The organism is Salicibibacter cibarius (assembly GCF_016495725.1).
In the GTDB taxonomy this organism is placed as follows: domain Bacteria; phylum Bacillota; class Bacilli; order Bacillales; family Marinococcaceae; genus Salicibibacter; species Salicibibacter cibarius.
Genome location: NZ_CP054705.1, coordinates 4,087,969 through 4,145,639 on the forward strand (window position 1 = coordinate 4,087,969; position 57,671 = coordinate 4,145,639).

Below are 57,671 nucleotides of genomic sequence, written 5' to 3' on the forward strand. Positions count from 1 at the left end.
GCTTCCTCCGGAATCCGGGCGAAGCTCCTTTTGAAAAATCACGAGCGGTGAATTGCTTTCAATGATTTCTACAGGTGTTCCGCGAACACCGGAAGGAAATCCTGTTGCAGATAAGCCATCTTTTGTAGGGCGAGCACCCATTCCTCCAGTGCTAAACGTCACATAGGAAAAAGACTCGTCTTGTAAGTCTTTCCCATATACTTGCACACTCCAAATGGAGGTTGAACCTTCAGCAATCGTCGCATCAGGCATGGCATGATATAAGGCACCTAGAACGCAGACAGGAGCAAAGTGCCCAATAATGTGTCGTGCCGCTGTCGGCATGGGATATGAGGCGTTAAGAACACAACCTTCAGGAGCGTCGACTCGAACGGGACGAAAACTCCCTTCGTTATTGGGAATGTCCGGTGCAATCGCTGCCTTTATAGCGTAGGTTACATAAGCTAACGTATAATAAAGGCTTACATTTACTCCTTTTGAACTTGCTGGTGAAGATCCTGAAAAGTCTACCGCAAATTCATCCCCTTGAATAGAAACGGAACATTTGATTTTTATAGGTTCAGATACTCCATCCGTATATATCTCATTTTCATAGGTTCCATCAGGAATACCTGTGATGGCTTTGCGCATTGCTTTTTCTGATCGTTGAATGATCTCATGACCTAAAGTATCAATCTCTGTCAGGTCAAACTCTTCCAACATTTCAAGCAGACGTCTAATTGCTACTTCTTGAGCAACAACTTGAGCACGTAAATCTCCCAACACCTCATAAGGTGCCCGAACATTAGCTTCAATGATCAATTGTAAACTTTCATTCAGTTGTCCCGCTTGATAATACTTCATATATGGGATATGGAGGCCTTCTTCATGGATACTTTCACCCTCGGGATTATATCCCCGACCACCTATGTCTGTCACATGACACGTAGATGCAAAATAACCAATAAGATTCGCATCGTAAAAAGCAGGGGTAACGATGGTGACGTCAAGAAGGTGACCTGAAATTTCGTATGGGTTGTTACCTATGAGAACATCTCCGTGTTTTAAGCGTTCACTCGGGAATTCTTCTAGAAAATGCTTTACCCCTAAAGCCATTGTGTTAATATGCCCTGGTGTCCCTGTATTAGCTTGAGCAATCATATTTCCATGACTATCAAATAACCCTGCAGATAAATCACCAGCATCTGATAGGATATTTGAAAATGAAGTTCTTATCAGTGTTTTAGCCTGCTCCTCCAAATTCGTGATCAGTCGATTCCACATAACCTCTACTTGAACAGGATCAAACATATTCCTGCTGCTTTCTGTCTTGGTTATCATAGGCGCTCTCACCCTTTGCTTTTAAGATTAAGTTGAAATAACGATCAATAGTTGCGTTATAACTTGGTGTTACTACCATCGTTGATTCTCTCTCTTCGATGATTGCCGGTCCAGGGATCTCAACACCCGGATTTAATGTTGACCGATCATACACAGATGTCATTGTATATGTGTCGTATTCTTGAAAATAAACGTCACGTTTATTTTTCACAGGAGGGTTCATTCCGTTGTTCTCATCACTGGAGTTGATGGAAAGTTGCGGATGTGGTCCCTGGACCACTACGCGCCAATTCACCGTTTCAATAGGCACCCCTTCACTTGCCTCTGAATATAATTTTTCATATTGCTGCTTAAAATTTTCGTGTATCGATTGTATCGAGGAATGATCTATTTCCCCATTTGGGATAGGCACACTAATGTCATGATTCTGACCGGCATATCTCATTTCACAAGTACGGATCACTTGTATATCAGCATCTTTTACACCTGATTGCTTAAGAATGGATCCGCCCTCGTTTTCCATGTCCCTAAGAAGTTGGGTTACTTCTTGAAAATCTAATTGATCAAGTCGCCCGGCATAACTTCGCACAAAATCAAACGAAAGCGGCGATGACAGAAAGCCGAAGGCGGAACAAACGCCTGCACCAACAGGAGAGATCACCTCAGACACACCAAGAATATGGGCTACATTACATACATGAACCGGACCCGCTCCTCCTGTCGCAAATAATGGATAATTTCGTATGTCCTTGCCTTTTTCAACGGCGTGGATACGTGCTGCACTCGCCATATTTTCATTAACAATACGGTGAATGCCCCAAGCTGCTTCTATCGTATCAAGCCCAAGTGGTTTCGCTACCTTGTCTTCAATCGCCTTGTAAGCAGCCTCCATATCCAAATGCATTTCTCCACCTAAAAAATAGTTCGGATTCAAGTATCCTAGAATTAAATCGGCATCGGTAATGGTGGGTTGTGTCCCCCCCTTTCCATAACACGCTGGACCTGGTTCAGAACTCGCACTTTCTGGTCCCACTTTTAAAAGATCCATTCTATCAATATGGGCAATGCTACCGCCTCCGGCACCAATTTCAATCATATCAACAACCGGTACTTTGACAGGTATGCCGCTTCCTTTCATAAAGCGATGTTCTCGCCCCACCTCGAATTCGTTGGTAATTAATGGCTCCCCATTATCGATTAAACTTGCCTTGGCTGTTGTCCCACCCATATCAAAGACATGCAGGTTGTTAAGGTCACATAATTTGCTGTAAAATGCACCAGCTATCGAACCGCCTACAGGCCCTGACTCTAAAATGCGAATGGGGAAACGACAAGCCGTATCAACCGTACAGGTGCCACCGCCTGATAGCATCATATGAAACTGACCAATAAACCCTTGATCAATAAGATCGTTTTCCAGTTTGGTGAGGTATCGTTCAACTAGCGGCTGTACATAAACATTGGCAATTGTTGTGGAAGCACGTTGATACTCTCGGATCTCAGGCGATACTTCTGAAGATAAGGAAACCCTAATATGAGGGGTAACCTCCTGGGCAATTTCATAAATTCTTTTTTCATGAGTATCATTTTTGTAGCTATGCAGCAAACATACGGCGACAGCTTCAACGCCTTGGGCATCTGCTTTTTTAAATATTTCCTTTACTTCAGTTTCGTCTAAAAATGTTAATACTGATCCATCAGCCAGGGTTCTTTCCCTAACAGGAAATCTCATGCTTCTCGGCACCAGGGGGGTTGGATTCTCTATAAAAAGATCATATAAGTCATAACGATTTTCATTTCCTATTTCGATCTGATCACGAAAACCCTCCGTTGTAATAAGTGCAGTTTTTACACCCTTTCGTTCAATCAAAGCATTAACAACTAGAGTTGTTCCGTGTATGATCGTTGTGATGTCGCTATAGGAGAAACCATACTTTTTTAGATTCTCATCCAGTCCTTTTATGAAACCGGCGGATGGATCTGGATATGTCGTTAACGTTTTCCCGAAATATCTATTCCCCATCTCATCAAGAATGACTATATCTGTAAAAGTTCCACCAATATCAACCCCAACACGAATAGTTGACATATTCTTCCCTCCACTACGCTTAAGTATAAAATATTCTCCTCTTAATTCTTCAATTATCAAAGGTAGCTTGTCACGGGTCAATGGCCACTTTAATGATGGCAGGCTCCCCTTAATAGATTGATCTTAGGTAAAGCAGGCACCGTTTCTTCGTGCCCCACACGATAGATGTTATCGCTTTCATTTCCTTAAATATAATTTTGTATACGTTTCACAGCTTCTTGTAGCCGTTCCGTTGAAACAGTCAACGATATACGGAAATAACCTTCACCTGCTGTTCCAAAAGCTGATCCAGGTGTTACGACAACACCAGCTTTTTCAAGCATAAGATCAGCAAATTCCCCTGAAGTATACCCTTCCGGTACAGGCGCCCAGATGTAAAAACTCCCCTTTGGCGGTTCCACTTCTATACCGATAGCATTCAGTCCCTCAACCATCACTCGGCTACGCTTTCGATAAATCTCAACATTGTTTTGGACGCCCATTTGATCACCAGTCAATGCAAAGGCTGCTGCTTTTTGAATAGGGATAAACTGGCTTGTATCCATGTTACTTTTCACAACAGACAATGCCCTGATGATTTCCGGATTACCAACCACATATCCTATACGCCACCCAGTCATGTTGTAACTTTTAGACAAAGATCCGAATTCTACAGCTATACTTTTCGCGTTTGCAGCTTGAAGGATACTCGGTGCCGGCCCGTCAAAAGTAATCATATTATAAGCAAAATCATGAGCTATAGAAATATTGTTTACTTTCGCAAAATCAATCACTTGATTAAAAAAAGAAATATCCACCGTGGCAGCTGTCGGATTCCCTGGATAATTAAGATACATGAGTGTCGCTTTTTGTTTAATTTCTTCTGGAATCGCCGAAAGATCCGGATGAAAATGGTTGTCTTTTGTCAGTGGCATGTCGTAATTTTTACCACCAGCGAAATACGTAGCCCTTCGATAAACACCATAGCATGGATCTGGAGTCAAAACATAATCGTTCTCATCAATGACTGCAAAAGGAAGATGAGCAATCCCTTCCTTCGATCCAATGAGGGCAAGCACTTCAGTTTCAGGATTTAGATCCACATTATATTTCTTTTTATAAAAAGAAGCTACTGCTTCTTTGAATTCAGTACAGCCACTAAAAGAAGAATATTTAAAATTATCCGGGTTATTAAGTTCATCAATAAGTTTATCAGTAATCGATTTTGGTGTTGGAAGGTCGGGATCCCCCATGCCTAAGTTGATGATATCTATTCCGGATCTTTTTAGCGCATCTTTTCTTTGATTGATGTTAGAAAAAACGTATGGGGGTATATCCGCTACCCTGTTGGATATGAGAGACATTTTTATACAACCTTCCTTATTTTTTAAAGCCCAGATTTTCAGAGATTTCATCTGCCGTTTTTTTTGTCTCTTCCTTTATAAACCACTCTCTATCCTCCTGAAATCGAGTTGTAGGGCCACTCACCGTTATTGCAGCGACCACCTCCCCAGAATAATCTCTTATAGGAAAAGAAATGCCCGTTGTGTCTAAGTCTTGTTCCCCTTGACTGATAGAAAACCCTTGCTCATAGATCATCTTTAAATTTTTTCGAAGATCTTCCGTTTCCAATTTTTCGAGCATTTTGTCTTGCTTGTCTTTTGACATGTGAGCAAACAGCAATTTGGGCCCGGATCCAATATAAAGCGGAGAACTTTTCCCTACTCTCGTATATAGACGCAATGCTTGGTGGCTCTCCACCTTTTCAATGTACGTCGCCTGTTCACCGTCTACGATGACAAGGTGAACTATTTCATTAATGGCTTGGCACAATTCTCTCATATGAGGTAACGCCACATTTCTTAACTCCAATTGTTCAGATACCATATGCCCGAGTTCCAGCAACTTTAGACCCAGACTGTATCGGATATCTTGATCCGAGTTTTTCACCTTTCTTAAAAATCCGCACTCCTCCAAAGATGCTAGTAACCTATATACTGTTGGCTTTGCCATATTTGCGCGATTAGTGATTTCACTTAAACTCAATTCCCTATGTTGATCAGTGAAAAAATCAAGTAGTTTTAATGCTTTCACAACACTTTGATTCATTTAGTTACCCTCTATTTCATTTATTGAAACACCATTTCAAATTATCTCCTTAAATTTTAATGCACTATATTAGTAGTGTCAACCAATATTGAAAAGTTTTTATATAAATATTTTATTTAGCCTCTACTCGATTCATCTCTACCTTTTTTATATTTTCATTTTTTCATGTCGAATGGTCCAAACAGATATGCCTCTATATATAGGGGTTACTAAATAATCCCTATCTTATTTCAAATGAATAACGGGGAACGTCTAGTGACTAAAAAATAGGATTGGGTGTTCCTGCCCCTCCAAAAAATTTCGTAGAGTTTTCGAGAGATTCATAGCCAGCTCTGGGGACGATCACCATTTCACTTGCCCTCGACGCGCACAAATAGAGACCAAACACATCGTTCGCTTGCCTCGCCGCATTTTTCCCTCACGTGGGCTTTCCGTCACCCCCTTGTTGCTCAATGTGTTGTTGCTACACCTGGCTTGCCATGACCTTTATCTTTCGGTGCTTCGGGTGACGATAAGGTATCGATATTGTCCCACGTTTAACGTAGGCAGCCTCATTGTATAGATTATGTTATGTCTCGAAGTTCAACTGTTGCCGAAACGCTTGACGAAGTTTTTCCCCCTCGGGTTCTTTTACTTTGCCACCGAATGATAACTTTTCCGTCCATGGCTTCTGTTGTTCCTATTACCATGGCTAGTGTAGGCATGATTGCGAGTCTCATTCAACAATTGCAGACGATAGGGGAAATGATATCCACTGGCGCACAAGTGGTGCTAAGGAGCAGCTTCCCTTTATGGGAAGGCTTTTGAGTATCTTTCTTGGATGAAAAGCTGTCTCCTCACCCCATCAACGTTCTCGATGTTCCCTGATCGTTGTTATCATCATCTATTTCTTTGCCTATGGGAAAAGGGTCTCTGACCTACTTCATCGAATATTACACTTTAACATTAATAGCATTACTATGAAGTTAAATTTTCATTTATCAGTTGCTCAACCTTCCAACTAAAATTCAGAGTCAGAACAAGAGCATTGTTAGATTTACATGTTCTAAACGACGGTTCATTACTTATATGAATTTTACTAAGAGCATTTAAATACTCATCTGTTTGAATTAAATTTTCTTGTTCTAAAATTAACAACTCATCTCTTGTTAATTCTAGTAATTGTTCGCTAAACCCTCCATAAATATCGTTTACAATTACATCCATACCTTCTAATAATGCATTAATGATTTTACCTAGAGGTTCGTCAGATTGCGCTTCCCCACTCTTGTCATGATTAAAATAGCAATTCATCATATAAACCTCCATTATAGTAATGTAACTATTTCTACAATACGTATATATGCCATAAAATTCTCTGATTTGTACTACAGCGATGATTGTTAATATTCCTTCTTGCTCCCAACTTAATTCATTAATGCGTTGTTTAGCAATATCTTTCGCTTTTGTACTATATATTCGTATTATCCCTTATCCTTAATTATTTCTATTCTTCTATAAAACTGTGTTGATATTAATCAAGAGTCGTTAAGAGAGTGAGTAATAAAATAGAATTCCCAAACGCAGAAAGACAGTACTTTAAAGAATTCGCAGTATAAAACTACGTCTGAATATACCCAGTCTCCTCCCAGATTTTCTTCACTGTCTTTTCCAAGCTGACTAATAAAAAATCCTCCCGTTCCTTCGTATGATCAATATCAGGAATACTTACCCCTATTGCCGCAACCATATTCCCCTCATGGTCGTATATAGGATAAGAAAATCCAACGGTATCTTTAAAATTTTCTGAGTAGCTGATTGAGTATCCGTTTTCTCTTATTTTCTCTATTTCTTCTTTTATTCTTTCACTGTTATCCAAGGTATTCTTTGTCAGCTTTTTCAACTCTACATTCTTCAGGTATTCATCCACTTCATCATTGCTCAAACCGGATAATAATAGTTTCGGAGCTGAACCTGCATATAACGGAGCTCTCGCACCAATTTTTACAACCAGACGAACCGGTTTGGAGCTGTCAACTGTTTCAACATAGACTGCCTCATTGCCTTCTATAATCGTTACGTGTACCAGTTCGTCAATTTCTTTATTTAATCTTTTCATATGGGGAAGGGCGATTTTATTATATTCCATATGCTGACTAACATGTTTTCCATAGATTAGTAATTTCAATCCCATCCGGTACGTAACTTCATGACTAGATTTTCTCTTTTTTACCAACAGCCCCGCTTCTTCCAAAGAAGAGGCGAGACGAAAGACGGTAGTTTTCGGCATATTGGCTGTTTCAGCTAATTCATTGATAGTCATTTCCGGGTTTGTGATAAAACAATCTAATATTTCAATTGCTTTCACAAAACTTTTACTCAAGATTAATCACCTCGGTTACAAATAATAACTTGCGTACATTCTTTTTCTGGTCTTCACTAAAATCTATGACTGAAAAACAAATACGGATATGGTAATAAGACCAATAAATGAAAGCACCCCTCACCCTTGCTATGATAAATGTGCAACCAAAAATCATAGCAGGATGTCCAGGGACACAATCATTGTATCAAGCAATTATTCGAACTGCCAGATGCCGAAATTATCCAAAGCCATCTAGATGCCGAAAAAAACTTTAATTTATGAGGTAGCACCTACCAAAAATATACAATCTTGTTCGGTCTACCTTTCCGAACATATGAAATGAAACGAAACGGAATGCCTTATAAGCGTTGTGTTCGCCATTTACCCATGGGTGTTTACCACATCTACTTGTTGCTCTTGGCGTTTGCACTGAAAGACGCCCGGAAAAAATGCGAAACCTTGTTTCCTGAACCCATTCACATGTGGAAAGTCGAATGTTACAAAGAGTTTTGTGGATAACGAGACACGTATGTGTCCAATTTTAGCGTACAAAACCGAATGATTTAAGAATATGGCTAGTGGAGAGGCATTTTATTGGTTTTAAACAAAAAATAGATATAACTTTGTATCTTTTTTTACGCTCATAGTGAAAAAACTGGTACAGCGTAAAAAGCTCAAACATAGATCTTGGTATTGAACCTCTTTTTCAATTAAGGGAGCTGTTCCCGGTTCACCATCGTCGGTAATTTTTCTCCATCAATGGCTTTCAAAAGATTTTTTGCTACCGTTACACTCATTTGTTGTGCTGCTTCCAAACTGATCCCTCCAATATGAGGTGTTTTCGTGATTTTTTCCACGTTAAGATATGGATGATGTGGAGGAGCTGGTTCTTTTCGGAACACATCTGATCCGGCTGCATGAAATTGATTTTTTTCAAGAGCGATTACCAAGTCTTCTTCATTAACAATACCTCCCCTAGCTGTATTAATAAGTACTGCTTCGGGTTTCATCATATTAAAATAAGTTTCATTAATAATACCATCTGTTTTTTCGTTCAATGGGATATGAAGACTGATCACATCACATTTCCGAAAAACTTCATTCATGTTCATGGTAAGTTCCACACCATTTTTTTCAGCTGTTTCTCTTCTTTCTTCCGGAATTCTCCGCACATAGGCAAGAACCTCCATTCCAAAACCATTTTTCATAATTTTGGCTACTTCTTGAGATATGGATCCAAAACCAACAAGTCCAAGTTTTTTGCCTTTAAGTTCTTGTGTATATTGCTCATCACGATAGAAGTAATTTCCCTTTTCCATTTCCTTATTAAACTTTACAATATTTTTCATAACAGCAAGAATTAAGCTAACGGCGTGTTCTGCTGTAGCAACCGTATTTATTTTCGGTGCGTGAAGTATTGGGATCCCTTTTTCCGTTGCATATTCGACATCAATATTATCAAGCCCAACCCCAGCTCCAGAAATAGCTTTCACTCCATCACATGCATCCAGAATCGCCGGAGTAATTCTTGCCGGTGCACGAAGAGTAATTCCGTCCACTTTATTGTTATTTAGAAATGTAATAATTTCGTATTCATCAAACGTATCAAATTTTGTTATTCTAGCATTCTCTCTTAAGACCTGCTCTCCGTTTTCATGATACATAGGAAGAATTTGTAGAATATGTATGGATTCCAAAAAAATCGCACCTCCGTATTTTTCATCTAGTGCCTGTTATAAGGAAAGATGGTGACCTTAGTTGAATCACCATCTGCATTTATATTGAGAATTAATCAAGGTATTCAACAATCGTTGAAATTCCCTGACCTCCACCAATACAAAGTGTAACCAGACCGTACTTTTCTCCTCTTCGTTCCATTTCGTGCAGAAGCTTTGTCATCAGCACTGCCCCTGTTGCCCCTATTGGGTGACCTAATGCAATTGCGCCTCCATTGACATTTACTTTCTCTATATCCATTTTGGCCTCTCTAATGACAGCCAGGGATTGTGCAGCAAACGCTTCATTCAGTTCAATTAGCCCGAGGTCATTCATGGATAAACCTGCCTGTTTTAATGTTTTATACGTAGATTCCACCGGTCCGATCCCCATAATATCCGGAGAGACACCACTAGTTGCCTGGGCGAGAATTTTGGCTTTCGGCTTCAGTCCGTATTCATTCATTTTTTCCTTGTTCATCATGAGGACCACAGATGCAGCATCATTTCTCCCACTAGAGCTACCTGGTGTTACAGTTCCATTTTCCTTAAACACTGCCGGGAGCTTTGCCAGTTTTTCCGGTGAAGTAAGGAAAGGATGCTCATCTGTATCAAATGTTATTGTTTTTTTGCGCTCCTTAACTTCATAGGGTACAATCTCTTTTTTAAAACGTCCGGATTTAATCGCCTCATCTGCTAGTGACTGACTACGGTGTGCAAATTCATCCTGTTCTTCCCGGGAAATACTGTATTGGTCTGCCAAGTTTTCCGCTGTTAGTCCCATCGTAAGATCCCCGTATTTCTCCTGTGGTTGAGAGCATGGTTGACTCTCCGTATTTGGATCTAGCAATACCCCATTGCCTGCTCGATAGCCAAAACGAGCATTTCGTAAATAATAGGGAGCGGTACTCATGCTTTCTGCTCCCCCTGCAATGACAACATCGGATAAAGCTAGTCTGATCTGCATGTCGGCATTGTTAATTGCTTGCAAGCCAGAACCGCATTGACGGTGCACGGTATATCCGCTCACATCGATCGGCAGGTCGGCGCGCAATGCAGCCAGGCGTGCAAGGTTGGAAGTATCAGCACTCTGCTTCGCCTGACCGAGGATAACTTCATCAACACAAATGTCAGAACCATTTCGTTCCATCAGTTCACGGATTACTTTTTCAGCAAGATAATCCACTGTTACATCTTTCAATGTGCCACCCATTTTTCCGACAGCCGTTCTTACTGAGCCAACAATATATGAATCATTCATGAAATAACACTCCTATTTTTTGATTTCGCGCTTTAATTCATTACTGATGATATTTTTCTGAATTTCAGAGGTCCCTTCATAAATTTTCGTAATACGGGCATCACGGAAATAGCGTTCTATCGGATAATCCCTCATGTAACCGATACCGCCGTGAATTTGTACAGCAAGGTCTGCAACTTTGTTGTATACTTCGGATCCGTATAATTTAGCAATCGCTGCATCTTTTACTACACGCTGTTTCTGATCACTCATCCACGCAACCTTATAGGTTAAAGCTTCCAGTGCTGCGATTTCTTTGCTGATTTCAGCTAGCATATGCTGAATGGCTTGCAAATCGATGATTGGATTGCCGAACTGTTCACGTTCTGCAGCATATTCCAGGCAATGCTCAAGCAGACGTTTGCTGGAGCCGAGGTTTCTTGCAGCAAGTCCCGCACGTCCGTTAGCAAGAATTTTCAGTGCGTTTATATAACCTTGACCTTCTTCTCCAAGAACATTTTCTGCTGGAACTTCCATATCTTCAAAGAAAAGCTCTGCCGAATGCGAACCGCGAAGTCCCATTTTGTCTTCCACGTTTCCGACGATAAATCCTGGAAAATCTTTTTCTACTATAAAGGATGTAATCCCTTTTGATCCCTTGGAAGGATCGGTTACTGCCATTACCGTAAAAACATGCCCATCCACTGCGTTGGTGATATAGTGTTTCGAACCGTTAATGATGTATTTATCGCCTTTTTTCACTGCTGTTGTTTTCATGTTGGCAGCATTGGAGCCAGCACTTGGCTCGGTAAGAGCAAAGGACCCGATCCATTCACCGGAAGCCATTTTAGGTAGGTATTTTTCTTTTTGCTGTTCATTTCCAAGCTCCACGATACCAACAGAACCAATCCCTGTATGCGCACCGATCAGGGTCGTAAAACCATTATGTGTTTTCCCGAGTTCTTCATAAATCGCACACTTACCTACCATATCCATGCCAAGTCCACCATACTCTTCCGGAATTCCTAAGCTGAAGAGTCCCATTTCCTTCGACTGCTCCACGATTTTCTCCGGAATTTCATTATTATCTTCGATATCCATGGCGACTGCCTCTACTTCTTCCTTCACAAATTTTCTTACGTTCTGCCTTAGAACTTCAATATCCTCAGAAAAATTAAAATCCATATTGACTGACATCTCCCTATCTGTATTTAAATTCTGCTTGTCTTTTCTCAAGAAAAGCCAATGTTCCCTCATGCTTATCCTCTGTACCGAATGCTACAGCCTGGGAAAGCTTTTCGATCCACATCGCTGTATCTTCATCAATGTCATAGCCTTTATGCACAGCATGCTTGGCAAGCATTGCTGCCACAGGTCCTTTTTTCAATACTTCTTCGGCTACTTCCTGAATTTTTTCCTGCAGTTCTTCCTCTTCCACGAAATAGGATACAAGACCGATTCGTTCTGCTTCTGACCCGTCAATAATTTTTCCGGTTAATATCATATCCAATGCCCGTCCTTTTCCAACCATGCGGGAGAGACGCTGTGTGCCACCTGCTGCCGGGACAATCCCAAGATTTAATTCAGGGAGACCGAATTTTGCGGTTTTGGTTGCCATACGAATATCACAGGACATCGCAAGTTCGCATCCCCCACCGAGAGCAAAACCGTGAACCGCTGCAATCGTTACCTTTGTGCAATTTTCTATTTTGTTATATATCCCTTGCATATCCGGGACAAGTGCTTCAAGTGGTTTTCTTTCATTCAGTTGGCGAATATCAGCACCCGCAGCAAACGATTTTTCACCGGCGCCCTGAATAACAATCACTTTTACATCATCATTTGCTTCAGCTTCCGTAATCGCCTGATCAATCTCATTCAGCATGTTGGCATCAAGAGCATTCCGGGCATCCGGACGGTTAAGCGTAAGCCAAAAGATACCCTGATCGATCTCTGCTTTTACACTTTTATAATTATTTGCCACACTTTACCTCCTCGTTATACTCATAAAATCCACTGCCAGATTTTTTACCTAAACGACCTGCTTTTACATATTTAATTAAGAGCGGACACGGGCGGTATTTCTCTCCCAATGTTTCATATAAGTACTCCATGTTTCTTAATCGAGTATCAAGTCCCACAATATCGGCAAGCTTCAATGGTCCCATCGGATGATTTAACCCGAGCTTCATGGCATTATCAATGTCTTTTGCCGAAGCCACGCCTTCCATTAATAGATTCATAGCTTCATTCCCGATCAGACAATTCATGCGGGAAGTTACAAATCCTGGGAATTCATTCACTTCCACCGTTTTTTTATTTATCTTTTCAGCTGTTTCGTGAATAAAGTCCACTGTTTCATCAGATGTCTCCAGTCCGCGGATCACTTCAATTAGCTTCATTTTATGCACAGGATTGAAGAAATGCATGGCCACCACTTTATCCGGCCTGGATGTCTGTGCACCAATTTCCGTCGGGCTCATGGTTGATGTATTTGTTGCCAGCACCGTTTCCTGTGAACAGATTTCATCCAGCTGTTTAAATATATCAATCTTCAAATCCATTTTTTCCAATACTGCTTCAACTACAAGGCTAGAATCTTCTGCCGCCACTTTCAGATTTGTTTCATACACAAGATTTTTTTTGGCATTTTGATAGATGTCTTCTTTTAAAAATCCTTTTTCAAAACTGCCATCAAGCAAAGCATCAATATCATTTTTTGCATTCGCTAAAATATCATCATTTAAATCATTGACATAAACTTCATATCCGCCAATGGCAAATGCATACGCTATTCCTTTACCCATAACACCTGAGCCTACTACGGTTACTTTACTCATTTCATCACCTTTTCTTAATTCATTGTATCCTGCTCCAATAGCAATGCAGGCATCGTTTTATTATTTTATAGCTGCATCATAAGTAAAATCCGCCCCTGTTATTTTCCTTAAATCATCAGCACTTAAATCTGATAACTGTTCTACAAGATAAGGACCATCCTCCGTAAATTTAAGTACGGCGTGCTCCGTAACTAGCATATCCGCTCTTCCGTTTCCACTGCTTGGAAAGGTTAACTCGCTTACAAGTTTTGGAGTACCGTCTTTTGCTGTATGGCTGGAAGCGATAATGATTTTTTTTGCACCGGCTACTAAATCCATTGCTCCGCCCACCCCAAGAATATCTTTGCCCGGAATGGCCCAATTAGCAATTTTTCCATGTTGATCGATCTGCAATGCCCCCATAACTGCAACGTCAATATGCCCACCGCGTATCATGACAAATGAATCCGAGCTGTCAAATAAAGATGCCCCCGCGTCCATCGTAATTGGCTTCTTACTTGCACTTATTAAATCCATATTAATATTTTCTTCATCCGGGGTTGGACCCATTCCCAGTAAGCCATTTTCTGAATGTAAATCCACTTTTTTGTCGCCTAGATAATCCGGAATCAACGTAGGGATGCCTACACCAAGGTTAATCGAGGCGCCATCCGGCAATTCCTTTGCAATTCGTTTGGCAATTTTAATTCGATCCTGTTGGGACATCATATTTCCCCCCTATCTTTTCATATTTGTTCATAACAAGATAATCAATATATACATGCGGTGTCGTAATTTCGAGAGGATCAAGCTCGCCAACTTCAACAATTTCATCCACTTCAGCAATCACGGATTTCCCTGCTGTAGCCATTACCGCATTGAAGTTTCGCCCCGTGTGGTCGTAGATTAAATTCCCCTTCGTATCCGCTTTCAAGGCTTTGATTAAAGAAACGTCTCCTTTTATTGCTCTTTCCAAAATGTAAGTTTCTCCATCAAAAACCTTTTCTTCTTTTCCCTCAGCAAGTTTTGTTCCAGCAGCAGTCCTTGTGTAAAAACCAGCAATACCTGCACCACCACATCGAATTCTCTCTGCCAGTGTGCCCTGTGGAATCAATTCAATTTCCAGGTTTCCCTTGGACCACTCATTAACCGCATCTCGATTAGAAGTAAAGTAGGAACCCATTGCTTTTTTCAAACAGCCTGTATGCAATAAAATTCCAAGACCCTTATCTTTCTCACCAAGGTTATTGCTTACAACTGTTAGATCTTTCTTGTCCAATGTAGCCAATTCATCAATCAGTGTGAATGGAGTTCCCGAAATACCAAATCCACCAACAAGTAAAGTATCTCCGTCATTTACACAACCTGATAATTCCGACTCTTTTATTACTTTACTCACGCATTACCCTCCTTCATCCTTTTTAAATTTGCAGATGTATTGGTACCTTGAAGCTATAACTTTTTTGAAAAACTTCTCCATTGCAAAAAGAAAAGGTAATTTTAATACGTTATTCCGTTTTACGGAATAACTATTCTGCTTTTTATCAACTCTATTATAATTAAGGATTTATAAAAAGTCAATAATTTTTCTAATACTTTATGGTCCAAGTCGGTGCCAAAAATGGGCAGATGTCTGTTTCTTCAACATGTGAATAGCTCTAAATTACAGTAAGGCTCACTTTTTACCCTTAATTACAATTATCATGTCTGCGATCAACACTTAAACGTGGAAAACTGCTAGGCGTTTTCATCTATCAGCTCGAAAGTAATCCACAACTACCAATAGGACTTCATATACAAGAACAAAACACAGTGGTGACGCAATATTTGATGAACATATTATTAAACGACCCAATAAGCTGATGGTGGATACAGGTTTGTGTAAATAGATAGATATTCAGTTAATTTAGCTATATGAATGTGATACCGTTTGTGGAAGAATAAAAAATTAGGTTTAGTTAGATTATTTTAATAGTTAAATTTTTTCTTTTAACTGTAAAACCAGCACTTTAATCTGTGCTGATTTTTTATGAGTTCTGGTTCTTCCGGATTTCCTATTACATTTGAAACACTCAACTTTCGAACATGACTAATACACGTAAAACCCTGATATAAAGGGATTTATGGTTGGTTTACGCTCAAGAAAGTAACGGTTTTCGCAAAAAATCCGGTAGATTATCAAACAAGCGATCCAGAAATGGTTGAACTTGTTCGTCAGTGAGGATATATTCTTCTGTCAGCATCGATCCTAACACTTCAAGGATCATCAAGAGCGCTTCAGAAAATCGAAGATCCTCTACCTCATCACAGCACATGAAAAACAGTTGACCAATCGTGCGAGGGTCTTCTTCCTCTCGCGAGCTCACAGCGAGCATCATGTAGCGGAGGAAAACGATCGACGTATGCGCTGTCAGCACATCATAGCTGCGGCACTGAAATTCCTTGGCCAATCTCATGAGATTTGGTCACTTTGAAAAAGCATTCCATGGCCCAGCGTTTGCCATAAATGCGGAGAGCATCTTCTTCCGTATGATTCAGGTTCGTCGTAAGGATGGCTAACCACTTTTTCGAACGGTTGCGATCACGAACAAAGATGATGTGAGCTTGAATCTCTCGGCCATCCTCGTCCGAGCCCAGTCCTACAAGGATCGAAGCAAGGATTCTCGCACGACCTCGTTTCTTGCGCACTTTTTGGTACAGCTGGTTCAACGTATAGGATTCCCCTTCATAGGTGTAGTGAATCTTGGGGGAACGCTTGATCATACAAACAACATCCAGGGGATACTGAGTAACCACTCGTTTGATGATCGAAGGATACGCAAACCAGCTATCGAAAAGGAGCGTTTTAGCACCAAGCTTCGCAGGGTTGATGTCATCCAACAAGCTGAACAACGTTTGTGTCCCTTTCTGCAGCGCTTCTTGTCGGCGGCGATACCCCACCTCCCGGTGCATCAGGTAGACGGTCAGCTTCAAGCGTCCGGTAAAGATTTTTCCCTTGAAGAACGAGAGAAAAGATAAATTGCACAAGGACGGGCGCAGAAAATCCTTTTTCTTTATGAATATTGGATTGATACAAAAACGTACCAACTTTGGCCTGTTTGAAAAAGCGCGTCACTCGAAATTGATATTGGTCATTTTGATAAGAATCTGGTACCATGGAAGCCACAGAAAACATCCTTTCTTTGGTTTCGGTGGTTGTACCTTTATTTTACCAAAGAACAGGGTGTTTTTTGCTTTTTTTGGATAAAAAATCTGCCGCAAATCCTGATTTTATAAGGATTTACCTGTGATTTTTAGCTCCGAAAGTTGAGTGAAACAATAAAAAAAGCAACTTGCCCTTTTTTGACAAGCTACCTTTTCTCACATGGCTCACTATTTAATTCACCCTACAAAGTGACTGACCATCATTCAATACTCTGTCAACTTCCTCTGCGATCAGCATGGCTGTCCGGGATTGTGCTTCTATTGTTAATCCAGCAATATGTGGGGATAAACGGATGGATCTTACTTGAGCAAGTGGAGAATCCTTCTCTATTGGTTCCTTTTCAAGTACATCAAGATAGGCTCCTGCTATTTGATTTGCCTCAACTGCTTCCACAAGATCCTGTTCATGTATAAGTCCTCCTCTTGCTGAATTAATCACATAGGCATGTTGTTTCATTAGCGAGAAATTATCTCGATTGATCAAATGCTTCGTCGCTTTCGTCAATGGAACATGCAAGGAAATAAAATCGGATTCTTTTAAAAGATCTTCCAATTTTTCCATTTGATGAATTCCCGTTTCCTGTACTACATGATCAAATGGAGCCACAAACGGATCAAATCCTACCACTTTCATCCCAAATGCTTTTGCTCGCTTTGCAACACGGTGGGCAATTTCACCCATTCCAATAAGGCCAAGTGTACGGTTATTCAGCTCATACCCCGTGAAAAATTTACGATCCCAATTTTCTTGACGAACATCAGCATCCGCTTCAGACAACGGACGCGAAGCATCAAGCATCGCTGCCATCACATATTCGGCAACCGAGGTCGCATTTGCATTTCTAGCTGAGATAATCGGAATATTTCGTTCCTTCGCTCCTTGTAAATCGATATTATCCAATCCGACACCAAGGCGGCCAATAACCTGCGTTTTTCCAGCCAACTCAAGAAATTCCGTATCCACCTTTGTTTCATTGCGTACGATAAGTGCATCATATTCAGGGAGCAAGCTAAGCAATTCCCTACGTTTTCTGCTCAGCACCATATCATAATCCACGGAATGCCCTCTCTTTTTAAGTTCTTCAATCCCATCTTCCCACATTAGTTCCGTTACTAGGATCTTCATTTAATGTTCTCTCCTCCTAATAAAATATTCATTCTATTATGCCTACTCCATCTTGCTTGACAACAAGGTCGCACGGTCTTCGTAATACTATTGCCAAAAATATGAGCGAAAATTATGAACAAAAGATCGATCATCACTAATGACATGGGAAGTTACTACATAGTTCATTCTATATAAAACATTAAAGAAGATTTTCTTACTATGCTTGTTCATGTAGAGGATGATTTCCGGATTTGTTTATCATTTTTTGGAGTAAATAGGCGACTACCAATAGGGCAATACCCCCTAAGCTCACGTAAAAATTAGGAATCACTAGCAGTATTGCGGTAATGAATAAAAGAATTCTTTCATACCAAAATGTTTGCCGAATCCACCATCCTTCAGCAGCAGCGGCTAAAGCAAACACACCGATGACAGCTGTAGCCACATTAATTGCAATCTCAAGCGGGGTTCCGACCAACAACAAAGATGGTCCATACACAAACATAAAAGGAACAACAAAACCGGCAACTCCAAGACGCAGTGCTGTGAGACCGGTTTGAAGTGGATTACTATTAGCAAGTCCAGAAGCTGCAAATGCTGCTAACGCCACTGGGGGAGTGATCGCAGACAATATCGCAAAGTAAAAAACGAATAGGTGTGCTGAAATCGGCTCAACGCCAAGCTCTATCAATGCTGGTATCGTCAAGGGTACCTGAATAATATAGGCTGCCACTGTAGGCAATCCAAGTCCCAAGATTATGGAAGCAATCATTGTGAAAATTAATGTGATAAATAAGTTTCCGCCAGCTAGTTCTATAATCATACTACTGAATTGTAAACCAATATCAGTTAAACCAATAACTCCAATAATAAATCCAGCCGAGGCACATGCGAGTGCTGTTTCAAGCGCAGCACGAGCACCTGAATCTAGAGCTTTAAAAACAGTTTTCACTGATAATCTAGTTGCTGCTTTAATAGCTGCGACGACAATAACTGAGCCAATCGCAAACAATCCCGCTCGCATTGGAGAATACCCGGCTACTAACATTCCGATAATCACAAGTAATGGTATAGCAAAGTGAAAGCCTTCTTTAAGCACTTTACCCAAAGGAGGAATGAGAGAGGGCTCCAACCCACTATGCCCATCTTTTTTTGCACGAAAATCCACTTGAAAATATAAACAAATATAATAGAGAAGAGCTGGAACTATAGCAGCAATTGCAACTTCAATATATGGAATTCCTAAATATGAAGCAATAATAAAAGCCCCTGCTCCCATGATAGGCGGCATAATCTGTCCTCCAGACGAAGAAACGGCTTCTACCGCACCCGCATACCTAGGACTAACCCCCGTGTTTTTCATTAACGGAATGGTAAATGCTCCAGTGGTAACCGTATTTGCAACGGCACTTCCAGAGATCGACCCCATTACAGCACTTCCTGCAATCGCTGTTTTTGCCGGGCCACCTCTGTATTTTCCCATTACCGAAACAGCAAGGTTAATAAAAAATTGCCCAGCCCCTGATACTTCCAAGAACTTGCCAAAAAGAATAAATAAAATAATAAAGGTTGAAGAAACACCTAATGGTTCACTAAAAATACCCATGGTTGTGTAATACAAATGGTCCATTATCCAAGTTAATTCAAACCCACTGTGGCCCAATGCTCCTGGTAAGACATCGCCAAAAAAACCATAAAGAAGAAAAACAATCACTATAATCGTAAATGCCATACCTACAACTCGTCTTGTTGCTTCAATTAGCAATAAACCAGCAATTATTGCAAAAGAAAGTTCCATTGTTGAGAGGGGGACCACATAATTTATTCGTGAGGCAATATCAACAGCATTAAATACAAAGTGTTGATATACGATGACGATGAGTATCATAGCGGCGAGATCATACCAAGGAATCCTATGCTGTTCTTGTCGCTTAAGCGGCCGATAAATGGCAAATGCAAGCAAAAGTGCAAACGCTAAATGGGCGGAACGTTGTGCGATAGATTCAAATACCCCGAATAAAGCTGTATATATATGAAACAAGGACATTGCAATAGCAATTATAGAAACAACTTTGGCGCTTATCCCTATCAGATCACGATGCTTTTTTCCGGGGACTTCTATTTCTTGTTCTTCGGCTTCTTGGACCATTTGATCTAACTTTTGGCTCATGTTCTACACCTCCGCCCGTTTATTATGGTTTATTATTTTTTATTCGTCCTCTAACAGTCCTTCTTCTTCATAATAGCGTTCAGCACCAGGGTGTAAGTCTCCAACTATATTTTCAATAGAATATTCAGCATCAAAATCCTCCATAATATTTGTAACGTTTGCCCAAGTTTCCTGGTTGTCAAACATCATTTGCGTTATCTCATATCCTACATCCTCACTTATGGTATCTTCATTGACAATTAATACAGTCTCGGGTGCAATAGTTAGAATATCTTCTTCTAGCCCACCATAAGTTTCTTCTTCAATTGTATATTCCGCGTATCCTTCATTCATATCATATAAGGCTTCTGTATCTTCGGGTTCAAGTGGAATCAGTCGTATACCCATTGTTGTATCTAATTCATCGATGACAGCTGCTGGTGGTCCAAGCACACCAACCCATGCGTCTAAATGACCATCCCTCATTAACTCAGCAGCATCTTGAGTTCCAATATATTCAATATTTCCTAGGTCGTCATAGTCCATGTCATAGAGTGATAGAACATCTTGTAACATAACTTCTCCACTATACCCGGCAAGTCCTGGGCTTACATTTTGGCCTTCAAGGTCTTCTATTTCATAAATGTCAGAACTTTCTGGGACAACGATGTGCAGTGGATTAGGATAAAGACTTGCAATTGTTTTTGCATTATCGATTGGTTCTTCAAATTCGCCTTCAGCTTCTTCTGCCAATGGGATAGCTTCTCCATTACTAAAACCAATGTCAAAAGTCCCCTCGTGTATACCAGTCAGATTTGCAATGGAGCCACCTTCTACAATATCTGTATTAGATTCAGGAAATATTTCCTGAATTTCTTCTGACATTGAGGCAGCTATCGAATGCCATTCTCCACCAGTTGCCGCTGCACCGATACTAAAGTTATCTGGCTCTCCATCTTCATTTTCATTATCCTCAATACTTTCTTCTTGGCATGCCGCAAGTACTAACACAAGTACTACTCCGAATATCATCACTTTATAATTTTTCAACACAATATGAGCCTCCCTTGCTATTTCTTAAACAATTTTCGTCGATGTTTTTGCTTTAATTGATAAGCTACTTCAAAATTACAGTAGGCTATTTTTATAATATCTGCTATTGAGGTATTCTCAGCTAAACACATTTTATCATTCTTGGATTTAAAAACAGCTTTATCGCTATCAAGTCTGCTTTATGATATCCGCCACTTGAATAAATGAGTTGATCAACGATTTTCAGTTTTCCATTTGTAGATTTATGTGAAGCGGTAGAGTTACTTTCTTGACTCCAGGATTCCAATCCATATAGCTCTCCTAGTCTATCAGAACATATTTCGGTATTTCTGTCGGAATACCTACTCCTAGATTCATAATTTCTCCTTCTAGTATTTTCTTGGATACTCTTTTCGCTATTACTTTTTTATCAAAAATACCTTTTCAACATAACCTCACCTACATAAGAACTTTCGCAAAGTACCCAACATACAGATAAAGTGTACCAACTCCTTTCGAGTTTCTAAAATTTCATCCACTTCACAATCACGATTTCCCTTCTGTAGCCATTACCGCATTGAAGTTTGTTCCGTGTGGTCGTAGATTAAATTCCCCTTCGTATCCGCTTTCAAAGATTTGATTAAAATAATGTCTTCTGTTATTCCTCTTTCCAAGATGTGAGTTTCTCCATCAAAAGCCTTCTCTTCTTTTCCCTTCCCTTATCTTTCTCATCAAGTTTATTGCTAACAACTGTTAGAGTTAGATCTTTTTTGTCCAATGCAACCAATTCATCAATCAGAGTGGATGAACCCCCTCGAAATACCAAATCCGCCTACAAGTAAGTATCTCCATCATTTAGAGAAACTGATAATTCCAACTTTACTCACGTATTATCCCCCTTCATCCTTTTTAATTTTGCAGATGTATTCATTGGTATCTTTTAAACTATATCTTTTTTTGAAAAAACTTCTCTTATGTAAAAATAAAGGGCAATCTTAAAGTATTGTTCCATTTTACGGAATGAATATTCTGTTTTACTGCTTTTTATTATAATTAAGGATTTATAAAAAGTCAATAATTTTTCTAATAATATTTTTATCCATTCGCACTAGCCGTTTATCATCTAATTTTCTCATCATGTTAATTATTCCCAATAACTAAATGAGGTTGTAAGCGCTTCCCTTCAGATTGATAATAGGATATACTTATAATAGATATCCTCATCTTTATGAGTTTTCTTCCTAATCATAAATTTAACGTTACTCGACGTCTGTACGAGCGAAAATAATCTGATGTATATCATCAGATTATTCGACAATCTAAATATCATATTTAAAAATGTTAATTCTCAGCTTGTTAAATTTATTAAATGGGGGTAAAAATATGTATAAGAAAGCTGAAACTATATTAGAAAAGTATGATATAAAATTAGTTGAGAAAAAAAGGTTTCTAACTAAAAGATATACAAATAAACAAGTTATAGAATCAGAAATAGATCAAGAAATAGAACTCATAAGCAAAGAGCTGCTTAATGTAAGAATGCAGGATTTGGAAAGAATATTGTATAATTTAAAACAAGAACTTAGCGAACTATTAAAAGAAAATGATAAATTTATAGACGAGATTGAATTAATTGAGGTGCAATTGAAATTATTAGAACGAACTATTTCAAATAAACAAATTTATCATAAATATTATACCCATTTAGTAGACCGTAATATTATATCACATGGGTTTTTTTCAACGAGTAGCCCGAATAAAGAAAACATTGTTAGAACAACAGACGGAAGTATAGAATTTACTCGCTCAGGCCTTAAAAAGCTTCATTATAGAAATAATAAAGGCGCTGTATTAACGACATATGATACTCGTATCTTAATTGGTCTTTTTAAACAATGGGAAATAAAAGGAAAAAACCCAACATTTACCGTTAAATTTAATGAAATTATAAAAGCGATGAATAGAGATTTAAATGGTGGGGAATATATGGCGATTGGAAAAAGCATTGATAAAATCTCCAGTACCTCCATTGTAATGGAAAAGTATTCATCCCCAAACAACCCAAAAAAAAGAACATCCATTTTTAACCCTATTCAAAGTACATTGGGATACCCTGAAAATAATTGTAGAAAAATTACTTTTAGTGATTACCTACAAAATAGCCTTATCGCTGGTAATTACATTACTATAAGTATGTCATTATTTAATGATCTTAAACTTTCAACATCAAAAACTTTGTATATTAATGTCATTAAGATGTTTTCAGAAAATACTACCATTGCGGAAATCAACCCATTTATTGAACATTTAGGTTTGCATTCATATTCAAGTTATAAGGCGCTACAAAGTATAAAAAAAGCTTGTCAAGAATTAATAGATTTTGATGTTCTAAAATCATATACTATAGAAAAAAGAAATAGAACGCCATATAAAATTCATTTTTTTCCATCAGAATGGGTGCAAAAAATGGCTATAAAAGAAAATAAACGGTTATTGCCACTTTTCAAGTGCGACAAAAAAAGATATATTATTTAGGAGTTAATTCTAAATCACAGAAACACTAACATCATGAACAGATGGGATGAGCAGCTGTTCCTTTAAATTTTTATAACGCTTTTACCCTTAGCGGTTTTCCATCAATTATAAGTCTATAACCCATATTTCGTTCGGGAACATCCACGGCTGGATCGTTCCCGAATCAGAGGGGATTATTGGATCGAATACAGGAACATGCGCTCCGGAAAATTATCATCCAAAACCTGAAGAAATTGTGGCGGTTCAAAGGGGAAATACCCAAGACCGTAATCTCCGCGTGCCATCAAACAAGAAACCGAAACGAAAGGAAATACCAAACCCCTGCTATTTCTCGCTTATTTCCCTTTATGAGACTAGCGATTCTGACGTCGGAGCTTCACCAGTCTTCTAAAGGTAGGAACCACTGTCATTAGAGATTCCCCAAAATAATATACGTCGCTCTCACCGGCCCGTGCACACCGACCACCAAGCTTCCTTCGATATCCGCGCTATTGGACGGACCGGAGACAAAATGAATCTGCGAAGGAATCTCTTCGCCGTTTTGCACGCGTTCATGAATCCGGCGGGTCGCTTGCGTCATTCGCGGAACCATCGAACTGCGGGGGATAACCGCGATATAATTTTCCGGGAAAAGATTCACAACTCTACCTTTTTTAGGGGAGGCTAGCAGTACGACGGTGCCTGATTCGGCCAAAGTGATATCGCTATAAGTAATACCTACTCCAGCGCGTTCAGCTATCCATATGTTTTCCTCCCTCTTTGTCGTGTCCCACACTGCTGTTTCAACGCCCAACGCGATCATCTGCGATTGAAATCCATCATCAAGCCCCGCCTGCTTAAGCCTCTCATCATCCCACATGATGACCGATTTCGCTTGATAACTTCCGATCGTTTCCGCCACCGCTTCGCGGAGCCCATCGGCATTTGTTTCGACTACCTCAGTGTGAATGTTGTCGCACTGTGCCTTAAACCGTTCGACGAGTTGATCGGTATTTTCATCAGCAAAAACATCCCATTGCGGTTGCAACCGCCACTCAGGGCGTTCCACATGTTCGCTGCGCGGGCGCCCGATTTTTTCTGCGATTTGATTTAAAAAATCCTCTCTCCCTTGGATCGTCCCCCTACTCATCGAATGTCGACCTCCTTCGGTTTGAAAACCAGTCGCGAAAACGTTCGCTGGCAGGTGCAGGTAAATCGCGAAAATTAGTCCAGGCTTTTAATGGCTCGGGCCCTTTCGGAATACGAGAACCTTTCGTCCATGGCCGCATGACGCAATTCGCTTGTTTGGAAGCCAATCGATAGAGCTTTGGCGAAGAAACACCGGACCCAAACATTTTCATCGCCCATTTTTCCGGCATTGGACCGAGGGTTTCTTTTTCCGTAATGATCTGGCGATGAGCGATCAAATGCTCATGCAATGGAATTTTCACCGGACAAGCTTCCGTACAAGCGGAACAAAGCGAAGACGCGTAAGGAAGGTCTTTGTTGTCCTCGTAACCATCGAGCAAGGGAGTCAACACCGCGCCGATCGGACCATTATAGATGGAGCCATAAGCATGACCGCCCACATGGCGATAAACCGGGCATACGTTCACACACGCAGCACAACGGATGCAATGAAGGGTTGATTGAAATTGCGTCCCGAGGATATCGGAACGGCCGTTATCGACGATGATGAGGTGGAAGTCTTCCGAACCATCGATTTCCTCTTCAGCCTTCGGTCCCGTTAAGGCGGTAATATAGGACGTTAGCTTTTGGCCAACGGCGGAACGACAAAGCAGACTCATCATGACATCGAGCTCTTCCCACGTGGGCACGATCCGTTCCATACTCATCACCGTGATTTGTGTTTTCGGCAACGCGGTAACGAGGTCGGCATTGCCTTCATTGGTGACAAGCGAAATCGTCCCCGATTCAGCGACGGCAAAATTACAACCCGTGATGCCTATGTCGGCATTCGTAAATTCCTCACGCAGCTCCTCGCGGACGAAACGGGTGATGTCATTAGCATTGTCGCTTTCTGTATAGCCTTTTTTATCAGCAAAGACGTCTTTTATTTGTGACCGGTTTTTATGCAATGAAGGTGCCACAATATGAGAAGGCGGATCATGGTCATCGACTTGCAAAATATACTCCCCCAAGTCGGTCTCTACGACCTCCAACCCGTCGCCCTCGAGGGCATTGTTTAAAGACATTTCTTCGGTAACCATCGATTTCGACTTCACAATTTTTTTCGCTTCTTTTTCACGGGCGACTTGTTGCACATAGGCATTGCCTTCCTCAGCCGTCTTGGCAAAATAAACATGGCCACCCCGTTCTGCCACCTTATCGCTTAATTGCTCAAGATAATAGTCGAGATGCTCGAGAGTATGGGAACGAATCTCTTCCCCAAGTGTCCGCCACGCTTCCCAGTCACCGAGCTCTTCCGAGGATGTTTGTTTTCTCGTCCGTAATTTTTCCTGTGCTGAGCGGACGGTGCCGCGCATAAATGCATCTTCCAAACCAGTTTTCATGCGTTTTGAAAAATCTTTTTCCCCCACTCTTAGTGGCATTTGAATCACCTCGCTTCGGTATGATTCAGGACTTCAGCAATGTGCATGACTTTAACGGGACTCTCCTCACGTTCCATGCGCCCGCCGATATTCATCATACATCCGGCGTCGGCGCTGATGAGAATATCCGCGCCCGTGTCATGGATACATCTCATCTTCTCATCGACCATCTCTTTTGAAATATCCGGCATTTTCACGGCAAACGTACCCCCAAACCCACAGCAATCATAATCACGGGACAAGTCAATCATCTCTAATCCTTCCACATGGTTAAGTAACGTTTGCGGCGCATTCATAACGCCAAGCAAACGCATCATATGGCAGGACGTGTGGTAGGTGGCTTTGGCATGAAAAGAGGCACCGGCATCTTCGACACGAAGCACATTTACGAAAAACTGCGTCAATTCATAACTTTTTGCGCTCAACTTTCCCGCTTCCACCTGCCATTCCGGCTCCCCTTTCAATAAATGGTGATACTCGTGTAACATTGCTACGCAGGACCCCGAGGGAGAAACTACATAAGAGGAATTTTGAAAAGCCTGGATCGTTTGTTTGGCCACTTTACGTGCATCCTTGTGATAACCGCTGTTAAAAGCCGGTTGCCCACAACACGTTTGCGATTTCGGAAAATCAACAGTACATCCAAATTTTTCTAGAAGCTCTACGGTGGCTTTGCCGGCATTCGGATAAAACATGTCACCCAGACAAGTGATAAATAATGATACGTTCACAAAGACATTCCTCCTCGTAAAGGTCATTAGATGACCTGTTGAATCAAGATGCTCTTATTATTATGGAAAGCGATTTTCAACAATTCAAAGATTTAATCGAGTTCACGAAACAGGACATGTTCTACCCTTTCCAGATGTTGGAGTTTGTTTCTGGGCAAGAGCAGCTTTTTCGCCTTGATGGATCCATAGCTCCGCACGTGTCCTTCATAGAGACGCTCCGCTAGGGACACTTTCGAGAACAGCCAAATCCTTTGTGTTTTGTACAGCGTCTGCTGGTGATGTTGGCAATACTATTTGGAAGATTAGTCAGCTGCGCCTTCCCCATCCTTTTCTTGGATTAACCCATGATTTAGCCTATCTTCAATGATATCCGCATCTTCATGTTTTGAATATATTTTCGAATGACTTCTTTATTAGCCCTACAGTACTTACATAATAACTTCTGACTCATAAGTGCCTGCTTTTATATATGTGGGAATCGGTCAAATACCATCAAAGCACTTTTGCTCTTAAGATAATCCATAAATTCGGATACGTTTTACATGTACAAATACGTGCCGACACACCCTTTTCTAATTCCACATTTTTATACTCGCTTAACCTTCTTAATATTTCACCTACTTCTCGTCTAACTTGGTTCTAAACCCCTTAAAGAAGACTTTCCGCCGATATTTCGGGATAAATATGATATGATAACTACATAACTACAGCCCTATCGGGTATGGGATAAACTTTTTGTGCACCCAAGGAATATCCTCCTCTCCTTTGCTGCTGAATTTGGCTAGTGAAACCAATTCTATTATAAAAAAGGGGACTTTATTTCATCAGATCTCACGGGACTTCCTGTTCAATTCTCCCACGCATAGCGTGGGGCTTAATATCTGAGTTATTTATCAGGTTCAGCCACCTTCACCAATTGTTTTCCGATATTGTCTCCGGAAAATAAACCGATAAACGCTTCAGGTACTCTATCAAAACCCTCAAGAATCGTTTCTTCAAAATGCAGTTCATCCTTTTTTACCAGTTGGGTAAGTTCTTTATAAGCGTCGCTAAAATGCTCCGAATAATCACCAACGATAAAACCTTGCATTTTAATCCTTGCTTTTAAAAAAGGCCATTGGACACGTGTGCCGATATCTTCTTCGTCGGAAGCTAGATTGTACGCCGATATCGCCCCACATAAAGGCACGCGGGCAAAGGTATTAAGCAATGGCCATACGTCGTCGGATATCTCGCCACCGACATTCTCGAAATACACATCGATTCCATCTGGACATTTTGTTTTCAATCCTTTTCCAACATCCTCATTTTTATAATTAACTGCATCGTCAAAGCCTAACGTTTCTATAATATAATCAGCTTTCGTTCGTGATCCGACAATGCCTACAACTCGAGCACCTCGTTTTTGTGCCAGCTGCCCAGCTATAGATCCAACAGCACCAGCTGCGGATGACACAACAACCGTTTCTCCTTCCTTTGGCTCACCAATATGATACATGCCAAAATAGGCGGTTAAACCTGGCGTGCCTAGAACACCGAGTGCTGATGAAATAGGCAATTCATGAACGTCCAGGCGCCGCAATTCATTGGGAAAGGCAACAATGTATTCTTGCCACGGAAAAATACCCGTTACAATATCACCTTCTTTCAATTTATCAACTTTCGACTCTATAACCTGAGCTATAATTCTTCCATTTAATGGCTTTCCAACTTCAAAAGGCTTCACATAAGAAGGCTCATCTGACATTCTTCCACGCATATACGGGTCTACAGATAAGTATAAGGTTTTCAACAGCACTTCATCTTGATTCCTGTCTGGCACATCCTCATTTATAAATTGAAAGGTGTCCAATGAAGGCATGCCGTCCGGTCTTCCTTTTAATATTATTTGTCTCATCAATAAATCTCCTAATTTAGTGTGTTTAACTTATAATTTAGAAAAAACTCAATGATTATTTTCCTAACTTCTCCCTTATTAACGCATGCAAGACTCGGTAAATAATGAAAATACTCTTTAACGCTATCAGGATCATTTATTGACCAAGTTTTGTATACTTTATAGTTAGTAATATAATGGAAGCTTGTCTATCTCCTGATTCCGTGACGTGATTCCCTTTCATTCACCTCAAACATTGATAACATAGGGGCAGATAAGCATGAACGCTTTTCAACTTTAACACCCGGAAGGTGAAAGCATGACAGGGAAATTAAATATCCAACTAACGGATGAATATATTTTACCGACGAGCGGGCTTCCGTTGATCGGTGCTTTATTGGAACGGACTTTTCTTCACGCTCAACTTTCAGCTCTTTCGATGGAGGGGCTCACGGATGCCGCCGAGATTTCGCATGGGGATACGATCGCTTCTTATATCGGTTTGCTTGCCCAGGGCAAAAATGATTTTGGATGGATCGAATCTTATCGGCAAGATCCTTTTTTTCAAACGGCTTTAGGGCTGGAACATACACCTTCCGAGGCGACACTTCGCCATCGGATGAATCAGATCGCCCGCCATGACGAAACGCTTTCAATACTGGGGAAAGAAAATGTACGCTTTCTTCAACAGCTGGACTCCCCGATCACCGCCACGTCGCTTTCAAATGGCGAAGAGAGAGTAACCGTCGACGCCGATCATTCGCCTTTTGACAACAGCGACACCAACAAAGAAGGCGTCAGTCGCACGTATAAAGGCGTTGATGGCTATAATCCGGGCTTTGCCTACATGGGCCAAGAAGGCTATGTGATTCATTCTGAACTCCGGAATGGCAAAGATCATGTCCAAAAGGGCACGCCTGCCTTTTTACATAAGGCCTTGACCTCAGCCCAACAGGTCACCGGCACGTCCCTCCTTCTTCGTCTCGACGGAGGCAATGACGCCGCTGCGAATCGGGAGATTTGCGAAAAACTGGGCGTGGACTATATCATCAAGCGTAACCTCCGCCAAGAAACACCTGAAGCTTGGTTAGCCATTGCCGAACAACAGGGGACAGCTACTGAGCCTCGAGAAGGAAAAACCATGTACACCGGGAAGATTCAAATGAGAAACAGCCAAGGAAACTCGACGTGGCAAGTGTATCAGGTCGTGGAACGAACGATGACCCGAGACGGTCAAATGCTTCTCGTGCCGGAGGTCACCTGTGACAGTTACTGGGTTTCCATGGATCTTCCTGTGGACGAAACCATCGAGCTGTATCATCAGCACGGCACGTGTGAACAATTTCATAGTGAGCTGAAAACGGATATGGATCTTGAACGCTTTCCCTCCGGGAAATTTGCGACTAACCAAATGATTTTAACATTGGGTTGCTTCGTCTATAATCTTTTACGGAGTATCGGTCAGGAAGCATTAAAAGGTGACGATATGCCCGTGAAAAAGAAGGTCTTTCGCCGTCGCTTGAAAACCGTCATTGATCAGATGGTTATGTTCGCCGGCAAATTCGTTCAGCATGCTAGACAGCTTTATCTAAAAATCAGTAAACACAATCCTTGGCATCATTGTTTTCAACGCCTCTACCAGCAATTTCAATTGTGACAGATAAACCCATCGTTTGGCCCACTTGTCTTAACGGATATAATTCCTATACATATATTATTAAATATATGTTCCGTGTTAGGAATGTCCTTAAATCATGAATAAAGTCCTGTTTTTCTGCTGTTAAACGCCACATCCCATCCGATTCTCTGAAATTCGGCACCTTTCATCGTTTCATCACGGAATCAGGTATCTGCAAACCACCAAAATAACCTACTTTAGCCTTTACCAACCTCCCATCCACAAGGAGTGCTTGTCCGGTTACATAGCTATTTGCTTGTGAAGCAAAGAAGACAACCGTTTTTGCAAATTCATCCGATTCACCGTATGGTCCGGTAGGAATTTGTGCTTCTGACTCCTTTCATATGGATTTGACGTCTTTGTTTTGCTTAGAAGCTTTTAACGCATCTAAGGGATCGACTCGATCGGTCGAATTTCTCCCGGGTCCGACAGTGTTAACGAAAATATTATCGGTTGCAAACTAGGAGGCAAGACTTTTTGTGAGACCAAGTACTCCTGCCCGGAAGGTGTTGGATAGTACCATACCATCAAGTGCTTGCTTGATCGATGATGAGGTAATATTTACTATACGACCATTTTTCTGTTTTTTCATATGCGGAAGTACGGCATCAGTAGCTCGCACATAACTGAGCAGATTTAGCTCATAAGCATGTTGCCAATCTTTCGGTTTCACATCACTAAAGTTTCCAGCTTTTGACCCCCCTGTTGTTGATTAAAACATCAATGGCGCCATATTGATCCACTGTTTTTTGAACCGCCACTTGAATGTCGGTTTCATTAGCGAGGTCACAGACAGAAAATTGAACGTCCCCCCTGTTTGTTAGTTACGTTCCGGATCTCCCCCGCTGTTTGTTCCAGTTGCTCTTGTCCCTGCTTGCAATGATGATATTTGCACCCTCACACGCCAATTCGGTCGCAATGGCCCTTCCCAAACCTTTCCTACCTGCCAATACAAGTGCTGCCTTGTCCTGTAATTGTAAATTCATTTTTTTTCGCCTCCCTATTTTTTAGATATGTTCGGGTGAGGGTATATTTTCTTCAATGCTCATCTAGTCAAACCGTCTGATGATGTACCTCAATCCGAAGATTTTCCTCCAATTTCCTTCAGGTTCCCACACCACTTAAAACAAAGAGATAGCATTGATAAGATTTAACCTCCAATCACTCTTTCACTATGGATACGAATAATTCAAACTCATCTTTAATTTCACTTACATTCTCCTAATCAAATGGATTTATATAGTTAGTGACTTCGTATAAATCACTGAACTTGTATTTTATTTGAACGAAAACCAGATTAACATCTAGTTGGTATGCCCATTTCAATATACCAATTAAACGACAGATATACGATTATGGGGGCAAAGATGAAGCTAGATCTATCAATTTTTGGCGGTTCACTATACAAATACAGTCGAGATAGAGAATCTACATAGTTGTTGTACTTAATATCACCGAAGAGAAGTTGATTTAACAATTCATCTCGAATGTTTTTTAATACCATCTCACCTAAGTTGACCTCACGGTCAATCAACCAAATCTCATGCCCATTTACCAAAAAATCTACTATTTCAATCAGTCCTTCATTTATTAAATGTTCCCAACCGTTACCCTGAGCTATCTTATCCAATCCACTTCAAGTCCCCTCTTCTATCATCTTAATGTAAGATTTCAAATTCAGTTCCTTTTATTCTTAGCTCTGCCCAGAGCTAATTAGAGACATATATAGGTTTTGCTCTGTAGTTCTCATTTTAGGACAGATTTCGAGCCATCCCATAAGTGCCAATCACCTGATGTGTCCCGTGGATCATTACAGCCTTTTTCTTTGACAGTGAAGGTTATCGATGTCCTAAACCCCCAGTCTCATTTATCGATCAACAACATCAACTGACGAATTATAGGGATCGATGCGATGCGAATTAGTTGATATCAGATGTTGTATTCCCTTATGACTCGGGTTTTTTAACCTTTTTTATATGAAAAACAAGTTCCTTACTATAATTAAATATTATGCTTGCAACGTGCGCAAAGTGTGGCTTCGAGGTGATTAGTCAATGGTGGTTTTGAACCTACGTGCTCAGGAGACCATGACTGTTACTTCACAGCGTGAATTGGAGTTCCAATCGCAATTTCAGCTGCTTCCATGGCAGCTTCACTCATTGTTGGATGAGCATGTATCGTTAAAGCTATATCCTCAGCGGTCATGCCAACTTCAATTGCAAAACCGAGTTCAGCAATCATCTCTGATGCACTCGGTCCAACAATTTGCGCTCCGAGTACCAAATCGTCTTCTTTTCTTGTGACTAATTTCAAAAATCCATCTGATTCATTTAATGAAAGCGCACGACCATTAGCAGCCATGGAAAAATTGGAAATATTCACATCAAATCCATCTTCTTTTGCCTCTTTTTCGGTATAACCAACTGAAGCCAGCTCGGGGTCTGAAAAGACAATTGATGGAATAGCTATGTAATCCAATTTTGCTGGCTCACCGTTGATTGCTTCGGCAGCCACCTTTCCTTCATAAGAGGCTTTGTGCGCAAGTGCAGGACCAGCAATCACGTCTCCGATTGCATATAGATGATCAATACTGGTTTTGCACTGGTCATCAACCTTGATTAACCCTTTATCGTCGAGCTCAACACCAGTTTGTTCCAAACCGATTTTATCTGTATTTGGTTTTCGCCCGGCGGTTACGAGTACATAGTTGGAATTGAATGTTTTTGTATCCCCATTAATTTCAGCGGTGACGATTATTCTCTCTTCTTGCTCTTCGACGCTCTGTATAGATGCATGAGTTAAAACTTCGACATTTCTTTTTTTCTTAAGACCAGTTGAAACAGGTGCGCTAAGCTGTTTTTCAAAACCAAGTAAAATTTGCTTTTCACTTTCTAAAATAACAACTTCCGTACCAAAATTAGCATAAGCAGTTCCAAGTTCAATGCCAATATACCCTCCTCCGATGACGACTAATCTCTTCGGAATTTCATTCAATGCTAAAGCTTCAGTTGAAGAGATCACCCGCTCACTCCATTTGACATTAGGAAGTTCATTCGGTCTTGAACCAGTTGCTATAATACAATTATTAAATTTGTATGTTTGTGTTGTATATTCGTCTTTTGTCACACGCACTGTTTTATCATCGGAAAAATACGCCTCGCCTTTGATTACCTCTACCTTATTACCTTTCATCAGACTTTCAACACCGCCAGTGAGTTTTTTTACAACCGATTGCTTCCATTCCTGCACTTTGCTAAAGTCAACGTTCACATTATCGGCAATTATGCCAATATCATTGGAATTCTTCATTTGATTAGCCTGATGACCGGCATGAATTAATGCTTTGGAAGGAATACAACCGACATTCAGACAAACACCACCCAACGATTTTTCTTTTTCAACGATCGTTACTTTTTGACCTAGTTGCGCAGCGCGAATTGCCGCAACATAACCTCCGGGACCTGAACCAACGATGAGTGTGTCAATTTCTTCTAGAAAATCGCCTACAACCATTTCTTTACGCCCCCAAATTTATCCATCAATTTTTTATTTGTATTCAATTTAAATTTGCTTTTTTTATAAAATCTTCTTTATACTAGTAGCTTTCTTTACTTATATAGACAACTGAATAATGACGTTTGACAAAAAGGCTTCATTGACGTTGACAACGAGATAAAGGATAGAAATATTACCGTTTATCGAATAAAAATCGTATACGGTTCACTTAATTCAGACTGTCTAATCGTTAATTTTAACGGGTCCATTTTTGTTATTATGAACATTAGAAACTGAACTTTATCATTGAAATTACACCACGTATCTAAAATTCCATCACCTTTTCAATCGCTGCATGGATTCTTGGCGCAGTTGGCAACCAGTCATCTTCAACTGAGGGCACTGGATACGGTGTGTCATAACCGGTAACACGTAAAATCGGGGAGGCTAGCGAGAATAGGGAATATTCGCTCACCAGTGAAGCAACTTCCCCTCCGACACCTGCGCTTTTCACCGCTTCATGAACAATGATCAGTCGTCCTGTTTTTTCAACAGATTGAACAATAGTTTCAAGATCAATCGGTTGAACGGTACGAAGGTCTATGACTTCGACAGAAATGTTTCTTGGTTCCGCTTCTTCTGCAACTTTTTGAGCGAGCGGCACCGTAGCCCCCCACGTCACAATTGTGACATCTTCACCATCTTTCACAACTTTTGCTTCTCCAATCGGCACTTCATATACTTCGTCTGGTACTTCTAATTTAAAGGCACGATATAGCTTCATCGGCTCCAAAAATAACACTGGGTCATTGTCGCGAATCGCCGAAATCAACAGACCTTTCGCATCATATGCGTTTGATGGCATGATGACTTTCAAACCCGGTGTATGTGCGAACAACGCTTCTAAACTGTCTGAATGTAGTTCAGGCGTTCTTACCCCACCTCCATATGGACTGCGAATAACGATTGGAGAGGTGAATCGACCCGCAGAACGGAATCGAACACGCGCTGCTTGAGCGGAAATCTGATCCATCGTTTCATAAATAAAACCGAGGAACTGAATTTCAGCAATCGGACGAAAACTATTCACAGCAAGTCCGATTGATGTGCCAACGATGGCAGATTCAGCCAACGGAGTATCCATAACGCGTTCTTCTCCAAAGCGGCCTTGAAGGCCTTCTGTAGCTCTGAACACTCCACCGTTTTTCCCTACATCTTGTCCTAGGATAACGACACGTTCATCTCGCTCCATTTCTTGTGCCATTGCTTGATTTATCGCTTGAATCATCGTCATCTCTGCCATGATTATCGCCCCTCCTTTATCGTAAGAAATTGGCGAGATTCTTCTTGTTGTTCAAGAAGAAGTTTATGTGGTTTATCGTAAACATAATCAAATGCTTTATCCACTGTTACTCGATCCGTAGACTCCGCTTCTGCGACAGCTTTTTCAATTTCTTCGTTGACTATTCCTTTCATTTTCTCCTGCTTATCTTCATCCATCAATCCACGTTTATTAAGGAAGGTACGGAAACGATCAATCGGATCTTTTTTAGCCCATTCGTTCACTTCATCGTTATTTCGATATTTGGTCGGATCATCAGCTGTAGTATGTGGACCTTGACGATAAGTCACTGCCTCGATTAATGTAGGTCCCTCGCCGTTTCTTGCAGATTCAAGAGCTTCTTTCATCACATGATAAACAGCTAAAACATCATTTCCATCAACTCGTACTCCTTTGACCCCATAGGCGATTGCTTTTTGGGCAATCGTTTGACTGGCTGTTTGTTGGTGAAGCGGAACACTGATTGCCCAATGGTTATTTTGACAGAAAAAAACAGATGGTACTTTGAATACCGAAGCGATATTAAGTGCTTCATGAAAATCCCCTTCGGAAGTTGCCCCGTCACCAAAATATGAAACGGAAACGTCATTTTCACCTTTTAATTTTGAGGCAAGTGCACAACCTGCTGCATGCAATGTTTGACCTGCGATAATGATCTGTATTGGGAATATATTCAATTTATCTGGTGATTGACCCCCATACATGTGACCCTTTGCATAAAGAATCGATTGTTGCATTGGTAGCCCATGCACCATTGTAGCTGCTATCTCACGGTAACTTGAGAAAATCCAATCATCTTTTTCCATAGCATAAGTACTGCCAACTTGTGAAGCCTCCTGACCACTGAACGGAGCATAAGTTCCAATCCTTCCTTGTCGTTGCATTCTTACCATTTTTTCATCAAAAAGACGTGTTTTTAGCATCCAATTGTATATCTCTAGAAGTTGACTATCATTTAGATCAATATTGTCGTGTAATAAACTACCATATTGATCCATAAACTGAACCATTTCGTGATTAAGATTCTTTTCATCATACATGGTCATAACCCCTTTTCGACTGAATTAATTGAATAAAATTAACTTACGTCTAAGAGTAATAGTTCCGGGTGTTCGAGTATCCTTTTGATAGTTTGCATAAACCTTCCTGATGGTTCTCCGTCAATAACACGATGATCGAAAGTGATGGAGATACCCATCATCTTACGAATAACAATTTCATCCTCGACGACAACCGGACGTTTTTTAATCGTATGCGCACCAAAAATTGCAACTTCAGGATAATTAATAATCGGTGTTGCAAACCATCCGCCTTCAATTCCTGTGCTTGTGATCGTAAATGTTCCGTCTTGTATATCGATAGGATTTAATTTTTGTTCATGTGCTTTTTGCACAAGTTCTTTTATTTCAACAGCAATGTTAAATAATGATTTTTTATCAGCATCTTTGATGACAGGAACAACCAATCCTTGCTTTGTAGCAGTTGCAATTCCAATGTTATAGCGTTTTTTCAGAACTATTTCTTCTTTTTCTTCATCGTACGAAGCGTTGAAATAAGAATGCTCTTTTAATGCCGTCGTCATTGCTTTAATAATAAATGGCAAATAGGTTAGTTTAATTTCTGAGTAGATCTGTTGATTAAGCTTTTTTCTTAAACCAACTAGCTCTGTGACGTCAACTTCATCCATTCCAGATACATGCGGTGCGGTATATTTTGATTGCACCATTTTTTCTGCAATTTTCTTCCGTAAGCCACGAACCGGAATTCGCTCATCCTCCTGATTGGTTTTACTTTCATCTGTTCCAATTTGTTTCTGATTTTCAAAGTTTTCGAGGTCCTCCATTATAATTCGACCGCCTTTTGCTGATCCGGTAACCTCAGTTATGTTGATGCCAAGTTCACGAGCACGCTTGCGGACGACAGGAGCTGCAATGACGCGTCCGGGCATTGGTTTTGGTACGACTCCATTATGTTCTTTACCTTGCTGAGATGTTGTCTTTTGATCCTTTTCACTTGTTTGTTTATTTTTGCTGCCATCAGCTTTCTTTTTATCTTCCTGATCTAGTGTAATTAGCGTGTTTCCTACTGTTACGACGTCTCCTTCATCACCTGCTAGAGCCAATATTCTTCCTCCTACCGGTGATGTCATCTCAACAACAGCCTTATCGGTTTGAACTTCGGCTATGATTTCATCGGCACGTATTGTATCCCCAACATCAACAAACCAGCGAACAATTTCTGCCTCATGCAAGCCTTCTCCAATGTCAGGTAACTTAAATTCGTAAGACATAAGTACCCTCCTATTTTAGTCAATAATGTTAACTATATAAATTTCATTCACAATTTTAATTGAATATTTTACCTGGATTGAGTATATTTTTAGAATCAATTGCATGTTTAATGACTTTCATTAAGTGATACGCCGATCCTTGTTCTTCTTGCAAATAATCAATTTTACCTATCCCAATTCCATGTTCACCCGTACAGGTCCCTCCATTTTTAATGGCAAAACGAACAATATCATGATTAATCTTTTCTGCTCTTTCAATTTCTTCTTGACTTTGAGGATCGACCATAAAAACGACATGATAATTCCCATCACCAACATGACCGAAGATGGCTCCTTCAATACCATTATCAGATATGGTTTTACGAGCGTTTTCGATCGCTTCAGGTAAAACTGAAATAGGCACGCATACATCTGTTGACATTGGTTTTTGTCCAGGATATTTAGCCTGGATAGCAAAAACCGCTTGATGTCTGGCTTCCCAAAGCTCAGTCCTCTTTAGTGGATCACTCTCAAAAACGAAGTCGATGCAATCAAAATCTTCAATAAGACTTTTTCCGAGAGCCACATCTTTCTCTATCCAATGTTCCATTCCGCTAAATTCCAAAAATAGTGTTGGTTTTTCTGCAAAATTCGTATCCCTATATGCATTTACCGCAGTAATTGTATGTTCATCTACTAATTCAATACGGCCAATAGACAAACCTGCACTTATAATATTTACAGCTGTCTCACTTGCCTGTTCAACAGTCGAAAAAACAGCTTTTGCAGAAACAGTCTTTTCAGGAATACCATACAATTTAAGTATAATTTCTGTAAAAACACCTAACGTTCCCTCAGAACCGATAAATAGATTAGTCAGATGGTACCCAGCAGATGATTTAGCCGATATACCACCAGTCTTCATTAACGAACCATCTGCTAAAACGACTTCTAATCCCAAAACTTGATTGTTCATTGTGCCATATCGAACGGCATTGGTCCCACTTGCATTCGTTGCCACCATCCCCCCTATAGAAGCATTAGCCCCAGGATCAACGGGGAAAAACAGACCATATGATTTTAACTTTCGATTTAGTTGTTCCCGAGTTACTCCTGGTTGAACTTTCACGCTAAATTCTTGTGGCCGAATATCAACAATCTTGTCCATCAAAGTCATATCCAAGCTAATACCTCCATGAATAGGGATAACGTGTCCCTCGACGCTGCTCCCTACTCCAAATGGTACAATAGGTACGTTATGTTGATAAGCAAATGTAATAACCTGATGAACCTCATTTTTATCTTTTGGATAAACGACAACTTCAGGAGGATAGGGGCTGTGATAGGTCAAATCTTGACTATGCTGTTCAATGATGGTTTCATTATTGGTAACACGTTCAGCATCTGAAATGATTTTTCGTAATTCAGCCATTAACTCCACGTACACTCACTCCCCTTGTTCATTTAAGTAGCTTACTTTGTTTAATCATTTTTCAAAGTTCAAATTCAATGGGGCCGTGACCCCCTTATCCTTTACACTTGAATTTCAGCACTACTGCTTGGTCCTGGTATGAAATTAGCCGGGATTTTCGATCATGAATATCTTGATCCCTATCCTTCCACTCCTCAGTGTTGTCCATATCATGAAAAACATTATGTTAAATTATTCGGTTATAAAGCTGCCCTACATTTTCAATCTCTATAGTGATTTCATCTCCATCTTTTAGCCAAACTCGACTATCTTCCGGATAACCTGCTATAACACCCGCCGGAGTTCCGGTAAGAATCACATCTCCTGGATAAAGAGTCATGTATTCAGAAATATAACTGACAATTTCACTACAATTAAAAACCATATCCGATGTATTGGAGTCTTGTCTTACTTCACCGTTAACAATGGAACGTATCGATAACCGATTTGGGTTTTCAATTTCATCATGACTTACTAAATATGGACCCAAAGGGGTAAAAGCATCACAAGTTTTCCCCAGCAACCACTGAGAACTTCTAAATTGTAAATCCCGGGCTGATAAATCATTGGAAACACTAAAACCAAAAACATAGGACAGTGCTTCTTCCTTTTTTATATTTTTAGCTTGCTTTCCCATTATAATAGCTAATTCTGCCTCATAGTCCACTTGGGTTGAATTAGCAGGAAGTTTAATTTTATTCTTATGTCCACTAAGAGTGTTATTAAATTTACTAAATAATAATGGTTCCTTAGGTACAGACATATTAGATTCTTGTGCGTGCTTTTTATAATTTAGACCAACACAGATAATTTTCTCAGGGTTAGTAACAGAGGGGCCATAAGAAAGCAAGGCTTCTGAATAAAATGATTGGATATTCTTCTCTAACGCTTGATCTACTAAGCTCATTAACGCTTGTTGTCCAATCTCCCTATTCATTAATAATTCATCAATAGAAAGAGGGATATCTGATTTATTCGTAATCATAAGTTCGTTTGCAGCGGCTTCAACGTCTAAAATCCCTATCTCCGTTTTCACACCTAACATTATTCGGTCATTTTTATAAAAATTTACAGTTTTCATTTTACCTCCATTTGAATGTAATAGGATATTTTTTATAATAATTCTTAATTCAGTCATTTTTATAGATACCTAGATCCTTGCCTATCATTCTTACACCACCCCCTGCCGAATGACCGCCATCAATTACTAGCTCAGAACCAGTTATATATGATGAGTCATCTGAGGCTAAAAATACAATAGGTTTAGTTACCTCATCAGGTTCACCTTCTCGATTTAGTGCATTTATTTTATTAAATTTCTCAACCATTTCCCGGTCTTGTTTAGTAAGTGGTGTCCATATGAAACCAGGATGAATTGAATTTACTCTTATCCCCCAATCCCCAAATTCCATTGCGGCCGCTTTGGTCATTCCGCGAACCGCCCATTTACTGGCAGTATAAGGTGATGAGTAATAACCTGTTAGTCCCGCAATGGAGGATATGTTAATTAAGGAACTTTTCTTTGATTTTTTCATCAAGGGTACTGAATGTTTCATTCCTAAAAATGTCCCTGTCTGGTTAATGGCAATCACTTTATTCCAAGCCTCAACAGTACAGTCTACAAATCTAGCACGATGACTTATACCTGCATTATTAACGAGAATATCTAATTTCCCAAATTGTTCACGTATTATGTAAAGTGCATCAATCCAATCCATTTCGTGGCTAACATCCATTTTAATCGGTACAACTTTAATGTTATAACGTTGCTCAATTTTTTCTCTGGTCTCATGCAACTCATCCTCAAGCTTGTCGGCAATAACGATACCATCAACACCCTCGTCTGCAAATCTCCAACACGTAGCTGCACCTATTCCTCTGGCCCCTCCAGTAACAAAGGCTATTTTCCCCTGTAATTTCTTTCCCATTTTAGTCACCTCCAGACTCACTTCATTAATTTTAACAATTATTACTAAAAAGGGTATCTAGAGAGTTGCTAAAGAATAGTTGATATCGCGACGCTATCTAGTAATACAAATTTACTTAAAATGCGGTTTCCTTCTTTCAAAAAATGCAGTTACGCCTTCTTTATAATCGTCGGTTCTAACAACTTGTTCAATCAATTGTAATGTTTGTGCAACTGCCTCATCGTGTGTATGATATAAAGAGTTCCTTGCACCTCTCTTAATTGCTTTAAGAGCTTCACGAGGTTTCTCCGTAATTTCCTCAGCGATACGGATAGCAAATGACAGTGTTTCATCTTCAGGTACGATATGATTTGCAAGTCCCATTTTTTCTGCCGTTTGTGCATTGATCTTATTTCCTAAGTACATCATTTCTAAACTTTTGGAAAGACCGATTATTTTAGGCAATCGAAAAATACCGCCACTTCCCGGAAAAGCTCCAAGTTTAATTTCTGGTAAACTAAACTTCACTTGCTCAGAGACAATGCGAAGATCACAAGTTAAAGATAATTCACAGCCGCCCCCATACGCCAAACCTTCAATCGCCGCAATCGTAGGCTTTGACAAAGATTCAATTTGAGAAAAAACTTGGTTTTCCATGCCTAGTTTTTTTCCAACAATATCATCTGAAACCGTTTCAAACTCTGTAATATCTGATCCAGCACTAAAGGCTTTCGTTTCAGATGATCCAGTAATGATCACAACACGTATATCTTCATTTTCTTCAATCTCATCAAGTTCTTCTTGTAATTGTTTAGTTAACTCCAATGTAACCAGATTTAAAGGCGGGTTATTTAAAGCTAAAACTGCAATATGATCTTTACACTCAACTTTGATCAATGGATTATGAGTATCCATATACTGATTTTCTCCTTTCCCTATCCCAGAAATATGAATGCTGATAAGAGGGGGATCAAACACCTTACCCCTCGTATATCATTTATCGGTTTTTTGCTTTATACCATCAATGCTCCACCAGTAACGTGAACACACTCACCAGTGATAAATTCCGCATCTTTCGATACCAAAAATGATACGGTATTTGCAATATCCTCTGGTTTAGCACTTCGTCCTAAAGGAATTTGTTTTAAACGTTCTTCTTTCGCTTGTCCTTTTTTTAAGCCTTTCAATTTAGACATTTGAGCATCTCCTAAGTCCCAAAGATCTGTTTCAACGACACTAGGAGCCACGGAATTCACACGTATTTCAGAAGGAGCTAATGCCTTTGCAAATGATTTGGTCAAATCAATAATTCCCGCTTTGGAAGCAGAATAATGCGCGGTAAGCGGATGACCTTCTCTACCATAAACAGAAGCCATATTTACAATTGAACCTTTTCCTGTTTTTTTCATTATTTTACCAGCCATTTGCATGCCAAAAAATGAACCGCGTAAATGAATATTTAACATTAAGTCCCATTCATCCGGAGTAATATCAAAAATATTTTTCGCTTGAGTTATGCCTGCATTATTGATCATTATTTCTAATGGCCTATCAAACGCAGTAAGTGCCTTTTCTCCTAATTGATTCATTTCATCATAATTGCAAACATCTACTTTATGAGCGACTGCCTTACTACCAATTTCGTAAATTTCTGTAACTGTTTTTTCTGCAAGTTCAAGATCTATATCCGATACAACAATATTTGCTCCTTCTTGTGCTAACTTTAATGCGATCGCTCGTCCAATGCCACGTCCTGCTCCTGTGATAGCAGCAATTTGATCTTTTAATTTCAATTGATAGCTCCTTTCTTTTCACACCTTATAATCCAGCCTCAGTAATTACTTTTCGTATTTTTTCCCGTTCTCCATCTGATATAGGTTGAAAAGGAGGTCTAATATATGCAGCATCAATCCTTCCTAACAACGCATTTGCCACTTTCATTCTATTATGCATATCAAGGAAAGGTTCTGAATAAAACATCTCATTTAAAGGATATAATTTATCAGCGACCCTACGGGCTTCAGTCAAGTTTTCACGTTTGACTGCTTCAAAGATTTCGATTTGCAAATCGGCAATAACACTTCCACATCCAGATAGAATACCATCTGCACCAATACATAATGAAGGTAATAACGACTTGCTATAACTAGATAGAACAGATATATATTTATCCAACGCTTTAAGTTCTCGATAATTTCTCTCATATACGGCAATATTATTCGAAAACTCTTTAACAGCAATAACGTTATCAATGTCATTACAAATTTTGATTAAACTTTCAGTGTTAATATGAAGACCATTATTAAATGGGTAAACAAAAGCAATCATGGGAAGATCAGTTGCATCTGCAATTGTGGCATAATGATTAAAAAACATCTCGGGTTTTTGTTGTGACCCAAATTCAAAAACTCCCGAAGGAAAAATCAATAAACAATCGGCCCCTTCCTTTTCTGCCATATTTGCAATTTCTGTTGCTTTTTGAGAACCGTCTTCGTAAACGCCAGCAATAATAGGAGTCTTACCATTAGCCTCCTCCAGAGCAATGGCTAAACTTCGTTGTTGTTCATCTAATGTGAGGGAAGCCACTTCAGAAGCATGACCATTTATGGTAATTGCAGTTACACCCTCTGTCTCAATTAAATAGCGTAGATGACGCCTATAATTTTCCTCGTCAATATTTAAGTCAGCATCAAAAGGCATCAAATTAGCAGGAATAACTCCTTGCAACGTCAATTCAGATTTCAATTAAATTCATCCTTTCAATGTTATCATTCACTCCATGGGGAGTGTTCCTTTAGACCTAAGGGATCTGGAATAAATAATCGATTATCCATCTCCTTTAGAGATTCACTTACATGGGGGCGAAATTCCATCTTATTTAGAACATCATTTTCCAAGCTAATCCCAGGGGCAATTTCAATTAAGGTTAATCCTTCATCTGTTAAGGTAAAGACAGCACGCTCAGTTACGTAGTATACTTTTTGATTTTTAATTAAAGCCTGTTTTCCATTAAAAGTCATATGACCAAGGGCATTTACAAATTTAATATGGCGTCCATCTTGAACAATATTAAGTTTTCCATCCTCAATTTTTATATCTAATCCACTTGCAGTGAAAGAACCACAAAATACAATTTTTTTTGTTGAATGAACAATATCTATAAAACCACCTAAATTATACTTTCCGTTAATAAAACTAACATTGACACTTCCTTCACGATTGACCTCAGCAGAACCCAAAAATGTAGCATCCAAGCGTCCTGCATTATAGAAATCAAAAATTGTATGCGAATCCATGATAGCCATCATGTTCACACCCATCCCAAAGGAAGATTTAGTATTTGGGACTCCTCCAACAGGACCATGTTCTACGTTAAAAGTAACATCGTCCGATATCCCTTCCTCCATCGCAATAAGAGGTACTTCAGCACTCAACCCAAATCCACAATTCACTAATTGTCCGGGAGACAACTCCATTGCCGCTCTTCGAACAATCACTTTTCTATAATCAAAAGGAGTATCCCCAGCACGATCTACTGGTATTTTAATGTCACCTGTCCACGCTGGATTATAAGGTTGAGCATTCATTTGATCTGAGTCAACTACAATATAATCAACAAATATACTAGGGACAGCCACTTCTTTTGGATGCATTGAGCCCCGTTTGGCTATTTGTTCAACTTGAGCAATTACGGTTCCCCCTCGATTTTTTGCAGCCATTGCTTGATGTAGCAACCCAAGTGAACTTGGCTCTTGTTCTATCGATAAGTTACCGTTCTCATCAGCCGTTGTAGCTCGAATAAGAGCAACATCAATCTCAAGAGATTTATAAAATATATATTCTTTTCCTTCTATCTCCATCACAGAAGAAATTTCACCCTTCGTTCGCGCGGTCAATTTATGTCCACCAACACGGGGATCGACGAAGGTGTCAATGCCAACAGGGGTTAAAACGCCAGGTTGTCCAGCTGCAGTAGTTCTCACCATATTAAAAAGTGCGCCGTATGGTATTAAATAAGCCTCGATTGAATTTTTATTAATTAATTCATTGAGTTTCTCAACTTTCAGAGTATAATAACTTCCCGCATATATTCTCTTAACCATTTCTTCGTGAGCCAGGCGATCTATACCTGTACCTTTACGTTGGGCTCCTGGGATAACATTATAGACAACATTTAAACCTTTTGGCTCGCCAGTCTCAATATATTTTGTTTCCAATTCTGCTAACAATCGATCCGGAAGTAACACTTCACCTGCACCAGAAATGATTATTGTTTGTCCTGATTCAACAAATTTGATGGCGTCTTCAAAAGTTACAATTTTCGCCAATAATATACCCCCAATCTATGAAGCTATTCCTTAATAAATTTTAAAATGTGCTGTCCAGCTGTACATATTTCATTATTTTGATTATATATTTCAATTTCAGCGATTGATTTTAAATTTTCATGATCAATTTCAGCAATTGTATAATGAACAGTTACCGTATCTCCAATAAAAATTGGTTGAATAAACCGTATACGGTCATACCCGTAGGAAACCGCGCCCATACCTTTTGTATCCACTTTTTCAAAAAACAGTGACGAAGTAGTTGAAGCAAAACCGATTGATAGTACGCCATGTGCAATTCTTTTTTTGTAAGGTGTCTTATTCATGTATTCCTCATTAACATGATTTGGTGCAAAATCGCCTGTAATACCTGCAAACATATAAACATCTGTTTCCCCGACTGTTTTACTAAACGTAACTTTATCCCCAATTTCTATAGGAACCCTTTCCTTGCTCTCCATACTCTATACTCCCTTCCAAAAATACATAAAAACCATTATTGATAATTTTTTAGTCTGTTACGAGCAATAATCATACGTTGAATTTGGTTTGTGCCTTCATATATTTGTGTGATTTTAGAATCGCGATACATACGCTCAACAGGGTAATCTTTCGTATACCCAAAACCCCCATGAATTTGCACTGCATTTGTTGTAACTTCTTCAGCTACATCTGATGCATACAATTTAGCAATTGCAGCTTCTCTTGTATACGGTAAGCCTTGATCTTTTAAATAGCATGCCTGATAAATTAATAACCGAGCAGCTTCAATTTTTGATTCTGCATCAGCAAGCATAAATTGAATACCTTGGAAATTACTAATTGTTTGTCCAAAGGCTTCACGTTGTACCGCATATTTAGTAGCTTGTTCTAAAGCGCCTTGTGCAATCCCTAACGCTAACGAAGCAATTCCAATCCTCCCATTATCAAATGATTTCATTGCATATTTGAATCCTTCACCTTCATTACCAATTAAATTTTCCGCCGGCACTTCACAATCTTCATAGATAATTTCCGACGTGCCGATCCCGCGAACACCCATTAATTTTTCCTTTTTACCAATCTTTAACCCTGAGCGACTCCTCTCTACTATAATAGCCGACATTCCTTTATGTCCTGATTGATCATTCGTCCGGGCTATTGCAAGATAAAATTCAGCTAACTCTCCAAATGTCACAAATATCTTGTTACCATTAATGATAAATTTATCATCTTTAGGAACAGCTTTAGTCTGAATAGCAGAAACATCCGACCCACCACTAGGTTCAGTGGCCGTAAACGCCATTATCGTTTCGCCTTTCCCTACAGACTCCACGTATTTATTTTTCTGAACTTCAGAAGCAAAATTGGCCATAAAGTCTTGTCCAATTTTGTTTCCAGCTACAGCGTTACCCATCGAAGCTGAGCATTTGGAGATTTCTTCTATCATGATACTATAACTAACGTGGTCAGCAGCCATTCCTCCATATTCTTTAGGAAGTGTCAACGATAAAAACCCTAATTCCCCCATCTGCTTCCATATATCTTTAGGGAATTTCTCAGTTTCATCAATGTCAGATGCACGTTCCGCAATTACCTCTTGTGCGAATTCACGTACAGTTTTACGAATCATTTCTTGTTCCTCTGTCAGATTAAATTGCATTTTTTAATCTCCTTTCGTTATAGTCCAAAGTTAGAGTATTACCTAGTAAATAGGACAATCAATCCTTTATTTATTGCTTGTGGGTAAAAACCACATTTTTTTGTTGTAACTCTTTTATTTCTTTATTAGAGTAACCGTTTTCTTCTAAAATCTGACCAGTATGCTCCCCTAATCGAGGTGGATATTGGCGAACCGCCGGAGACTCACCATTATAATTGATGGGGTGATTCAGTATCTTAATTTCACCGGCATCAGGATGTTCGATTTCTTCGATCACCTTGTTCCATTTAATCTGGGGATCATTTTCCACCTGTTTATAATCATTCACCGGCGCATACCAAATACCATTTTCCGAAAAAACTTTCATCCAATCATCAGTCGTTTTTTTCTTTAATTCCTGAACAATAATTTGATTTATTTTTTCACGATAGGTTGATTGATCGTTTTGAGAGTATGGTTTTAGAGCATCGTTATTGAAAACTTTTGTCAACTTATCTATTGGCGTAAAGGATAGTGCTAGCCAACCATCTAACGTTCCGTAAACACCGTAAGGGGCTGGGTGGAACTGAGTTGCTAAATTGGTTTTAGTACGTTCCCATAGTGAACCTTTATTTAAATAGTAAGTAAATGGTTCAATTTGGAGATCAATAGCAGAATTTAATAAATTAACATCTACTTTTTTGCCTTCTCCTGTTCTCTCTCTCTCGACCAAAGCCGCAACGACACCAAATGCCGCTAAAACAGCCGAATGTTGATCAACTATAGCTGTTCCAACAGGTGTTGGGGGTGATTTATGATCTCCTGTAAGGAAAGTTAAACCACCCAAAGCTTGAAGCAATAAATCCTGACCAGGTCGATCTTTATAAGGGCCATCTGATCCATATCCTGTACAAGAACAATAAATCAATTTTGAATTCTTTTGTTTTAATGTTTTATAGCTAAAACCCAGTTTATCCATCACACCAGGTCTATAATTTTCTATCAAAACATCAGCATCCTGGATAAGCCTATAACAAATCTCTTTCCCTTCATCCGTTTGAAGATCAATGGATAAACTTCTTTGGTTACGATTGCCAAGTAAATGGAAAAAGCTAACTCCGTTTTTATAAGTATCAGCCCCCGCCCAGTGCCGTTCGAAGGAACCTTTGGGAGGTTCAATCTTAATTACGTCAGCACCTACATCTGCTAACATCTGAACAGCTGCTGGCCCTTGCAAAAAATGTGTGAAGCTTAAAACCTTTACACCATTAAGCATATTATTACCCCCATTTTCTTAAAGATGTATCCCTATTTAAACTTTTGAAAATTCATATACACTTCCCATAAAACTTTCTGGAATTGTCAAAGCGTATTATAAATTTGTATTTTCGATTTCTTCTTGAATTGCATCATACCACTCTTGACCATTTGGTGTATTTTCAATTATATCCTCTGTAACATCTTGTGTAGCTTCTTGAAATTCTGTTAAATTAGGCTCTATAATTTGTGTACCTTCTTCTTCCATTTCTTCCAATGATTCTTCAAATGATTGATAATAAAAATCTACACCTAATTCTATCCCTTGTTCTGCAGATTCGGTAATAATCTCCTGTTGTTCTGGTGTTAAGCCATCATAGACTGTTTTTGACATAACTAACAAAAGAGGCTGTTGGTGTACCCGTGTAATATTGTAATAATCGGCAATATCAACAAATCTATCATCAATAAATTGTTCTGGAGTAACATCCCCACCATCAACAACACCTTGTTCAGCAGCCATGTATAACTCACCATAGTCAATTCCTGTCGGTTGTGCGCCCAGTGCCTCATATGTTGCAATATAAGACGGGGTTTGAAGAACGCGTAAATTTTGTGATTGCATATCTTCTAAACTTTCAATAGGCTCGCTAGCGGTAAAAATATTTCTTTCAGCTACTATCCAACCTAAATCAACAAGGCCTTGTTCCTCTAGTTCCTCAGAAATCATCTCTCCAACAACTTCTCCATTTAATACTTCCAATGTTTGCTCAGTGCTATCAAAGAGGTAAGGGATATTCATTATCTGTAATTCCGATATCATATCTTCGAGAGCAGGTAAAGCAGCGAACTGAAATGTTTGAGACCCTTGAATCAATGAGTCTAACATTGTTGTTTCTGAACCTAATTGAGAATGTGGGAATATGTTTAATGCGATTTCTCCATCGGTAGCTTCATTAATGGATTCGGCCATATGTTCAGCTGTCACTTGATATGTCGATTCTTCAACTAGAACATGTCCAAAATCCATTTCAGTTGTTTCATCCGAGACTTCATTCGTTTCTCCACTCGTTTCATTTTCTCCATTAGAACTACATCCTGCCATCCCAGTGCTAAATAAAATTGTTGTTAATAGTAGTGTGAATCTTTTCATTAAAACCCCTCCTTAAAATATTAGCTATCAAACCAAGTTTTCGGAGAAAAACCACCCCTCTCTATAAAAATTATTAAATTATTCTACTTATTATTCTGGTAATAGCCAGAGTGATATTCCCGGAAGGTAGGTAATAATTAAAATATTTACGATTAACACACCAAGAAAAATGGAAATTGGCTTAATAATTTGTTCGAATGGTATTTTTGCAATTTCACTTGCAACAAATAAATTAACGCCAATCGGAGGAGTAATCATTCCAACCGCTAAATTAACGATCATAATAATTCCAAAATGAACAGGGTCAATTCCATATTGTAAAGCAATCGGAGCTAGTATTGGTCCCAAAATAATGACTGACGTCAACGTTTCCATAAACATTCCAATGAATAGTAATAAAACATTAACAAGAAGAAGAAATACAATCGGATTTTCAGATATACCTTGAATAATTTCAGCTAATTGGTGTGGCATTTGATTTGATGTTAGGATATATGAGAAAACATTAGCAAAACCTACAATTAACAATAGAATAGCACTAATCAATGCTGAGTTAGCCAAAATATTTCCAACATCTTTTATGGTGATTTCTCGATATACAAAAAATCCAATAATAAAACCATATACTACTGCAACAACTGCTGCCTCAGTAGGAGTAAACCATCCTAGGTATATGCCACCGAGAATAAGAAATGGCATCAAAAATGCTAAAATGGAATCTAAAAAAGTTTGACCAACAGATTTTAACCACTCACTCAGGTTCAACTTTTCAGCGTTATCGTATTTTTTGACACTAGCCCATATTATGACAGTCAGTATCAATGTAATCCCAATAAAAATCCCCGGTAAAATTCCTGCTATGAATAAACTACCAATAGAGACATTTGCCACTAACCCATACATTATTAGTGATAATGACGGAGGGAGAATCGCACCAAGTTCCCCAGAACTTGCGACGGTTGCTGCTGCAAATTTTTTTGTATATCCTTTTTTTTCCATTGCAGGAATGAGCGTTTGCCCTACTGCAGCTGTCGTTGCGGATGAAGATCCAGACATAGTTGAAAAAAACATTGATGTTAGGACAGCTGCAGATGCTAACCCCCCTCTTGCCCATCCTATAAGAGCATTGGCAAAATTAATCAGTCGCTTAGAAATTCCTCCTGATTGCATTAAGAATCCAGCCAAAATAAAAAACGGAGCTGCCATTAATGTAAAAGAATCTAGACCCTGAAATAAGTACTGAGGAACCAATGATAAAGGACGATCTCCGACCCATAACGATAAAATAGATGCCAACCCTAAAGATACAGCGACGGGGACAGTTAAAACAAAAAGGATTAATAGCACAATAAATAATGTAGAAACCATTTTTACAAGTCCACCCCCTCACATATTTTCATACACATTACGTGATCTCTTTCTTATGTAGAAATGATTCGATCAATAATGTAAGTGTATTCAAAATCATAAATCCAGCCCCCACAAACATTGCAGAATAAACAAAAACCATAGGCACGTACATAACTGAAGATGATCTGGCTAAACCAGATGTCATCGCCCATTCTAATCCTATTACGAATATAAAACCGTAAAATATAAGTGAAACTAAGTGAGAAAAAACTGTAATAATTTGCTTTAATTTACCTGATACCACTGGAAGAATTGCTTTCATTGCAATCATTCTTGATTTTCGAACTGCAACTGCTCCTCCTAGAAAAACAACCCAAAACATAAGGTAACGCGCAAGTTCTGAAGTCCACGAGACCGGAATTGATGCATAGGTAATACGAACTAATACTTGGATAAAAATAGAAATTGTTATTATTCCTAATAAAATACCCGCAAAGTATTCTACAAACGTATTCACTTTATCTATTATTTTTATCAAGTTCCTCCCTCCTTTTTTTTAAAAAAACTACTTTCAATGGATCTTTACTTTTTGCGTTCATGTTTTACAAAAAACCGCTCCTCCATCTACATAAACCGGCGATCCCATCATAAATCGAGATTCATCAGATGCTAATAATAAAGCTACTTGTGCAATGTCTTCTGGTTGCCCTAACTTCTCATTTAATTGTCGCTTTTTTAAACTGTCTAATCCTTTATTGACATTACCATAAGCGTCCTCAAGATAATTCTCAATAAAAGGGGTCTGTATTGTTCCTGGTAAGATAGCATTTATCCTTATATTATATGAAGCATAATCCACTTGAGTTGATTTTGTAAGTGCTAGAACAGCACCCTTGCTTGCGGCATATGCTGCCCTTGAAGCCAAACCCATTTCTGCAATTCCGGAAGACATATTAATAATACTGCCTTCGTTTTGTTTCATCATTAATGGTATTACATATTTGGTAACTAAAAATACTCCTTTGACATTGACGTCAATCAGATTATCCCACTCATTTTCTTTGGTCTCATGTAAAGGGCCAACACAAGCTATACCTGCATTATTGAACAAAATATCGATTCTACCAAAATAATCGACTGTAGTTTCCACCATTTGTTCAACTTCTATAGATTTTGATACATCTGCTTTAATAAAAATGGCTTCGCCACCATTTGCAGATATTTTCTCAACGGTCTCCTTTCCCTTATCTTCATCAAAATCGTTGACAACTACCTTAGCACCTTCTTTCGCAAATAGAAAAGCTGAACTTTTCCCCATTCCTGAACCTGCTCCAGTAATTAATGCTATTTTTCCATTAAGTTTCAAATTTCACAATCCCCTTTCTATTTATAGTTGAAATATTAGCATGATTATTATGCATAAACAACTGTATTAAATGGGTCTTGAATTTTGTAATTTAGAGGTTATGAGTATTGCATTCAGTTTGTACCACCCTTGCAATCTTTTGTACCACCAAATGCGGAGAGATTTACCACTTATTGCGAAAGCCTTTACCAATTAACTACCTCCTGTATACTTAGTGGGCATGCCAAGCGGCATGACATTAGGAATACAGGAGGTTTTTTATGTTCCCATATCGACAGATACTGGAATTACATGACGAGGACAGGAGTTTACGAAGCATCGCAGCCATGACTCGCCATTCACGGCAAAAAGTAACGGAAGTCATACGGTTGGCTGAGAAAAGGGGGCTGAAGTGTCCATTAGATGAGGAAATGACAGATGTTTGGATCGAGGATTTTCTCTATCCGGAGAAGAAATTAGAAGCTTCTGGCCGTCAAATGATTGATTTTGATTATTTGCATGAGGAGTTGGCCAAACCACATGTCACATTGACATTGCTTCATCAGGAATATGAAAAGAAAGCCCAGGAACAAGAGAAGATCCCCTATGCCTATCGGACATTTACGGAACACTACCACGACTTTGCCCAAAAATACAAAGCGACCATGCGAATCAAGCGGAAACCAGGGGAAGTGTTAGAAGTTGATTGGGCAGGTTCTACGTTATTTATAATTGATCCCGATACAGGGGAAAAAGTGAAAGTCTATGTATTTGTGGCCGCCTTACCGTGTTCCCAGCTTTCCTATGTGGAGGGCTCTTTATCTATGGATTTAGCGTCTTGGATTAAGCTTCATCAACACACATTTGAATACATGGGAGGCACCACCCAAATCATTGTTCCCGACAATTTAAAGACAGGGGTGACCAAGCACACCTCCAAAGAGCTGGTGTTAAACAAAACGTACGAAGAAATGGTCCGCCACTATCACTCCGTGGTCATGCCGGCACGCGTGCGTTCACCTAAAGATAAACCCTCTGTGGAAAGTTCGGTAAATACGGTGTCGACGTGGATTATCGCCGCATTAAGGCATGTCCAATGTTTTACGTTGGAGGAAATGAACCAGGAGATCCAAAAAAAGCTGGAGGAATTTAATCACCGGTCCTTCACGAAAAAAGAAGGCTCTCGCTGGTCAGCGTTTATGGAGGAAGAGAAGTTCGCCCTTACCCCTCTTCCCACTAAACCCTATCAGATGTCGGAATGGCGAACCGGCAAGGTGCAGCCTGATTATCACATCTCTGTGAAAAGCATGTTTTACTCCGTGCCCTATGAATACATCGGAAAACACGTCGATGTGAAAGTCTCAGACGATGCAATCGAAGTCTATTTCAATCATATGCGGATTGCCTCACATCCAACATTATATGGGAAGTACGGCCAATATTCTACTGTGAAGGACCATATGCCAGATAACCATAAACATTACGTGGAACAAACGCCGCAAAATGCATTAGATTGGGCTGCGGAGGTTGGAGAACACACGCTTTTCGTGGTGAAGTTCCTATTAGACAGCTACGGGGTTGAAAAACAAGCGATGAAGTCCATCTTTGCCTTAAAGAAACTAGAACGCACCTACACGGCTTATGAAATCGAACGTGCGTGTAAAATGGTTCATCAAATCACGAATCGACCGACAGTGAAAAGTATTCAAACGCTCATCAAAAACAATAAAAAAACAGACGCCGAAAAAGCTTTCGCACAGCAGAAACAAACTGTCAAAAATGAGCATGCGTTTACGCGCGGGGCTTCCTATTTTGGAGGGAAAAACAAATGAACCAACAGAATATTGATAAACTAAAAACATTGAAACTATCGGGGATGGCAGAAGCCTATGAATCTCTTTTCATGAAGGCAGAAAATAAAGAGATGGATTTTGATACATTGTTCGGTATCTTAATTGATCACGAAGAATCCCGGCGGAAGAGTAATAAACTCAACCGTCTTCTCAAACAGGCAGCGTTTCCTGAATCGGCTTCAATCGAAGAGATCATGTATTATGAAGACCGGAAACTGGACAAAGATTTACTCCTTCGTTTAGCCAGTGGGAGCTATATTCTGAACGGGCGAAATATTATATTTAAAGGCGTGTCTGGAGCCGGGAAATCGTGGATGGCCGCCGCATTTGGTGTACAAGCGTGCCGACAGTTCTTCAAGGTCCAATATACACGGCTCCCTGATCTATTAGAAGAATTTAAAATTGCAAAATATCAACAGGATGATAGTTATGTCAAACTCATGAGAAAGCTCCTGAAGGTAGACCTTCTTATTCTTGACGAATGGCTGCTTCACGCTTTAACCAATGAAGAAGCCGCTCTCCTGCTTGAAATCATTAACGCACGGCGTCAGGAAAAACAATCCAACATCTTTTGTTCTCAATTCGATATTGATGGATGGTATGAAAAATTGGGGGATGGAACCCTGGCAGAAGCCATACTCGACCGAATTGTTCATGATGCCTATGATATTTTTATTGACGGGAAGGTATCGATGCGTGAACGTTTTGGCGTGCAACAACAAGAAGCAAACGATCGAGAGAACGATCTATAATCAGAAAGGGAATTTATAATGAGGGAATATATGACAATCGCAGAAACGGTCGATCTCCTACACAATTATGAGATTGAATGTGACCATATCACAGTAAGACGCTGGATAATGCAAGGGAAATTAAAAGCCATTCATGAGGATAGAATTTTTAAAGTAAAAGAACCAGATGTTTTGGACTTTTTAGTTGATCTTAGTCGTGTTGGGACAGCTTATGAAAAAGGAATTAATGATGAAACCAAAATCGTAAGACTCGAAGAAAAGGTATTAGAGTTACAAAAGGAGATTGATAAGCTGCGTTGTGAGAAAGTGAATCTTGAATTTAAATTGGGGATTATGCCGTTTTAATGACGAAAACTATTCCCCGCCCATGGGCGGGGAATAGTTTCATTATAGTAGCTCAGCCATGACATAGGTGGCTCTCTTTTATGTTATTAGTGGCTCTATAAATGGCACATCTGTCTTTAACCCATAGTGTTCAATCCATTTTTTTAGGTGTGGTAAAGGACTCCGAAATCAGTGGTACATTCCCATGCAAATGGTGGTAAAAAAGACCGCACAAGTGGTAAAAACCGTCCGCCGTACTCAGGTTATAAAATCAATTTTTATTTTTGCAGTTATATTAAAGAAAAACAGCCAATACAGAGTTTTGACTGTTTTACTGAGTAAAATTATTTATCAGGTTTCATGAAGGTTCAAAAATCAGCCTACTTTTTTTTTCTAAAACTTATAATCATCTCGTTAAATAATTTCGGTTGTTCCAACATCACATTGTGTCCAGAGTTCGTAATAACTTTCGTTTTGATTTTTGGATTAAGTGCTTCGAGTTTTTGATTTGCATCTTTTGGTATCATCTTATCTTCGGAGCCGTAAACTGCAAACATCGGTATGTTCAATGTTGAAACGATATCCTTTCCTTTCGTGTATCTATCGCATGCTTCAAGATCAGTTTTTCTTACACCTACTGCGTTTATTTTTATTTCTCCTTTTTCTTCAGCTATCAATGACGGATCAACCTGTTTTGAATAAGCTGCATAGAAAAAGGATTCAGGAAAAACCCCTTTAGACAATTTTTCTAATACCTTTGGATTAACCGGTAATTTGTAGTGACAAGCAACAAGCACTAAACCTTTTACTTTACTATTTCTTGCAGCCAGTTCAATGCCAATAAGTCCGCCCATCGAATGCCCTACAACAATTACTTCTTCATCTATTTTTTCAGCAACCCAATCCGCACAACTCTCAATCGTTGTCTTCAATTGATCTTTGTTTTCTCCATGTCCAGGTAGATCAATAAATGTAGACCGTATTTTGTTTAACGACTCCCTTTGCATGCGCCACTTTCTAGCTGTTCCTCCAGAGCCATGAATAAATAAAAATGTGGGTTTCGTTTCGTTAAACATTAGCATCCTCCTTTAATAGTTTTGGTTATCCTCCTTCCACTACCACCGACAGGATTTTTTGTCTTCAAACTGAGCCTCACGAATCGCAATAAAATTGGCCTTTCTTTGCTCAATAAAAGCACTTGTTCCTTCATATTTATCATCGGATTGGAAAGCGACCGCCTGGGCCAGTTTTTCCACTAATAGAGTGCTGTCTAGCTTGGAGTCCGATACCCGCGTCACGGTAATGGTTTATAGAGAATCAATGGGTCGGAACGATCGAATTACGATCAAAAGTCGTAGCCAGTAACCATGAATCGTGCACTCTTTTGCTTTTTGATATCGAACGATCGTTGAATAGTCTTATATTTTGTAACATGGGATGATGATACGTCTCAAATGGAGTGAAATATGATGTATAACTACATGAACCGAACTTGTTCTTGTTTTGCTAATTCATTTAATTTATTAATCGTTGCTACAGGAACTGGTATCCCTTTTTCACTTCTTAGTTTGGCTTTACTAGCCCTTCGCTCGCCAGGTATTAATATTTCATCAACTCCGGATGCTTTAGGAATTTCTTTAATTTCAGTTATCATTTGCTGAATTAATTGTTCATAAACTGAAATATCCATAAATTTATTTATGTCTATTAAAATGAAAAAATGCCCTACATTAGCTATGCCAGCATTATTATCATTAAACCCTTGAACGTGATTTCCAAAAGCAGCTCCGGTCAACAAACCAGAAATAATTTCAACAGACAACGCCAAAGCATATCCTTTCGGTCCAGCTATAGGAAGTATAGTACCTTTTAAAGCTTCCATAGGGTCAGTCGTCTGGTTTCCATTTTGGTCAACTGCCCAACCTACAGGTATTGCTTCTTTTTTTTCTTCCGCAATTCGTATTTTTGCTTTAGCAACAATACTAGAGGACATATCAATAATTATAGGAGGTTCAGATCCATTCGGAAATCCAAAAGCAATTGGGTTTGTACCAAAATATGGTTCTTTTCCTCCCCACGGAGCGATATTAGCAGGGGCATTCGTAAAAGCAATACAAATAGCCTGCTGATTGCAAGCTTGTTTACAATAATAGGAAGCAGCCCCAAAATGATTACTATTGTTAACTCCTACACCAACTATTCCTATTTCTTTCATTATATCTAAAGACGCGTCTATTGTTCGCTTCGAAACTATTGGTCCAGGACCATTATCTCCATCCGCTATAATAGTTCCTGGTGCTGTATGATCAATTTTAATAGAGGGTTTTGCATTGACTCTTCCTTCAACGAACCGTTTAAAATATATTGGCAATTTACTTACACCATGACTATCAATACCTTCAAGGTTTGCCTGAATAAGAGCGTCCGCATAAATCTTTGCGTCATCTTTAAGTAAACCAGCTTTTATAAAAATCTTCTCCGAAAAATTTCTTAATAAATCCTGTTTGAGGATCATTTGATTACTCACAATAGAAATCATTCTCCTATACTAATAATTTTGGCAAAATCTTGATGCTTTGGACGCCAATCAAAAAGAAGAGTAGGACAAAAAATGCATTGTTCCTTAATTGTTCCTTAATTCAGCGCACGTTTTTTGAAAGTGATTTACATTTCCATATCTACCAGATCAAATGAGAACGTACCCCCAAAATGCTGTTATATATT

Annotated in this window: 49 protein-coding genes and 2 pseudogenes (2 of these 51 only partly in view); 5 read left to right on the forward strand and 46 right to left on the reverse strand. The window is 39.5% G+C overall.

Translation table 11 applies throughout. From position 1 onward, the window contains the following. From HUG15_RS20640 to HUG15_RS23785, 18 genes and pseudogenes are all read right to left on the reverse strand, one after another. A protein-coding gene (locus tag HUG15_RS20640) for a hydantoinase B/oxoprolinase family protein (RefSeq protein ID WP_211202295.1) crosses the window boundary here: on the reverse strand, positions 1-1,320 show its 5' portion. The gene continues 339 nt to the left of window position 1, outside the view; the window shows 1,320 of its 1,659 coding nt (coding positions 1-1,320); the start codon lies at positions 1,318-1,320; its stop codon lies off the left edge, out of view. Continuing rightward, complete coding sequence (locus HUG15_RS20645; protein WP_200129081.1) at positions 1,283-3,409, reverse strand: hydantoinase/oxoprolinase family protein; 2,127 nt, start codon at positions 3,407-3,409, stop codon at positions 1,283-1,285. Before HUG15_RS20645 ends, HUG15_RS20640 begins: the two co-directional genes overlap by 38 nt. A gap of 185 nt (positions 3,410-3,594) precedes the next feature. After that, the gene (locus HUG15_RS20650; protein ID WP_200129082.1) at positions 3,595-4,752 is read right to left on the reverse strand and encodes an LL-diaminopimelate aminotransferase; all 1,158 of its coding nucleotides are present in this window, start codon (positions 4,750-4,752) and stop codon (positions 3,595-3,597) included. A 16-nt stretch (positions 4,753-4,768) separates the two neighbouring features. Next, complete coding sequence (locus HUG15_RS20655; protein ID WP_200125397.1) at positions 4,769-5,497, reverse strand: IclR family transcriptional regulator; 729 nt, start codon at positions 5,495-5,497, stop codon at positions 4,769-4,771. A gap of 957 nt (positions 5,498-6,454) precedes the next feature. Beyond that, entirely contained in the window at positions 6,455-6,790 is a 336-nt protein-coding gene (locus HUG15_RS20660; RefSeq protein ID WP_200125399.1) for a hypothetical protein, read from the reverse strand. Positions 6,791-7,097: 307 nt separating this feature from the next. Beyond that, positions 7,098-7,859: an IclR family transcriptional regulator gene (locus HUG15_RS20665; RefSeq protein WP_200125401.1), complete on the reverse strand. Its 762-nt coding sequence runs from the start codon at positions 7,857-7,859 to the stop codon at positions 7,098-7,100. Between the two features lie 692 nt (positions 7,860-8,551). Further along, positions 8,552-9,538, reverse strand: a complete 987-nt coding sequence (locus tag HUG15_RS20670) for an NAD(P)-dependent oxidoreductase (protein ID WP_246516420.1) — start codon at positions 9,536-9,538, stop codon at positions 8,552-8,554. A 91-nt stretch (positions 9,539-9,629) separates the two neighbouring features. After that, positions 9,630-10,817, reverse strand: coding sequence for a thiolase family protein (locus HUG15_RS20675; protein WP_200125402.1), 1,188 nt, complete (start codon positions 10,815-10,817; stop codon positions 9,630-9,632). Between the two features lie 12 nt (positions 10,818-10,829). Beyond that, positions 10,830-11,981 (reverse strand): acyl-CoA dehydrogenase family protein, encoded by a 1,152-nt coding sequence (locus HUG15_RS20680; RefSeq protein WP_200129084.1) that lies wholly within the window; start codon positions 11,979-11,981, stop codon positions 10,830-10,832. A 16-nt stretch (positions 11,982-11,997) separates the two neighbouring features. Next, positions 11,998-12,780, reverse strand: a complete 783-nt coding sequence (locus HUG15_RS20685; protein ID WP_200125403.1) for an enoyl-CoA hydratase/isomerase family protein — start codon at positions 12,778-12,780, stop codon at positions 11,998-12,000. After that, on the reverse strand, positions 12,770-13,636 hold the full coding sequence (locus HUG15_RS20690) for a 3-hydroxyacyl-CoA dehydrogenase NAD-binding domain-containing protein (RefSeq protein WP_200125404.1): 867 nt from the start codon (positions 13,634-13,636) through the stop codon (positions 12,770-12,772). The genes HUG15_RS20685 and HUG15_RS20690 overlap by 11 nt, the downstream gene beginning before the upstream one ends. A gap of 60 nt (positions 13,637-13,696) precedes the next feature. Next, on the reverse strand, positions 13,697-14,341 hold the full coding sequence (locus HUG15_RS20695; protein ID WP_200125405.1) for a 3-oxoacid CoA-transferase subunit B: 645 nt from the start codon (positions 14,339-14,341) through the stop codon (positions 13,697-13,699). Continuing rightward, positions 14,319-15,014, reverse strand: coding sequence for a CoA transferase subunit A (locus HUG15_RS20700; RefSeq protein ID WP_200125406.1), 696 nt, complete (start codon positions 15,012-15,014; stop codon positions 14,319-14,321). The genes HUG15_RS20695 and HUG15_RS20700 overlap by 23 nt, the downstream gene beginning before the upstream one ends. Before the next feature lie 739 nt (positions 15,015-15,753). Next, positions 15,754-16,772, reverse strand: a pseudogene (locus HUG15_RS23780) (IS4 family transposase). Positions 16,773-16,991: 219 nt separating this feature from the next. Then, on the reverse strand, positions 16,992-17,945 hold the full coding sequence (locus HUG15_RS20710) for a hydroxyacid dehydrogenase (RefSeq protein WP_200125407.1): 954 nt from the start codon (positions 17,943-17,945) through the stop codon (positions 16,992-16,994). 199 nt (positions 17,946-18,144) lie between these two features. Continuing rightward, positions 18,145-20,097: a TRAP transporter permease gene (locus HUG15_RS20715; protein WP_200125408.1), complete on the reverse strand. Its 1,953-nt coding sequence runs from the start codon at positions 20,095-20,097 to the stop codon at positions 18,145-18,147. A gap of 39 nt (positions 20,098-20,136) precedes the next feature. After that, the gene (locus tag HUG15_RS20720; RefSeq protein WP_246516424.1) at positions 20,137-21,129 is read right to left on the reverse strand and encodes a TAXI family TRAP transporter solute-binding subunit; all 993 of its coding nucleotides are present in this window, start codon (positions 21,127-21,129) and stop codon (positions 20,137-20,139) included. A 548-nt stretch (positions 21,130-21,677) separates the two neighbouring features. Further along, on the reverse strand, positions 21,678-21,782 hold the full coding sequence (locus HUG15_RS23785) for a hypothetical protein (protein ID WP_425504020.1): 105 nt from the start codon (positions 21,780-21,782) through the stop codon (positions 21,678-21,680). A 709-nt stretch (positions 21,783-22,491) separates the two neighbouring features. Between HUG15_RS23785 and HUG15_RS20730 the strand changes: the two genes are divergently transcribed. Beyond that, entirely contained in the window at positions 22,492-23,643 is a 1,152-nt protein-coding gene (locus HUG15_RS20730) for a replication initiator protein A (protein WP_200125411.1), read from the forward strand. A gap of 409 nt (positions 23,644-24,052) precedes the next feature. Here the strand turns inward: HUG15_RS20730 and HUG15_RS20735 are convergent, their stop codons facing one another. From HUG15_RS20735 to HUG15_RS20755, 5 genes are all read right to left on the reverse strand, one after another. Further along, positions 24,053-24,772, reverse strand: a complete 720-nt coding sequence (locus HUG15_RS20735; protein ID WP_200125413.1) for a LutC/YkgG family protein — start codon at positions 24,770-24,772, stop codon at positions 24,053-24,055. Next, positions 24,765-26,195, reverse strand: a complete 1,431-nt coding sequence (locus HUG15_RS20740) for a LutB/LldF family L-lactate oxidation iron-sulfur protein (RefSeq protein WP_200125415.1) — start codon at positions 26,193-26,195, stop codon at positions 24,765-24,767. Before HUG15_RS20740 ends, HUG15_RS20735 begins: the two co-directional genes overlap by 8 nt. 5 nt (positions 26,196-26,200) lie before the next feature. Further along, positions 26,201-26,926 carry a (Fe-S)-binding protein gene (locus HUG15_RS20745; protein ID WP_200125417.1) on the reverse strand — a complete coding sequence of 242 codons (726 nt, stop codon included), beginning with the start codon at positions 26,924-26,926 and terminating at the stop codon, positions 26,201-26,203. A gap of 617 nt (positions 26,927-27,543) precedes the next feature. Then, on the reverse strand, positions 27,544-27,615 hold the full coding sequence (locus HUG15_RS23790) for a hypothetical protein (protein ID WP_200129087.1): 72 nt from the start codon (positions 27,613-27,615) through the stop codon (positions 27,544-27,546). 197 nt (positions 27,616-27,812) lie between these two features. Continuing rightward, complete coding sequence (locus HUG15_RS20755) at positions 27,813-28,823, reverse strand: NADP-dependent oxidoreductase (RefSeq protein ID WP_200125419.1); 1,011 nt, start codon at positions 28,821-28,823, stop codon at positions 27,813-27,815. 298 nt (positions 28,824-29,121) lie between these two features. On the opposite strand from HUG15_RS20755, the gene HUG15_RS20760 reads away from it, so the two are divergent. Further along, positions 29,122-30,459 (forward strand): IS1380 family transposase, encoded by a 1,338-nt coding sequence (locus HUG15_RS20760; RefSeq protein ID WP_200125421.1) that lies wholly within the window; start codon positions 29,122-29,124, stop codon positions 30,457-30,459. Positions 30,460-30,625: 166 nt separating this feature from the next. Here HUG15_RS20760 and HUG15_RS23795 read toward each other — a convergent pair. The 20 genes and pseudogenes from HUG15_RS23795 to HUG15_RS20860 form a co-directional block, all read right to left on the reverse strand. Continuing rightward, positions 30,626-31,466, reverse strand: a pseudogene (locus HUG15_RS23795) (SDR family oxidoreductase). Positions 31,467-31,777: 311 nt separating this feature from the next. Continuing rightward, positions 31,778-32,110, reverse strand: a complete 333-nt coding sequence (locus HUG15_RS20770; RefSeq protein WP_200125423.1) for a hypothetical protein — start codon at positions 32,108-32,110, stop codon at positions 31,778-31,780. A 464-nt stretch (positions 32,111-32,574) separates the two neighbouring features. Further along, entirely contained in the window at positions 32,575-33,993 is a 1,419-nt protein-coding gene (lpdA, locus tag HUG15_RS20775; RefSeq protein ID WP_200125425.1) for a dihydrolipoyl dehydrogenase, read from the reverse strand. Between the two features lie 307 nt (positions 33,994-34,300). Then, positions 34,301-35,278 carry an alpha-ketoacid dehydrogenase subunit beta gene (locus HUG15_RS20780; RefSeq protein WP_200125426.1) on the reverse strand — a complete coding sequence of 326 codons (978 nt, stop codon included), beginning with the start codon at positions 35,276-35,278 and terminating at the stop codon, positions 34,301-34,303. Positions 35,279-35,280: 2 nt separating this feature from the next. Further along, positions 35,281-36,357, reverse strand: a complete 1,077-nt coding sequence (pdhA, locus tag HUG15_RS20785) for a pyruvate dehydrogenase (acetyl-transferring) E1 component subunit alpha (protein WP_200125427.1) — start codon at positions 36,355-36,357, stop codon at positions 35,281-35,283. Positions 36,358-36,395: 38 nt separating this feature from the next. After that, entirely contained in the window at positions 36,396-37,607 is a 1,212-nt protein-coding gene (locus HUG15_RS20790; protein WP_200125428.1) for a dihydrolipoamide acetyltransferase family protein, read from the reverse strand. Positions 37,608-37,662: 55 nt separating this feature from the next. After that, positions 37,663-39,027 (reverse strand): FAD-binding oxidoreductase, encoded by a 1,365-nt coding sequence (locus HUG15_RS20795; RefSeq protein WP_425504021.1) that lies wholly within the window; start codon positions 39,025-39,027, stop codon positions 37,663-37,665. A 217-nt stretch (positions 39,028-39,244) separates the two neighbouring features. Continuing rightward, the gene (locus tag HUG15_RS20800) at positions 39,245-40,138 is read right to left on the reverse strand and encodes a fumarylacetoacetate hydrolase family protein (protein ID WP_200129089.1); all 894 of its coding nucleotides are present in this window, start codon (positions 40,136-40,138) and stop codon (positions 39,245-39,247) included. A 49-nt stretch (positions 40,139-40,187) separates the two neighbouring features. Next, a complete protein-coding gene (locus HUG15_RS20805) occupies positions 40,188-40,985 on the reverse strand; it encodes an SDR family NAD(P)-dependent oxidoreductase (protein ID WP_200125429.1) in 798 nt (265 codons plus the stop codon). Positions 40,986-41,096: 111 nt separating this feature from the next. Next, positions 41,097-41,879 carry an enoyl-CoA hydratase/isomerase family protein gene (locus HUG15_RS20810; protein WP_200125430.1) on the reverse strand — a complete coding sequence of 261 codons (783 nt, stop codon included), beginning with the start codon at positions 41,877-41,879 and terminating at the stop codon, positions 41,097-41,099. Between the two features lie 98 nt (positions 41,880-41,977). Then, on the reverse strand, positions 41,978-42,757 hold the full coding sequence (locus HUG15_RS20815; protein WP_200125431.1) for an SDR family NAD(P)-dependent oxidoreductase: 780 nt from the start codon (positions 42,755-42,757) through the stop codon (positions 41,978-41,980). A 25-nt stretch (positions 42,758-42,782) separates the two neighbouring features. After that, a complete protein-coding gene (locus tag HUG15_RS20820) occupies positions 42,783-43,709 on the reverse strand; it encodes a dihydrodipicolinate synthase family protein (RefSeq protein WP_200125432.1) in 927 nt (308 codons plus the stop codon). 23 nt (positions 43,710-43,732) lie between these two features. After that, entirely contained in the window at positions 43,733-45,292 is a 1,560-nt protein-coding gene (locus HUG15_RS20825; protein ID WP_200125433.1) for an acyl CoA:acetate/3-ketoacid CoA transferase, read from the reverse strand. A 23-nt stretch (positions 45,293-45,315) separates the two neighbouring features. Continuing rightward, complete coding sequence (locus HUG15_RS20830) at positions 45,316-45,753, reverse strand: MaoC family dehydratase (protein WP_200125435.1); 438 nt, start codon at positions 45,751-45,753, stop codon at positions 45,316-45,318. Positions 45,754-45,788: 35 nt separating this feature from the next. Further along, positions 45,789-46,934: an acyl-CoA dehydrogenase family protein gene (locus HUG15_RS20835; RefSeq protein WP_200125437.1), complete on the reverse strand. Its 1,146-nt coding sequence runs from the start codon at positions 46,932-46,934 to the stop codon at positions 45,789-45,791. A 70-nt stretch (positions 46,935-47,004) separates the two neighbouring features. Next, complete coding sequence (locus tag HUG15_RS20840; RefSeq protein WP_200125439.1) at positions 47,005-48,189, reverse strand: CaiB/BaiF CoA transferase family protein; 1,185 nt, start codon at positions 48,187-48,189, stop codon at positions 47,005-47,007. 96 nt (positions 48,190-48,285) lie between these two features. Further along, complete coding sequence (locus HUG15_RS20845) at positions 48,286-49,323, reverse strand: TRAP transporter substrate-binding protein (RefSeq protein WP_200125441.1); 1,038 nt, start codon at positions 49,321-49,323, stop codon at positions 48,286-48,288. A gap of 90 nt (positions 49,324-49,413) precedes the next feature. Then, entirely contained in the window at positions 49,414-50,691 is a 1,278-nt protein-coding gene (locus HUG15_RS20850; RefSeq protein WP_200125443.1) for a TRAP transporter large permease, read from the reverse strand. A gap of 37 nt (positions 50,692-50,728) precedes the next feature. After that, positions 50,729-51,211: a TRAP transporter small permease gene (locus tag HUG15_RS20855; protein WP_200125445.1), complete on the reverse strand. Its 483-nt coding sequence runs from the start codon at positions 51,209-51,211 to the stop codon at positions 50,729-50,731. A 57-nt stretch (positions 51,212-51,268) separates the two neighbouring features. Continuing rightward, positions 51,269-52,039 (reverse strand): SDR family NAD(P)-dependent oxidoreductase, encoded by a 771-nt coding sequence (locus HUG15_RS20860; protein ID WP_200125447.1) that lies wholly within the window; start codon positions 52,037-52,039, stop codon positions 51,269-51,271. Positions 52,040-52,299: 260 nt separating this feature from the next. On the opposite strand from HUG15_RS20860, the gene istA reads away from it, so the two are divergent. Genes istA through HUG15_RS20875 form a run of 3 tightly spaced genes read left to right on the forward strand, consistent with a single transcriptional unit; the run spans position 52,300 to position 54,968 of the window. Next, positions 52,300-53,850 (forward strand): IS21 family transposase, encoded by a 1,551-nt coding sequence (gene istA / locus HUG15_RS20865; protein ID WP_200125449.1) that lies wholly within the window; start codon positions 52,300-52,302, stop codon positions 53,848-53,850. Beyond that, entirely contained in the window at positions 53,847-54,623 is a 777-nt protein-coding gene (istB, locus tag HUG15_RS20870; RefSeq protein WP_200125451.1) for an IS21-like element helper ATPase IstB, read from the forward strand. The genes istA and istB overlap by 4 nt, the downstream gene beginning before the upstream one ends. A 30-nt stretch (positions 54,624-54,653) precedes the next feature. After that, a complete protein-coding gene (locus HUG15_RS20875; RefSeq protein WP_200125453.1) occupies positions 54,654-54,968 on the forward strand; it encodes a hypothetical protein in 315 nt (104 codons plus the stop codon). 359 nt (positions 54,969-55,327) lie between these two features. On the opposite strand, the gene HUG15_RS20880 is transcribed toward HUG15_RS20875, so the two are convergent. From HUG15_RS20880 to HUG15_RS20890, 3 genes are all read right to left on the reverse strand, one after another. Further along, positions 55,328-56,023 carry an alpha/beta fold hydrolase gene (locus HUG15_RS20880; protein ID WP_200125455.1) on the reverse strand — a complete coding sequence of 232 codons (696 nt, stop codon included), beginning with the start codon at positions 56,021-56,023 and terminating at the stop codon, positions 55,328-55,330. A gap of 401 nt (positions 56,024-56,424) precedes the next feature. Continuing rightward, complete coding sequence (locus HUG15_RS20885) at positions 56,425-57,474, reverse strand: Ldh family oxidoreductase (protein ID WP_246516425.1); 1,050 nt, start codon at positions 57,472-57,474, stop codon at positions 56,425-56,427. Between the two features lie 195 nt (positions 57,475-57,669). Further along, on the reverse strand, positions 57,670-57,671 hold a 2-nt sliver of the coding sequence (locus HUG15_RS20890) for an acetate--CoA ligase family protein (protein ID WP_200125457.1). Its footprint extends 682 nt past the window's final position; only 2 of the gene's 684 nt are visible here; the start codon falls outside the window, past its right edge — the gene reads right to left on this strand; only part of the stop codon is in view: it crosses the right edge, with 2 bases visible at positions 57,670-57,671.

Bases quoted from the DNA above. Each gene is read 5' to 3' on its own strand.
- HUG15_RS20645 (WP_200129081.1), bottom strand. From the start codon at position 3,409: ATGTCAACTATTCGTGTTGGGGTTGATATTGGTGGAACTTTTACAGAT.
- HUG15_RS20650 (WP_200129082.1), bottom strand. From the start codon at position 4,752: ATGTCTCTCATATCCAACAGGGTAGCGGATATACCCCCATACGTTTTT.
- HUG15_RS20655 (WP_200125397.1), bottom strand. From the start codon at position 5,497: ATGAATCAAAGTGTTGTGAAAGCATTAAAACTACTTGATTTTTTCACT.
- HUG15_RS20660 (WP_200125399.1), bottom strand. From the start codon at position 6,790: ATGAATTGCTATTTTAATCATGACAAGAGTGGGGAAGCGCAATCTGAC.
- HUG15_RS20675 (WP_200125402.1), bottom strand. From the start codon at position 10,817: ATGAATGATTCATATATTGTTGGCTCAGTAAGAACGGCTGTCGGAAAA.
- HUG15_RS20680 (WP_200129084.1), bottom strand. From the start codon at position 11,981: ATGGATTTTAATTTTTCTGAGGATATTGAAGTTCTAAGGCAGAACGTA.
- HUG15_RS20690 (WP_200125404.1), bottom strand. From the start codon at position 13,636: ATGAGTAAAGTAACCGTAGTAGGCTCAGGTGTTATGGGTAAAGGAATA.
- HUG15_RS20695 (WP_200125405.1), bottom strand. From the start codon at position 14,341: ATGTCCCAACAGGATCGAATTAAAATTGCCAAACGAATTGCAAAGGAA.
- HUG15_RS20710 (WP_200125407.1), bottom strand. From the start codon at position 17,945: ATGAAGATCCTAGTAACGGAACTAATGTGGGAAGATGGGATTGAAGAA.
- HUG15_RS20715 (WP_200125408.1), bottom strand. From the start codon at position 20,097: ATGAGCCAAAAGTTAGATCAAATGGTCCAAGAAGCCGAAGAACAAGAA.
- HUG15_RS20730 (WP_200125411.1), top strand. From the start codon at position 22,492: ATGTATAAGAAAGCTGAAACTATATTAGAAAAGTATGATATAAAATTA.
- HUG15_RS20735 (WP_200125413.1), bottom strand. From the start codon at position 24,772: ATGAGTAGGGGGACGATCCAAGGGAGAGAGGATTTTTTAAATCAAATC.
- HUG15_RS20740 (WP_200125415.1), bottom strand. From the start codon at position 26,195: ATGCCACTAAGAGTGGGGGAAAAAGATTTTTCAAAACGCATGAAAACT.
- HUG15_RS20755 (WP_200125419.1), bottom strand. From the start codon at position 28,823: ATGAGACAAATAATATTAAAAGGAAGACCGGACGGCATGCCTTCATTG.
- HUG15_RS20760 (WP_200125421.1), top strand. From the start codon at position 29,122: ATGACAGGGAAATTAAATATCCAACTAACGGATGAATATATTTTACCG.
- lpdA (WP_200125425.1), bottom strand. From the start codon at position 33,993: ATGGTTGTAGGCGATTTTCTAGAAGAAATTGACACACTCATCGTTGGT.
- HUG15_RS20780 (WP_200125426.1), bottom strand. From the start codon at position 35,278: ATGGCAGAGATGACGATGATTCAAGCGATAAATCAAGCAATGGCACAA.
- pdhA (WP_200125427.1), bottom strand. From the start codon at position 36,357: ATGTATGATGAAAAGAATCTTAATCACGAAATGGTTCAGTTTATGGAT.
- HUG15_RS20790 (WP_200125428.1), bottom strand. From the start codon at position 37,607: ATGTCTTACGAATTTAAGTTACCTGACATTGGAGAAGGCTTGCATGAG.
- HUG15_RS20800 (WP_200129089.1), bottom strand. From the start codon at position 40,138: ATGAAAACTGTAAATTTTTATAAAAATGACCGAATAATGTTAGGTGTG.
- HUG15_RS20805 (WP_200125429.1), bottom strand. From the start codon at position 40,985: ATGGGAAAGAAATTACAGGGGAAAATAGCCTTTGTTACTGGAGGGGCC.
- HUG15_RS20810 (WP_200125430.1), bottom strand. From the start codon at position 41,879: ATGGATACTCATAATCCATTGATCAAAGTTGAGTGTAAAGATCATATT.
- HUG15_RS20830 (WP_200125435.1), bottom strand. From the start codon at position 45,753: ATGGAGAGCAAGGAAAGGGTTCCTATAGAAATTGGGGATAAAGTTACG.
- HUG15_RS20835 (WP_200125437.1), bottom strand. From the start codon at position 46,934: ATGCAATTTAATCTGACAGAGGAACAAGAAATGATTCGTAAAACTGTA.
- HUG15_RS20840 (WP_200125439.1), bottom strand. From the start codon at position 48,189: ATGCTTAATGGTGTAAAGGTTTTAAGCTTCACACATTTTTTGCAAGGG.
- HUG15_RS20845 (WP_200125441.1), bottom strand. From the start codon at position 49,323: ATGAAAAGATTCACACTACTATTAACAACAATTTTATTTAGCACTGGG.
- HUG15_RS20850 (WP_200125443.1), bottom strand. From the start codon at position 50,691: ATGGTTTCTACATTATTTATTGTGCTATTAATCCTTTTTGTTTTAACT.
- istA (WP_200125449.1), top strand. From the start codon at position 52,300: ATGTTCCCATATCGACAGATACTGGAATTACATGACGAGGACAGGAGT.
- istB (WP_200125451.1), top strand. From the start codon at position 53,847: ATGAACCAACAGAATATTGATAAACTAAAAACATTGAAACTATCGGGG.
- HUG15_RS20875 (WP_200125453.1), top strand. From the start codon at position 54,654: ATGACAATCGCAGAAACGGTCGATCTCCTACACAATTATGAGATTGAA.
- HUG15_RS20880 (WP_200125455.1), bottom strand. From the start codon at position 56,023: ATGTTTAACGAAACGAAACCCACATTTTTATTTATTCATGGCTCTGGA.